55 protein-coding genes, 1 tRNA gene and 4 pseudogenes (1 of these 60 cut by a window edge) are annotated in these 55,162 nt (G+C 69.5%); 32 read left to right on the top strand and 28 right to left on the bottom strand.

Translation table 11 applies throughout. The annotated features are described in order from the left end of the window. Positions 1-37 precede the first annotated feature (37 nt). The 3 genes from JOE48_RS14365 (at position 38) to JOE48_RS14355 (ending at position 2,729) form a co-directional block, all read left to right on the top strand. Complete coding sequence (locus JOE48_RS14365; RefSeq protein WP_210035776.1) at positions 38-523, top strand: winged helix-turn-helix transcriptional regulator; 486 nt, start codon at positions 38-40, stop codon at positions 521-523. Positions 524-679: 156 nt separating this feature from the next. Then, positions 680-1,165 (top strand): DUF302 domain-containing protein, encoded by a 486-nt coding sequence (locus JOE48_RS14360; RefSeq protein WP_210030746.1) that lies wholly within the window; start codon positions 680-682, stop codon positions 1,163-1,165. A 313-nt stretch (positions 1,166-1,478) separates the two neighbouring features. Next, positions 1,479-2,729 carry a sensor histidine kinase gene (locus tag JOE48_RS14355; protein ID WP_210030744.1) on the top strand — a complete coding sequence of 417 codons (1,251 nt, stop codon included), beginning with the start codon at positions 1,479-1,481 and terminating at the stop codon, positions 2,727-2,729. A gap of 299 nt (positions 2,730-3,028) precedes the next feature. Here JOE48_RS14355 and JOE48_RS30830 read toward each other — a convergent pair whose 3' ends face one another. Further along, positions 3,029-3,160: a hypothetical protein gene (locus tag JOE48_RS30830; RefSeq protein ID WP_280921317.1), complete on the bottom strand. Its 132-nt coding sequence runs from the start codon at positions 3,158-3,160 to the stop codon at positions 3,029-3,031. Positions 3,161-3,306: 146 nt separating this feature from the next. Next, the gene (locus JOE48_RS14350) at positions 3,307-5,061 is read right to left on the bottom strand and encodes a DUF3369 domain-containing protein (protein ID WP_210030742.1); all 1,755 of its coding nucleotides are present in this window, start codon (positions 5,059-5,061) and stop codon (positions 3,307-3,309) included. Positions 5,062-5,246: 185 nt separating this feature from the next. Between JOE48_RS14350 and JOE48_RS14345 the strand changes: the two genes are divergently transcribed. From JOE48_RS14345 to JOE48_RS14330, 4 genes are all read left to right on the top strand, one after another. After that, positions 5,247-5,957 carry a response regulator gene (locus JOE48_RS14345; RefSeq protein WP_409518583.1) on the top strand — a complete coding sequence of 237 codons (711 nt, stop codon included), beginning with the start codon at positions 5,247-5,249 and terminating at the stop codon, positions 5,955-5,957. A 141-nt stretch (positions 5,958-6,098) separates the two neighbouring features. Continuing rightward, positions 6,099-6,368, top strand: a complete 270-nt coding sequence (locus tag JOE48_RS14340; protein WP_210030737.1) for a hypothetical protein — start codon at positions 6,099-6,101, stop codon at positions 6,366-6,368. Positions 6,369-6,864: 496 nt separating this feature from the next. After that, a complete protein-coding gene (locus tag JOE48_RS14335) occupies positions 6,865-9,189 on the top strand; it encodes a HAMP domain-containing sensor histidine kinase (RefSeq protein ID WP_210030735.1) in 2,325 nt (774 codons plus the stop codon). Next, a complete protein-coding gene (locus tag JOE48_RS14330; protein ID WP_210030733.1) occupies positions 9,186-10,823 on the top strand; it encodes an ABC transporter substrate-binding protein in 1,638 nt (545 codons plus the stop codon). The genes JOE48_RS14335 and JOE48_RS14330 overlap by 4 nt, the downstream gene beginning before the upstream one ends. A 27-nt stretch (positions 10,824-10,850) precedes the next feature. Here the strand turns inward: JOE48_RS14330 and ugpB are convergent, their stop codons facing one another. Continuing rightward, positions 10,851-12,203, bottom strand: coding sequence for a sn-glycerol-3-phosphate ABC transporter substrate-binding protein UgpB (ugpB, locus tag JOE48_RS14325; protein WP_245252829.1), 1,353 nt, complete (start codon positions 12,201-12,203; stop codon positions 10,851-10,853). Beyond that, a complete protein-coding gene (locus JOE48_RS14320; protein WP_210030731.1) occupies positions 12,200-14,545 on the bottom strand; it encodes a sensor histidine kinase in 2,346 nt (781 codons plus the stop codon). Before JOE48_RS14320 ends, ugpB begins: the two co-directional genes overlap by 4 nt. A 209-nt stretch (positions 14,546-14,754) precedes the next feature. Here JOE48_RS14320 and JOE48_RS14315 point away from each other — a divergent pair, with 209 nt between their 5' ends. The 9 genes from JOE48_RS14315 to JOE48_RS14275 all read left to right on the top strand — a co-directional run bounded on the left by JOE48_RS14315 (position 14,755) and on the right by JOE48_RS14275 (position 23,233). Then, a complete protein-coding gene (locus tag JOE48_RS14315; protein WP_210030729.1) occupies positions 14,755-14,940 on the top strand; it encodes a hypothetical protein in 186 nt (61 codons plus the stop codon). A gap of 138 nt (positions 14,941-15,078) precedes the next feature. Next, on the top strand, positions 15,079-16,017 hold the full coding sequence (gene efeO, locus JOE48_RS14310) for an iron uptake system protein EfeO (RefSeq protein ID WP_245252828.1): 939 nt from the start codon (positions 15,079-15,081) through the stop codon (positions 16,015-16,017). Between the two features lie 77 nt (positions 16,018-16,094). Further along, positions 16,095-17,336: an iron uptake transporter deferrochelatase/peroxidase subunit gene (efeB, locus tag JOE48_RS14305; RefSeq protein WP_210035770.1), complete on the top strand. Its 1,242-nt coding sequence runs from the start codon at positions 16,095-16,097 to the stop codon at positions 17,334-17,336. Positions 17,337-17,664: 328 nt separating this feature from the next. Then, positions 17,665-18,687: a phosphate/phosphite/phosphonate ABC transporter substrate-binding protein gene (gene phnD, locus JOE48_RS14300; RefSeq protein ID WP_210030728.1), complete on the top strand. Its 1,023-nt coding sequence runs from the start codon at positions 17,665-17,667 to the stop codon at positions 18,685-18,687. After that, positions 18,684-19,505: a phosphonate ABC transporter ATP-binding protein gene (gene phnC, locus JOE48_RS14295; RefSeq protein WP_312893210.1), complete on the top strand. Its 822-nt coding sequence runs from the start codon at positions 18,684-18,686 to the stop codon at positions 19,503-19,505. Before phnD ends, phnC begins: the two co-directional genes overlap by 4 nt. Then, positions 19,502-20,308, top strand: coding sequence for a phosphonate ABC transporter, permease protein PhnE (gene phnE / locus JOE48_RS14290; protein ID WP_210030725.1), 807 nt, complete (start codon positions 19,502-19,504; stop codon positions 20,306-20,308). The genes phnC and phnE (JOE48_RS14290) overlap by 4 nt, the downstream gene beginning before the upstream one ends. Beyond that, positions 20,305-21,117, top strand: a complete 813-nt coding sequence (phnE, locus tag JOE48_RS14285; protein ID WP_210030724.1) for a phosphonate ABC transporter, permease protein PhnE — start codon at positions 20,305-20,307, stop codon at positions 21,115-21,117. Before phnE (JOE48_RS14290) ends, phnE (JOE48_RS14285) begins: the two co-directional genes overlap by 4 nt. A gap of 127 nt (positions 21,118-21,244) precedes the next feature. Next, a complete protein-coding gene (locus JOE48_RS14280) occupies positions 21,245-22,459 on the top strand; it encodes an ABC transporter substrate-binding protein (RefSeq protein ID WP_210030723.1) in 1,215 nt (404 codons plus the stop codon). A 15-nt stretch (positions 22,460-22,474) separates the two neighbouring features. Then, positions 22,475-23,233, top strand: a complete 759-nt coding sequence (locus JOE48_RS14275; protein WP_210030722.1) for an SDR family oxidoreductase — start codon at positions 22,475-22,477, stop codon at positions 23,231-23,233. A 45-nt stretch (positions 23,234-23,278) separates the two neighbouring features. On the opposite strand, the gene JOE48_RS14270 is transcribed toward JOE48_RS14275, so the two are convergent. The 3 genes from JOE48_RS14270 to JOE48_RS14260 all read right to left on the bottom strand — a co-directional run bounded on the left by JOE48_RS14270 (position 23,279) and on the right by JOE48_RS14260 (position 24,901). Further along, a complete protein-coding gene (locus JOE48_RS14270) occupies positions 23,279-23,899 on the bottom strand; it encodes a glutathione S-transferase family protein (RefSeq protein WP_210030714.1) in 621 nt (206 codons plus the stop codon). 135 nt (positions 23,900-24,034) lie between these two features. After that, positions 24,035-24,445 carry a response regulator gene (locus JOE48_RS14265; protein ID WP_210030711.1) on the bottom strand — a complete coding sequence of 137 codons (411 nt, stop codon included), beginning with the start codon at positions 24,443-24,445 and terminating at the stop codon, positions 24,035-24,037. 78 nt (positions 24,446-24,523) lie between these two features. Next, a complete protein-coding gene (locus tag JOE48_RS14260; RefSeq protein WP_210030709.1) occupies positions 24,524-24,901 on the bottom strand; it encodes a helix-turn-helix domain-containing protein in 378 nt (125 codons plus the stop codon). 88 nt (positions 24,902-24,989) lie between these two features. Between JOE48_RS14260 and JOE48_RS14255 the strand changes: the two genes are divergently transcribed. Together JOE48_RS14255 and JOE48_RS14250 are read left to right on the top strand one after the other, a co-directional pair. Next, entirely contained in the window at positions 24,990-25,604 is a 615-nt protein-coding gene (locus JOE48_RS14255; RefSeq protein ID WP_210030708.1) for an FMN-dependent NADH-azoreductase, read from the top strand. 110 nt (positions 25,605-25,714) lie between these two features. After that, positions 25,715-26,236, top strand: a complete 522-nt coding sequence (locus JOE48_RS14250; RefSeq protein WP_210030702.1) for a DUF1993 family protein — start codon at positions 25,715-25,717, stop codon at positions 26,234-26,236. A gap of 78 nt (positions 26,237-26,314) precedes the next feature. Here JOE48_RS14250 and JOE48_RS14245 read toward each other — a convergent pair whose 3' ends face one another. Further along, the gene (locus JOE48_RS14245) at positions 26,315-27,196 is read right to left on the bottom strand and encodes an NmrA/HSCARG family protein (protein ID WP_210030700.1); all 882 of its coding nucleotides are present in this window, start codon (positions 27,194-27,196) and stop codon (positions 26,315-26,317) included. Positions 27,197-27,298: 102 nt separating this feature from the next. Here JOE48_RS14245 and JOE48_RS14240 point away from each other — a divergent pair, with 102 nt between their 5' ends. Together JOE48_RS14240 and JOE48_RS14235 are read left to right on the top strand one after the other, a co-directional pair. Continuing rightward, positions 27,299-28,192: a LysR family transcriptional regulator gene (locus JOE48_RS14240; RefSeq protein ID WP_210030698.1), complete on the top strand. Its 894-nt coding sequence runs from the start codon at positions 27,299-27,301 to the stop codon at positions 28,190-28,192. A gap of 529 nt (positions 28,193-28,721) precedes the next feature. Next, positions 28,722-28,964 (top strand): annotated as a pseudogene (locus JOE48_RS14235) (ABC transporter substrate-binding protein); the annotation flags it as partial. 340 nt (positions 28,965-29,304) lie between these two features. Here JOE48_RS14235 and paoC read toward each other — a convergent pair. The 5 genes from paoC to JOE48_RS14210 form a co-directional block, all read right to left on the bottom strand. Beyond that, positions 29,305-31,524 carry an aldehyde oxidoreductase molybdenum-binding subunit PaoC gene (paoC, locus tag JOE48_RS14230; RefSeq protein ID WP_210030696.1) on the bottom strand — a complete coding sequence of 740 codons (2,220 nt, stop codon included), beginning with the start codon at positions 31,522-31,524 and terminating at the stop codon, positions 29,305-29,307. 3 nt (positions 31,525-31,527) lie between these two features. Continuing rightward, positions 31,528-32,478 (bottom strand): xanthine dehydrogenase family protein subunit M, encoded by a 951-nt coding sequence (locus tag JOE48_RS14225; RefSeq protein ID WP_210030692.1) that lies wholly within the window; start codon positions 32,476-32,478, stop codon positions 31,528-31,530. Then, positions 32,475-33,053, bottom strand: coding sequence for an aldehyde dehydrogenase iron-sulfur subunit PaoA (paoA, locus tag JOE48_RS14220; RefSeq protein ID WP_245252827.1), 579 nt, complete (start codon positions 33,051-33,053; stop codon positions 32,475-32,477). The genes JOE48_RS14225 and paoA overlap by 4 nt, the downstream gene beginning before the upstream one ends. Before the next feature lie 238 nt (positions 33,054-33,291). Continuing rightward, complete coding sequence (locus JOE48_RS14215; RefSeq protein ID WP_210030687.1) at positions 33,292-34,383, bottom strand: tartrate dehydrogenase; 1,092 nt, start codon at positions 34,381-34,383, stop codon at positions 33,292-33,294. A gap of 104 nt (positions 34,384-34,487) precedes the next feature. Continuing rightward, positions 34,488-36,407 carry a chloride channel protein gene (locus JOE48_RS14210; protein ID WP_312893208.1) on the bottom strand — a complete coding sequence of 640 codons (1,920 nt, stop codon included), beginning with the start codon at positions 36,405-36,407 and terminating at the stop codon, positions 34,488-34,490. A gap of 316 nt (positions 36,408-36,723) precedes the next feature. Between JOE48_RS14210 and JOE48_RS14205 the strand changes: the two genes are divergently transcribed. From JOE48_RS14205 to JOE48_RS14175, 7 genes are all read left to right on the top strand, one after another. Then, a tRNA-His gene (locus tag JOE48_RS14205) sits at positions 36,724-36,800 on the top strand. Positions 36,801-37,223: 423 nt separating this feature from the next. Further along, positions 37,224-37,553 carry a hypothetical protein gene (locus tag JOE48_RS14200; RefSeq protein WP_245252826.1) on the top strand — a complete coding sequence of 110 codons (330 nt, stop codon included), beginning with the start codon at positions 37,224-37,226 and terminating at the stop codon, positions 37,551-37,553. 147 nt (positions 37,554-37,700) lie between these two features. Next, the gene (gene hpt / locus JOE48_RS14195; RefSeq protein ID WP_210030684.1) at positions 37,701-38,267 is read left to right on the top strand and encodes a hypoxanthine phosphoribosyltransferase; all 567 of its coding nucleotides are present in this window, start codon (positions 37,701-37,703) and stop codon (positions 38,265-38,267) included. A gap of 169 nt (positions 38,268-38,436) precedes the next feature. Further along, positions 38,437-38,802 carry a response regulator gene (locus tag JOE48_RS14190; RefSeq protein ID WP_007567202.1) on the top strand — a complete coding sequence of 122 codons (366 nt, stop codon included), beginning with the start codon at positions 38,437-38,439 and terminating at the stop codon, positions 38,800-38,802. 246 nt (positions 38,803-39,048) lie between these two features. Continuing rightward, on the top strand, positions 39,049-41,115 hold the full coding sequence (locus JOE48_RS14185) for a GSCFA domain-containing protein (RefSeq protein ID WP_210030681.1): 2,067 nt from the start codon (positions 39,049-39,051) through the stop codon (positions 41,113-41,115). A 240-nt stretch (positions 41,116-41,355) separates the two neighbouring features. Next, complete coding sequence (locus JOE48_RS14180; protein ID WP_312893206.1) at positions 41,356-41,658, top strand: hypothetical protein; 303 nt, start codon at positions 41,356-41,358, stop codon at positions 41,656-41,658. Positions 41,659-41,797: 139 nt separating this feature from the next. Then, on the top strand, positions 41,798-42,172 hold the full coding sequence (locus JOE48_RS14175; protein WP_210030679.1) for a hypothetical protein: 375 nt from the start codon (positions 41,798-41,800) through the stop codon (positions 42,170-42,172). A 212-nt stretch (positions 42,173-42,384) separates the two neighbouring features. Here the strand turns inward: JOE48_RS14175 and JOE48_RS14170 are convergent. Next, positions 42,385-42,873: pseudogene (locus tag JOE48_RS14170) on the bottom strand (helix-turn-helix domain-containing protein); the annotation flags it as partial. Between the two features lie 535 nt (positions 42,874-43,408). Between JOE48_RS14170 and JOE48_RS14165 the strand changes: the two are divergent. Then, positions 43,409-43,660 carry a hypothetical protein gene (locus JOE48_RS14165; protein ID WP_409518582.1) on the top strand — a complete coding sequence of 84 codons (252 nt, stop codon included), beginning with the start codon at positions 43,409-43,411 and terminating at the stop codon, positions 43,658-43,660. A 130-nt stretch (positions 43,661-43,790) separates the two neighbouring features. Here JOE48_RS14165 and JOE48_RS14160 read toward each other — a convergent pair whose 3' ends face one another. Next, entirely contained in the window at positions 43,791-44,039 is a 249-nt protein-coding gene (locus tag JOE48_RS14160) for a hypothetical protein (protein ID WP_210030677.1), read from the bottom strand. A 31-nt stretch (positions 44,040-44,070) separates the two neighbouring features. Then, a complete protein-coding gene (locus tag JOE48_RS14155) occupies positions 44,071-44,688 on the bottom strand; it encodes a DUF938 domain-containing protein (RefSeq protein WP_210030676.1) in 618 nt (205 codons plus the stop codon). A 220-nt stretch (positions 44,689-44,908) separates the two neighbouring features. Between JOE48_RS14155 and JOE48_RS14150 the strand changes: the two genes are divergently transcribed. Further along, positions 44,909-45,193, top strand: coding sequence for a DUF3768 domain-containing protein (locus JOE48_RS14150; RefSeq protein ID WP_210030674.1), 285 nt, complete (start codon positions 44,909-44,911; stop codon positions 45,191-45,193). Between the two features lie 588 nt (positions 45,194-45,781). Here JOE48_RS14150 and JOE48_RS14145 read toward each other — a convergent pair. The 8 genes and pseudogenes from JOE48_RS14145 to JOE48_RS14110 all read right to left on the bottom strand — a co-directional run bounded on the left by JOE48_RS14145 (position 45,782) and on the right by JOE48_RS14110 (position 50,247). Next, positions 45,782-46,783: pseudogene (locus tag JOE48_RS14145) on the bottom strand (helix-turn-helix domain-containing protein). A 291-nt stretch (positions 46,784-47,074) separates the two neighbouring features. Next, positions 47,075-47,679, bottom strand: a pseudogene (locus tag JOE48_RS14140) (recombinase family protein). A 37-nt stretch (positions 47,680-47,716) separates the two neighbouring features. After that, a complete protein-coding gene (locus tag JOE48_RS14135) occupies positions 47,717-48,103 on the bottom strand; it encodes a hypothetical protein (RefSeq protein WP_210030670.1) in 387 nt (128 codons plus the stop codon). 161 nt (positions 48,104-48,264) lie between these two features. After that, positions 48,265-48,519: a hypothetical protein gene (locus JOE48_RS14130; RefSeq protein ID WP_210030668.1), complete on the bottom strand. Its 255-nt coding sequence runs from the start codon at positions 48,517-48,519 to the stop codon at positions 48,265-48,267. A gap of 110 nt (positions 48,520-48,629) precedes the next feature. Beyond that, positions 48,630-48,872 (bottom strand): DUF6522 family protein, encoded by a 243-nt coding sequence (locus JOE48_RS14125; protein ID WP_210030667.1) that lies wholly within the window; start codon positions 48,870-48,872, stop codon positions 48,630-48,632. A gap of 370 nt (positions 48,873-49,242) precedes the next feature. After that, entirely contained in the window at positions 49,243-49,485 is a 243-nt protein-coding gene (locus JOE48_RS14120) for a hypothetical protein (protein ID WP_210030665.1), read from the bottom strand. A 104-nt stretch (positions 49,486-49,589) separates the two neighbouring features. Further along, a complete protein-coding gene (locus tag JOE48_RS14115) occupies positions 49,590-49,829 on the bottom strand; it encodes a hypothetical protein (RefSeq protein ID WP_245252825.1) in 240 nt (79 codons plus the stop codon). 187 nt (positions 49,830-50,016) lie between these two features. Further along, on the bottom strand, positions 50,017-50,247 hold the full coding sequence (locus tag JOE48_RS14110; RefSeq protein ID WP_210030661.1) for a hypothetical protein: 231 nt from the start codon (positions 50,245-50,247) through the stop codon (positions 50,017-50,019). A 19-nt stretch (positions 50,248-50,266) separates the two neighbouring features. On the opposite strand from JOE48_RS14110, the gene JOE48_RS14105 reads away from it, so the two are divergent. From JOE48_RS14105 to JOE48_RS14095, 3 genes are all read left to right on the top strand, one after another. Then, entirely contained in the window at positions 50,267-50,695 is a 429-nt protein-coding gene (locus JOE48_RS14105) for a hypothetical protein (RefSeq protein WP_210030659.1), read from the top strand. Between the two features lie 72 nt (positions 50,696-50,767). Then, on the top strand, positions 50,768-51,034 hold the full coding sequence (locus JOE48_RS14100) for a hypothetical protein (protein ID WP_210030658.1): 267 nt from the start codon (positions 50,768-50,770) through the stop codon (positions 51,032-51,034). Positions 51,035-51,270: 236 nt separating this feature from the next. Next, the gene (locus JOE48_RS14095; RefSeq protein WP_210030657.1) at positions 51,271-51,420 is read left to right on the top strand and encodes a hypothetical protein; all 150 of its coding nucleotides are present in this window, start codon (positions 51,271-51,273) and stop codon (positions 51,418-51,420) included. 524 nt (positions 51,421-51,944) lie between these two features. Here the strand turns inward: JOE48_RS14095 and JOE48_RS30330 are convergent. The 4 genes from JOE48_RS30330 to JOE48_RS14080 all read right to left on the bottom strand — a co-directional run. Beyond that, positions 51,945-52,328 (bottom strand): hypothetical protein, encoded by a 384-nt coding sequence (locus JOE48_RS30330; RefSeq protein WP_245252824.1) that lies wholly within the window; start codon positions 52,326-52,328, stop codon positions 51,945-51,947. A 229-nt stretch (positions 52,329-52,557) separates the two neighbouring features. Beyond that, entirely contained in the window at positions 52,558-52,809 is a 252-nt protein-coding gene (locus JOE48_RS14090; RefSeq protein WP_210030656.1) for a DUF6894 family protein, read from the bottom strand. 1,722 nt (positions 52,810-54,531) lie between these two features. Continuing rightward, the gene (locus tag JOE48_RS14085) at positions 54,532-54,756 is read right to left on the bottom strand and encodes a hypothetical protein (protein WP_210030654.1); all 225 of its coding nucleotides are present in this window, start codon (positions 54,754-54,756) and stop codon (positions 54,532-54,534) included. A 334-nt stretch (positions 54,757-55,090) separates the two neighbouring features. Further along, on the bottom strand, positions 55,091-55,162 hold the end of the coding sequence (locus JOE48_RS14080) for a hypothetical protein (RefSeq protein ID WP_210030652.1). The gene runs 192 nt beyond the window's last position; 72 of the gene's 264 nt are visible here — the last part of the coding sequence; its start codon lies off the right edge, out of view; it ends in the stop codon at positions 55,091-55,093.

Here is a 55,162-nt window from a genome sequence, read left to right as displayed (position 1 = left end):
ACTTGCTCGATGATCGTCAGCCTGAGTAGCTTGCATGATGCAACGGACATCCTTCGATCAGATGCCGTGTCCCGTGGCCCGCTCCCTGGATCGGGTCGGCGAGTGGTGGAGCATCCTCATCCTGCGCGACGCCGTCTACGGGCTGACGCGCTTCGACCAGTTCGCGCAAAGCCTCGGCATCGCACCCAACATGCTGACGCGCCGCCTGAAGGCGCTGTGCGAGGCCGGGCTGATGGAGCGGCGGCTCTACCAGGAGCGGCCCGCGCGCTACGAGTACGTGCTCACCGACACGGGCCGGGACTTCCGGCCCGTGCTGTGGACCCTGTTCGCCTGGGGCAACCGCCACCTCGCCCCGGAAGGCGAGAGCGTGAGCCTCGTGGACCCTGAAACCGGGTTGCCGGTCGATCCCGTCGTGGTCGACCGGCGCACCGGCCGGCCGCTCTCCGACGGTGTCCGCGTCGTTGCCGGGCCGGCGGCGAGCCCGCGGCTGCGGCGGCGCTTCGAGCGCCCGATCGCGCTCTGACCGGCAGGCGCACAACGCCGTCGCGCTTCGCTCTGGCCACCGCGCCGGTGCCGCTGATGCGCAAGGTCGCCCCGCCGAAGGGTCCATTCGCCGATGCGCACGGACGCGGCGGAGGCTGGAGGCGGGGCCGAATCCGCCAGACACGGAGACAGCGCCATGGATATGACCGCATCGACCACGCGCATCACGATCGAGCACGTGACGATCCCCTCGGCGAAACCCTTCGACGCCGTGCGCCAAGCGCTGGAGGATGCGGTCCCGCCCCTCGATCACGGCTACGCGGCGCTCGTCCAGGCGGGCCGGGCCGAGGAGGCGCGCAGCCAGCTGGCCCGCGCGGCCCCGCTCTCGATCTTCGGCCAGCGCGATCACGGCGCCCTGCTGCGGATTGCCGGGCTGGAGCGCAGGGCCATCCAGTACGACATCGGCAACCCGCTGACCGCCTCCCGCATGACGCGCCACGTGCTCTCGGCGGCCTTGTACGCGCCGATCCGGGTGCTGCTGCGGGAGGGGGCCGACGGCGTGGCGTTCGAGTACGACCGGCCGGCGACCGCCTTCGGCCAGTTCCACGATGAGGCCGTCGATGCGGTGGCACGGGATCTGGACGCGCAGCTGCGGGCGGCGCTGATCGCGGCGGCCGCGTGACCGGCCCTTCGGGTGCCCAGGCCCGTCCGGTCGCGCAGACCGAGGCCGGCATCCGTCGGGATGTCGCACGGCGTCTCGGGAGCGCGCGATCGCGGATCAGCGCGCGGTCGCAGGCCGAAGCCGCCGGATGAATGGAGCCGAGACTTGGCGGCAATGCTGCATGGCCTTACCCATCCTGTGATCCGGCGAGGAGCTTGCCGATGACGCGCACCGAGGACGTGACGGGTTGCCGGCGTCTGCCGGGCTGGGCACCGGGGCAGGCGCCTTCGCGGGCGGGATACCGCGTCCGCAACCCGGCCCGAGGAAAGGCGGCATGAGCGTCGGATTCGCGCCCGCGGCCGATAGGCTGATCGTCACCACCGCGGCCGATTGGAACGACGCTTGGTACCTGGTCTGCATGAAGGTCTCGACGATCGGGTTCGTCGTCGTCGACGCACGCGAACGCGTCGCCGCGATCGACGCGCTCCGGGCCGCCGGGATCACCGACATCTCCGGCTATCTCGACGCCGATCCCGCCATGGCGGACCGGCTGCGGCACGGGATGGTCATCCTCGACGTCAACGAGGCGGCCGTGCGGATGTTCGGCGCCGCCGGCCGCTCGGACATGATCGGGCAGCGCACGCAGCGCTTCTTCGATCCGCTCTGCACCGCGCAGGTCAATTCGGCGCGGGCCTTCGCGACCGGCGCCACCGCATTCCAACAGCAGGCGCACAGCGTCCGGCGGGACGGAAGCCGCTTCGAAACCCTGTTCTGCGTGGTGCCGCGGGCGGACGGGGCCACCTCCGGCCTGTGGCTGGCCTCCTTCGTCGACATCACCGAACACGTCCAGCGGCAGACATCCCTCAACACACTGCGTGACGAGCTCGCGCATGTCGCCCGGATCTCGACCCTGGGCGAACTCTCCGCCTCCATCGCCCACGAGATCGGCCAGCCGCTGTCGTCGATCGGCATGACCGCCGGGGCCATGCTGCGCCTCCTCCACCGGGAGGATCTCGACCGGGACCTGCTCCGGCGGCAATGTCAGCGCATCGTCGATCAGGTCGCCCGCGCCGGCGACATCGTCGATCGCACACGCCGCATGGCCACCAAGCGGGCCAGCGTCCGGACGCCCGTTTCCGTGGTGGAGGTCCTGACTGAATCCGTGCAGTTCGTGCGGCACGATCTCGACCGCATCGACGTCCGGTTCGGCCTCGCCTGCACGGGCAGCGACGCGCTGGTCCATGCGGATCGGATCCAGCTGCAGCAGGTCTTCGTCAACCTGCTGATGAACGCCATCCAGATCCACCGGCACGCCCGCACCGCGATGCCGGAGATCAGGATCGAGACCTCCGATCACGGCACATCGATTGTGATCGACATCCTCGACAACGGGCCGGGCATCGATCCGGTGAACGCCGAGAGGCTGTTCGACGGGTTCTTCACCACGCGCCCCGAAGGGCTCGGCCTGGGTCTCGGGATCTGCCGGACCATCGTCGCGGCGCATGGCGGTTCGATCGAGGCGGGCGCCCGAAGCCGCGCGCCGGGCGCCCGCTTTTCCGTCCGACTGCCGCTCCACCGGGCGTGAACGGGTCTCCGGATGCGCGATCCCGGGTGGCGGGGCGCTCGGCCGTCAGGCTGCGACGTGCGGTCGATCTCGGACCATCCGGATGGCGCTAGCGCCGCTCCTGATCGCGTTGGATCACAGGAGACGACCGCGTCCCGGGCCGCGGTCACCCCGTTCCTCCCCCCACATCCTGAGGTGCCGGCGCGCAGCGGAGCCCGCCTTCAAGGCGGCGCAGGTCGCACCTCAGGATGAAGGGAATGGCGTGGACGACCCTTCTCCGAAACGGCCCGCTGCCGGGCGCAACCCGATCGGCAAGGGCGCTAGATGAAATGGGCTGGCAACGCCAACGCTTGCGCGGATTGGATCAAGGCCAGCGCCAGGCCGGCGATCAGGATCCAAGCCACGATGCGGTCCGCGCCGGTCACGCTGCTGGTCAGCATCCGGGTGGCCATCCGTCGTCTCCCCCACTCCACAGCCGCGGATCGGCTGTCCTGAGACGACTTTATGGCCAAGCTGGTTTGCGTGCGGATTGCGTCGATTGTTGCGTGCTCCGAGCGGATCACGGGAGCTCCGGTGACAGGCCTCCCGACGCGTCGGCTCAGATCAACCCGACAGCCTCTTCCGGGAAGCGGATCGCGAACACCGCCCCGAGCCCGGGTCCCGCACTCTCGGCCGTGGCGCGGCCCCCGTGCAGTTCGGCGATCCGGCGGACGATCGAGAGGCCGAGGCCCGTGGAATTCTCTCCGCCCGTGGGTTTCGCCGAGAGGCGCTGGAAGCGCCCGAATACCCGGGTCGAATCCTCCGGCGACAGGCCGGGCCCGTGATCGGCGACCGCGCAGACCAGCTCCGCGCCCCGCGGACCCGGCTCGCGGCCGACCCGCACGGTGATCGCGCCGCCGCCCGGGCTGTACTTGATGGCGTTGGAGACGAGGTTGTCGAGGGCTTCGCGCAGGCGCTCGGCGTCGCCGCAGAGGAACAGCTCGTCCGGGCCGTCGCAGACGAGGGTCTGGCCCTTGGCGTCGGCGAGAGGCCGGTCAGCCTCGCAGACCTCCCGGGCGAGGCCCGCGAGGTCCACGGGCTCACGACGCAGGCTGATGTCGAGGGCGTCGTTCATCGCGTCCGCCATGAGGCTGTCGATCATGGCGGTCAGGCCCTTGGCGCTGGCGCGCACGTGCTGCACCTGCGCGCGCATCTGCTCGCGGTCGCCCTGCATGTCGATCAGGTCGGACAGCATCTCGGCGCGGCCGAGGATCACCGCCAGCGGGTTCTTCAGGTCGTGCGCGATGGTGCCGAGGATCTCGGTCTTGAGGCTGTTGGCCCGGCGCAGGTCCGAGCGCTGCAGGTCCAGCCGGCGGTTCGCCCGGATCAGCTCGGCGGTGCGCTCGACCACCCGCCGCTCCAGGCCGGCGTTCGTCTGCTGCAGCCGCTCGTAGAGGATGACGTTGTCGAAGGCGATCGACAGCCGGCTCGTGAACAGCGCGATGAGCGAGCGGTCGGTCTCCGAGAGCTGCCGGTCGGCCTCGATCAGCGCGACGATCTCGCTGCCGCTCGCGGTTTGCAGGTACAGGGTCGACCAATGCTCGCCGAAGCTGTGGCGGCGCTCGGCGAAGGCCCGCTCGACGAGGGGTTGCACCCGCTCCTCCAGCGGCCAGGCCGGCTCGCGGCCCGCGTAATGTCCGTAGCAGCCGGACCCGGCCAGCACGCAGAAGCGCTCCTGCGGGGCCGCGGTCTCGCGCAGGACCAGGATGCCCGCGCAGGCGACGTTCAGCAGCGAGGCGACCTGGGTGAGGACGCCCTCGGCCAGCCGCTGCATCGACTTGTGGTCGAGGAGCATCGGGGCGGCGTCGATGATGATCTCCAGCCCGCGCCGGGTCTCGTCGAGGCGCTTGAGCTGCTGGTAGGCGCGGAGCGCCGCGGTGAGGCTGGTGAACAGCTTGTCGGCGGTGAGCTCGGTCTTCGCCTTGTAGTCGTTGATGTCATAATCGACGATGATCCGCCGTTCCGGCGCCTGCCCGGGCTGGCCGGTCCGCAGGATGATCCGGACGGTCTCCTGCCGGAGGTCGCGCCGGATGTAGTCGACGAGGTCCAGCCCGGCATTGTCGGTCTCCATCACCACGTCGAGCAGCACCACCGCCACGTCGCGGCGCTCGGCGAGCAGCACCCGCGCCTCCGCGGCCGAGCGGGCGGCGAGGATCTCCAGGCCGCGCCCGTCGAGGGTGTAGCTCGCCAGGGCGTAGCGGGTGCCGTCATGGACCGCCGGATCGTCGTCGATCACCGCGATGACCCACGCCCCCGCATTCGGCTTCGCCTCGTCGAGATCGTCCGGAATCAGCGTGAGTGTGTCGTCATCCATGGCTGTGGCCTGAAATGCTGCTCGAAACCTGACGAGTACGCTAGCAATCGTGTTGAAAACTTGTCACGCTATCGTGATCCGATACGATTCCTATATTCGTTCCAGGGCGAAGCCGGAAAGTGCCCCCAGTCGCGATGAGCATGCCAGACAGGACTACGCCCGCTGCCACGCGCGGCGGCGCGGTGATGCCTTCGATTGCGGTCGTCGACGACGAGGCGGCGACCCGCGAGATGGTCGGTGATTACCTGAAGCTCCATGGCTTCGCGGTGGTCCTGTGCGACGGAGGATGGGCGTTGCGGGAGCACCTCGCCCGGCAAAGCCTGGATCTGATCGTGCTTGACCTGAACATGCCGGAGGAAGACGGGCTCTCCATCGTGCGCGACCTCAAGGCCCGTACGGCGATCCCGATCATCATGCTCACCGCGACGGCGAGCGCGATCGACCGGGTGGTCGGGCTGGAACTCGGGGCCGACGATTATCTGCCCAAGCCCTGCGAATTGCGGGAGCTGGTCGCCCGGGTGCGCTCCGTGCTGCGCCGCGTGCAGGCGCCGGGGGTTCCGATGGCTCCCGGCCCGGAGGAGGGACGCCGGATCCGGTTCGGGACCAAGTGGCTGGAACTCGACGCCCTGCGCCTGAGCGACGATGCCGGCCTCGAACAGGCCCTGACCCGCTCGGAATTCGACCTCTTGAAGGCCTTCGCCGACAACCCGCGGCGGGCCCTGTCGCGCGAGCGGCTGCTCGACCTCGCCGATGCCCGCGATCCGGACGCGTTCGACCGCGCCATCGACGTGCGGATCAACCGGATCCGCAAGAAGGTCGAGCCGGATCCCAGCAATCCGCGCTACATCCGCACGGTCAGGGGCCTCGGATACATCTTCCGTCCCGAGGGAGACTGATGAAGGGCGGAGAAATGTTGCGTCCCTAGGTGCGGACGCAACATTTCGGCTCTCGGACGGGCCGGGACGCAATAACCGCGGCACGGAAAGCCTCTATCAGCGTGGCAGGACCGAGGGCCGTGGGGGCCCGGAGGACGGGCCATGCGACATGTGATCGGACCCTCGTCGGCCGCGTCGGCCGGCACGCTCTGCGTTCTGGCGCTCGTCGGCCTGGTCGCCCCGGGCGGCGCGGCGCCGGTGGCGGATCGCGGTGCGCGGGCTTCCGCCGCGTCCCTCCGTGATGGCGCCGCCTGTGCCGGCGCGGCCTGGCCGTACCCGCCGGGCGCCTGCGCGGGCCTCGGCGCGGCGGGAGAGCGGGCACCGCGCCGCGTCCGGCTCATCGCGGTCGAGCCCGCGCCCGGCCTGCGGTGAGAGGCGGGGGCCGCCATGCCGCATTTCAGCGACGATCCCGGCGCCGGCGAAGATCCCGATCTGCTGCGCCGGCTCCGCCTAATGCTCCGCGGCCGGGATCCCGCGCCGCGGCCCCCGCCGACCCGGGCGGAACGCTTCGGCGTGCCTGCGCCGCGCGATGGCGCGCGTGACGCGCAGGATGCGGTGCTGGCCGGCCCCGACCCGCGACCGGCCGGATCCCAACCCCGCTGAGACCGCGCGTGGTGGGTGGCTGCGACGCCGTCTTTGCGAGCGCGGCGAAGCAATCCAGCAGCGCAGAGCCGGCCGGCCTCGTCGCGCCGCCCTGGGTCACGCTGCGGCGCGCGTGATGACGGAGCAGGCGGCATCGACCGAGGGCTGCAAACGGGAACAGGATAACCCGGTCGCCGGGCCGCGGGGATTGGTGGGAGCTCCGCCTGATTGCACCGCGCTCCGACACGGCTTTAAGTTGTTGCCGGACCCCTATGTCGGGACGCGGATGCGGGTTGGACCCAAGATCGCCCTGGTCGGAGGCGTGCCGATCCTCGCCGCCGGCGCGATCGCCATGGCCGGCTGGCTCCTCCTGGCCCAGGAGGAGCGCGCCCGGGGCGGGGCGGTCCTGGTCGCCGACGTGTACCATGACCTCGCCACCGCGCGTTTGGTCCGCGACCAGTACGCCGCCGCGGACGCGCAGGACCGGCCCGCCTATGCCGAGCGCTTCGCCGGCCTGGCGGCGCGGGCGGAAGCCGGCCTCGGCCGGCTCACGGGCTTCGCCCGCATCGACGCACAGCGGTCCCGCATCGCCTCGGTGGAGGCGGCGCTCGCCCGCTACCGCAGCCAGATGGACGCCTTCGTCCGGCGCACCCGGGAGAATGACGGCCTGATCCGCGAGATGACGCAGCGGGCCGACACCCTGATCGACCTCACCGACCGGGCGCGCCTGCGGCAGCAGGCCTCGAACGCCGACCTCGCCCGCTCGCTGGCCGAGAAGGTCGAGGCTTTGCGGGTCGCCCGCGGCCTCGTCGCCCGCCTCAACGTCCTGCGGGTTCGGACCGCCGAGAGCGCGGTGATTGCCGCGCGAGGCTCCGCCCAGGGCGCCGGCCAGGGCGCCGATCCGGCCGAAGCCGCGGTCTCCGAGTCCGAGGCTCAGCGCGCGCAGGCCCGCTTCCGTGCCGCCAGCCGCGACCTGGCGGCGGCGCTGCGGGCCGACGGCCGCGAGGCCGAGGCCGAGGCCCTCGACGCGCTGACCGTCGAGGCCGCGGGGCACAACCCGGACCGCGGCAAGCTCGACGGCTGGATCGAGCGCAACCTGAAGATCGAGACCTCCGGCCAGGAGAGCCTGCACGACGAGGTGGCGCAATTGCTGGCCTATTCGGTGGAGGCCAACGAGATCGAGCAGGCCACCCAGAACGTCGCGATCGGCACCCTCAAGCTCGGGCCGCGCACGGCGGGCGCCCTGCTGCACCGCGACGCGGCCCTCGCCGAGCGGCTGCTGGCCGAGGGCGAGCGCCTGGCCCGGAGCGCCAGCGCCCTGCCGATCTCGCCGCTGATCCAGGCCGACATGATCCAGGCCCTCGACGGCTGGCGGGCGCGCCTGACCACGACCATCGGGGGCCTGCGGAGCCAGAACGCCATGATCGTCACGATGGACGGGCTCGCCGCGACGATGATCGACAGCGCCAAGGCCCTGAACGACGCCTTCGTGGGCGATGCCGACCGGTTCGGCAGCTTCATCCAGCGGATCCTGCTCGCCGGCGCGGCCGGGCTGCTGCTGTTCGGTGCCCTGGTGGTGATCCTCGTCGCCCGCTCGATCCTGGTGCCTTTGCGCGCCCTGCAGGGCGACATGGTGATGCTGACCGGCAGCCCGGCGGGCGCGGCCGTGCGGGGCACGGGCCGCCGGGACGAGCTCGGCGACATCGCCCGCGCCACGGCCGTCTTCGTCTCCGAGATCGCGCGCCGGGAAGGGGCGCTGCGCCGGGCCAAAGATCAGGCCGACGTCGCCCTGGTCGAGCTGCGCCGGACCCAGGACAACCTCGTCCGGGCCGAGAAGCTCGCCTCCCTCGGGCAGCTCGTGGCCGGGGTCGCCCACGAGATCAACACGCCGCTCGGCATCGCGCTCACCACCGGGACGCTCATGAGCGACGAGGCGCGGACCTTCCGGACGGGGCTGTCCGCCGGCACGCTGTCGCGCTCCCGGCTCAACCATTTCGTCGACCGGGTCGAGGAGGGCGCCACCCTGCTCTGCACCAACCTCACCCGGGCCGCCGACCTCGTCCAGGGCTTCAAGCAGGTCGCGGTCGACCGGGTCAGCGACGAGAGCCGCAGCGTCGCGCTGGCGACCTGGCTCGACGACCTGCTGGCGAGCCTGCGGCCGCTGCTGCGCAAGGGCGGCCACAGGGTGGATCGCGCCTGTCCGGAGGACCTCGTCATCGACACCAATCCCGGCGTGCTGGCGCAGATCCTGACCAACCTGATCGCCAACGCGGTCGTGCACGGCTTCCGCGCGGGCGAGCCGGGCCGGATCGCCGTGGACGTGTCGGTGCGGGAGGGCGGCCTCGTGCGCATGGAGGTCCGCGACACCGGCCGGGGCATCCCGCCGGAGCACCTCGACCGGATCTTCGATCCGTTCTTCACGACGGCGCGCAGCGCCGGCAGCACGGGGCTCGGCATGCACATCGTCCACAACCTCGTGACCGCCAAGCTCGGCGGCCGCATCGCGCTGACCAGCGAACTCGGCCAGGGCACCCTCGTGCAGATCGAGTTTCCCGCGCGCCGCACCGAGGCGACGGCGCGGCCGCTGCCCGCCGCGATCGGGACGCCGTGAGGCCGGCCGCGGGAGGCCGGGCCGGGCTCCTCGCCCTGGCGGCGGGCCTGCTCCCTGGGCTTCTCCTGGCCCCGGGGCCGGCGGCGGCCCGCACCTTCGTGTTCTGCTCGGAGGGCAGCCCGGAGAGCTTCGATCCGGCCCTTGCCACGACCACCACCACGATGAACGCGGCCTGGCAGGTCTACAACACGCTGGTGGAGTTCGCGCCCGGCACCACGACGATCCGCCCGGGCCTCGCCGAATCCTGGACGGTCTCGGAGGACGGGCGGACCTACGTCTTCGCCCTGCGGGACGGCGTGCGCTTCCACGCCAACGCGCGCTTCACCCCGACGCGCCCGCTGAACGCCGAGGACGTGGTGTTCTCCTTCAGCCGCCAGCGGCGCCCCGGACCCGACGGCGCCGCGCCGGGCTTCACCTACTTCCACGATCTCGGCCTCGCCGACCTGATCGAGGCCATCGACGCACCGGATCCGCGCCACGTCCGCTTCCGGCTGCGCGAGGCCGACACCACCTTCCTCGCCAACATCGCCCAGGCCTTCGGCGCCATCCTGTCGGCCGAGTACGCGGCGATTCTCGCGGCCGGCAACGCGTCGGACGACCTCGCGCGCGCGCCGATCGGGACCGGCCCGTTCGTGTTCGAGGGCTACCGGCCGGATCAAATCCTGCGCTACCGCGCCTTCCCGGATTACTGGCGCCGCAAAGCGGAGGACGGCGAACGGGGCGAGCGCCCGGACGGCCTCGTCTTCGCGATCACCCCGAATGCGGCGGTGCGGCTGACCAAGCTGCGGGCCGGGGAGTGCCACGCCATGGCGTTCCCGGCGACCGGCGACCTCGACGCGATCCGGGCGGAGCCGGGCCTGACGCTGCTCGCGCTCGCCGAGCTGAACGTCGCCTATCTCGCGCTCAACACGACGAAGACACCTTTCAACGATGTCCGGGTGCGGCGCGCCGTCAACCTCGCCATCGACCGGCAGGCGATCGTGGCGGGCGTCTACGGCGATGCCGGCATCCTGGCCCAGGGGCCGCTGCCGCCGGGAATCTGGGCCCACGAGGCCGACCGGCCGGACACGCCCTTCGACCGCGCCGAGGCCCTGCGCCTGCTCGCCGAAGCCGGGCTCGCGGAGGGCTTCGAGACCGACCTGTGGTACCCGCCGGTCAGCCGGCCCTACAACCCGAACGGACGGCGCGTCGCCGACATGATCCAGGCCGACCTCGCGCAGGTCGGCATCCGCGCCCGCCCGGTCACGCGCCCCTGGAACGCGTACCGCGCCGCGCTCTACGGCGGGGAGCCCAGCCTGATGCTCTACGGCTGGACCAGCGACAACGGCGATCCCGACAACTTCCTGAACGTGCTGCTCGGCTGCAAGGCCGCCCAGGCCGGCGGGGCCAACCTCGCCCGCTGGTGCGACCCGGCCTACGACCGTCTGGTCGAGGCCGCCCGCCGCACCGGCGACCGCGAGGCGCGGCAGGCCCTGTACCGGCAGGCCCAGGCCATCGTCCGGCAGGCGATGCCCTGGGTGCCCCTGGCGCACACCAAGGTCCATCTGGCGATCCGCAGCGACGTGCTCGGCCTGACGATGGACCCGCTCGGCCGCCACCTGTTCGAGACGGTGCGGTTCCGCGGCCCGCGGTGACGGTGCGGGCCGACCGGCCCGCCGCGCTCATTTCTTCGTCCGCTGCTGGAAGACCCGCAGCACCTGGTTGCCCCGGGCCACGGCGTCGTCGAGGGCCTGCTGCGGCGACTTCGCGCCGCTGAGCGCCGCCTCCAGCTCCTCCGCCCACAGGTCGCGGATCTGCAGCATGTTGCCCAGGCGCAGCCCGGCCGTGTTGCGCGTCGGCGGGCGCCGCGTGAGCTCCTGCACGGCGACGTGGAGCTGCGGGTGCCGCTCGAAGAAGCCTTCGGCCACCGCGTCGTCGTAGGCGGCGCGCGTCGTGGGGATGTAGCCGGTGTTCCGGTAGAGCGCGGCCTGCTGCCGTCCCTCCATGAGGAAGGCCAGGAACCGGGCGACGCCGCGGTACTCGTCCGGCGTCTTGCCCTGCATCACGTAGAGTGAGCCGCCGCCCAGGATCGCGTTCTGCGGCTCCGCGACCACGTCGGGGTAGAACGGCATCGGCGCCACCGTCCAGTCGAACCGGGCCGCGGTGGAGACCTTCCCGTAGAGGCTCGACGAGGTGAGGAAGAGCGCGCAGTCGCCCGAGACGAACCGGGATTCCCCGCGGTTGACGCGGTCGTTGTAGGCGAACACGCCCGCGCGCTGCAGGTCGACGAGGTTCTGCAGGTGGCGGACCTGGAGCGGGCCGTTGAAGACGAGCTCGGCGTCGTAGCCGTCCAGGCCGTTGGACCGGGTCGCGATCGGCCGGTCGTGCCAGACCGACAGCTGCTCGAGATGCACCCAGGTCGGCCAGGCGGAAGACAGCGCACACCGCTCGCCGTCCGCCGCCCTAAGCCGCCGCGCGGCCTCGAAGACCTCCGGCCAGGTCGTCGGCAGATGGTTGGCGTCGAGGCCCGCCTGCCGGAACCGGTCGCGGTTGATCCACATCACCGTCGAGGAGACGTTGAAGGGCAGGGACAGCATCCCGCCCTCCGAATCCAGGTAGTTGGTGGCGACGACCGGCAGGAAATCCTCCGGCGTCACCGCGAGGCCCGCCTCCCGCATCACGGTGGCGACCGGCCTGACGGCGCCGATGGCGGCCGCCATGGTCCCGTTGCCGACCTCGAAGACCTGGAGCAGGTGCGGCGCCGCGCCGGTGCGGTAGGCCGTGATGCCGCTGCTGATCGTCTCGGCGTAGCTGCCCTTGTAGACCGGGACGACCCGGTAATCGGCTTGCGACGCGTTGAAGGTCTCGGCGAGGCGGGTCACCAGCTCGCCGTTCGGCCCGTCGAGGGCGTGCCAGAACTGCAGCTCGGTGACGGCGGCGGCCGGGAGCGGGCGCAGCGCGAGAAGCAGGCCGGCGATCAGCACGCCCAGCCGGAAGAGCCCGCCGGGCGGGGCGTTCCGCGTCGCTCTGCTCATGCCAGCCGCTCCGGAAGCCAAAGCCGCAGCACCGTGCCGGCGCCGGCGCTGCTCTGCAACTCGACCCGCCCCTGGAGGCGGTTCACCACGAGGTTGTGGACGATGTGCAGGCCCAAGCCCGTCCCGCCGCGGGCGCGGGCCGTGGTGAAGAACGGGTCGAACACGCGGCCGAGATCGGCGCTGGCGATGCCGCGCCCGTCATCCGCGATGGACAGGTCGATCCCGCCCCCGGTCCGCAGCCCCGTGATGGTGATGCGGCCGCCCTCGCGGTCCCGGAAGCCGTGCTCGATCGCGTTCTTGACGGCGTTCGACACGACCTGCGCCAGGATGCCCGGAAGCGTGTCGACGACGAGGTCGGGCGGGCAGTCGACCACGAAGACGTGCCGGCCCGGCCGCGCCAGGGCCCGCAGGCTCTTCAGCAGCTCGTCGATCCAGTCCGCGAGGTTCAGCGCGCGGCGGTCCTCGATCGCCTGATCGGCCGCCACCTGCTTGAAGCTGTAGAGGAGGTCGGCGGCCCGCATGAGGTTACTGGCCAGGAGCTGCGCGCCCTCCTGCATCCGCCCGGCATACTGGGTCAGCCGCGAGCGGGAGAGCTGGTTTTCCTCGACCATGCGCGCGAAGGCCATCGAGTCGGACTGGACCTGCGTCGCCGTCGTCAGGGCGATGCCGAGCGGGGTGCTGATCTCGTGCGAGACGCCCGCCACGAGCTGGCCGAGCGAGGCGAGCCGCTCTGCCCGGATCAGGTCCTCCTGGGCCTGCCGCAGGGTCGTGAGCGCATCGTCGGCCCGCTGGGACGCCTTGCGTCGGTCCGCCTCCCGGCGGCGGATCTGCTCCAGGAACGCGTTGGTCGCCCGGGCGATGTCGCCGAGTTCGTCCCGCCGGGTGAGCAGGTGGCCGTCGCGGCCGATATCCTCCGGCGTGGGCGCGCCGGCGGCGGTGACGATGCTGTGCTGGAGGGCGTGCAGCGGCCGGGTGATCGAGCGCGCCACCGCGGCGGCGGCCCCGATCCCGAGGCACAGGGCCCCGACCGCCCCGACGATCAGGAGCTGCCGGATCACGCTGCCGAACTGGTCGGCGTCGTCGATGAAGGCCCGGCTCAGGGTCTGGGCGTTGGCGCTCATGGTGGCGGCCCGCCGGTCCATGTCGGCGATGGTCTCGTTCTGCTCGCCGATCTTGTCGATCGTCGCGGCGAGCTGCGTGCGCCAGCCGTCGATCGCCCCCGCCATCTCGTCGCGGATGCTTGCCGGGATGAGCAGCGTCCGGGAGGTGCCGGACAGGTCCGCGCCCGCCGCCAGCACCCGCGACGCCTCGGAGGTGTCCCGGCCCGCCAGCGCCGCGTCGGTCCGCCGGGCGAGGCGCAGGGCCGTGAGGGCGATGTCCTGAGCGGAGAGTTCGGCCTCGTTCGAGAGGACCGAGTGGCGGATGAGGAGCGCGACCTCCTCGTAGAGCCGGCCCTGGCGGGCGACGTTCACCTGGACGAGCTGGTCGCACCACTCGACCAGGACGCGGCCCGCCTGGGTCGCGCGGGTCAGCTCGAACCCCTCCGAGAGCACCCGGTTGAGGTCGTCCTCGGTCCGGCTCCGGTCGCGATAGGCCTTCAGCAGCTCCGTCGCCCGGTCGGCCACCCCGGCCTCGCCGTCGACGCGCAGGACCCGGCGCAGCCTTTCGCCCACGGCGTCGAGCTGCTGCAGATCCGCGGCGAGTTCGTCGAACTCGATCGGGAAGACCGGGCGGCCGATGCGCGCCCGGTTCAGCTCCGCCGTGCTGATCGCCTCGCGCAGCTCCCGCAGCGCGGTGACGACGCCCTGGTTCCGCTCCAGCTCGGCGTCCTTGACGGCCAGCACGGCGATCAGCTGGGCATTGTCCTGCTGCTGGCGCCGGCGCGCGACGTCGGTCAGCGCCACCAGGGCGTCCGCCCGCCGGGCCATGTCGGCGATCGTCGCGGTCGCCGCCCGCTCGGAGAGCAGGAGCGCGCGCATCCGCGTCACCTGCGAGGTCAGGTCGCCCGTCACGGTCGCCACGAGGGCGGCCTGGCCGCGCGTCCGCGCGAGATGCTCCAGCCTTTCGAGCTGCGCCGTCGCCGTCGCCGCGCGCGCGTCGAAGCGGCGCTCGGCCTCGTCCCATCCCTCGATGCTGCCGCTCAGGGCATCCGCCCGCGCCCGGTTCATCGCCGCGAGCGTCTGCGCCGTCTCGGTCGCCACCACGGCGCCGGCCCGGGCGCGCTCGGCCTCGCGGAGCAGGATCCAGGCGCCGAGCGCGATCGCGGCCGCGACCAGGATCGGGATCGCCCCGACCACGAGGACGCGGCGCGCGATGCCGGACCTGCCGAACCCGCGCATCATCGCGCCCCACACCGTGTCCCGCGCCCCGCCACCGTTGCGGCCTCCCGTTCCGTCGCCGGCTCCGCGACGCCACAATCGGTTATTGTGACATCCGCGCGATGACTTCCCGAGAGCAATGAAGCAACACGGGACGCAATATTCCCGCATCACGAAACCCGTAGACACCGCCCCGCACAACGGTCCTCGAAGGCCGAACGAGGGGAAACACCATGCTCGACGTCATCGCCCGCCTGCTGCTCTCGGCCGGCATCCTGGTCGGCACAACCTACCTGCCGATGCTCTCGCAAGCCGTCACCGCCCAACCGGCCGATGCCGGGACCTCCGGGATGGTCTCCCGCGCCTGCCCGGCGAAGGCCGCCGCGCCCGGCGCCCGCGCGCTGGCGTGCATCGGCTGACCGGCCATGGGTGCCCTGCCTCTGGTCCTGCTCGTCGGGACGAATATCGTGGTCGCCGTCCTGATCCCGCTTCTGGTCTGAGCCGGCTGCGATGACCCGCGGCGGTTGCCCCGGTGCGCGGCCTCCGTTAGCCGGACCATGCGGTCGGTTCGCGCCGCGCTCCGCGTCCAGATCCGCCTCCGGCCCCGCATGCCCGAGATTGCACGCCTCGACAGGGACCGACGCCGCGTCGCGGCGGTCGCCGTGGCGATGCTGATCGGCCTCGGCGAGCCGCGGCCGGCCTCGTCCCTCGAGCAGCCGGACAGCCCGCGTCCCGCGCGTCAGGCCCGGCCGATCGCGCCCGAACTGGCTGCCGCCCTGGCGGCCTACAGGACCTACGCGGTCGCCCAGGCCGACGCCTTCATGCGCGAGACCGCGCGCTTCGTCGCGGCAATCCAGGCCGGGCAGCTCGCGGAGGCGCGCCGGCTCTACGCTCCGGCGCGCGCGCCCTACGAGCGCATCGAGCCGGTGGCGGCCCTGTTCCCCGAGCTGATCAAGCGCATCGACGTGCGCAGCGACGAGTTCGAGCTGCGCGAGCGCGATCCCGCCTTCGTGGGCTTCCACCGCCTGGAGATGGCCCTCTTCACCCACGGCACCACGGAGGGCCTCGGCGAGGTCGCGGAGCGGCTCGCCGCCGAGACCGTGACCCTGCGCGACCGCGTCGCGGCGCTGGCCATTCCGCCCGCCAAGGCGGTCGGGGCCGCTTCGGCCCTGATCGAGGGGATCGCCGCCACCAAGATCAGCGGCGAGGAGGAGCGCTACAGCCGCACCGACCTGTGGGACTTCCAGGCCAATATCGAGGGCTCGAAGGTGGTGTTCACGCTCCTGCGCCCGCTCCTGGCGGACCGGGACTTCGTGGCCCGGGTCGAGCGCAGCTACAAGCGGGTCGAGGACCTGCTCGCCCGCTACCGCGGCGCGGACGGCGGCTTCCAGAGCTACGACAACCTCACGGCCCGGGACCGCAATGCCCTCAAGGGCCCGATCACGCTGCTCGCCGAAGACCTGTCGACGTTGCGTGGCCGTCTGGGGTTGGACTGAAACGATTGCCAAGATCCGTCCTGTCGTCTTTGTTCGCGGCGACAAGCGGCAGAACGAACAGACTTCGTCGAGCGATGATGCGTTTTTCGTCCCCGGTCTCCACCCGCCGCCGGTTCCTCGGGGGGCTCGGCGCGGCCGCGCTCCTCGGGCCAGCCCGGGCCGAGGATGCGACGCCCACTCCGGCGACCGAGGGCACGCTCGTCGCCCAGCCCTTCTACGGGCCCCATCAGGCCGGGATCGTGACCCCGCAGCCGGCCGCCGCCCTCTACGTCGCCTTCGACGTGCTGGCCGAGCGGCGCGGCGAGCTGCCTCACCTGTTCCGGACGCTGACCGAGCGCCTGGCCTTTCTGACCCGGGGCGGCGCCGTGCCCGATCTCCACCCGCAGCTGCCGCCGCGCAATTCCGGCATCCTCGGGCCGACGGTCCTGCCGGACAACCTCACCGCCACCGTCTCGGTCGGTGCGAGCCTGTTCGACTACCGGTTCGGCCTGGCGCGCGCCCGCCCGCGCCATCTCGGGCCCATGGAGCGCTTCTCCAACGACGCCCTCGACCCGGCCCAGTGCCACGGCGACCTGCTGATCCAGCTCTGCTCGAACACGGCCGAGACCAACATCCACGCCCTGCGCGACGTCCTCAAGGCGACGCCCGGCCTCCTCGCGCCGCGCTGGAAGATCGAGGGTTTCCTGCCGCCCCACGTGGTGAAGACCATGGGGGCCGACACCGTGCGCAACATGCTGGGCTTCAAGGACGGCACCGCCAACCTCGATGTGCGGGATTCCCGGCTGATGGACCGCTACGTCTGGGTGGGGCCGGGGCAGGACGAGCCGGCCTGGACGGCGGGGGGCAGCTACCAGGTGGTGCGGATCATCCGCACCCTCGTGGAGCGCTGGGACCGCACGCCGCTCGGCGAGCAGGAGGCGATCATCGGCCGGCACAAGGGCAGCGGCGCGCCGCTCCGGCAGGGCCACGAGCGCGACGCGCCCGATTACGCGGCCGATCCGGACGGCGAGACCATCTCGCTCGCCGCCCATATCCGCCTCGCCAACCCGCGCCTGCCCGGCACCGAGGGCAGCCTGATCCTGCGCCGCAGCTACAATTACTCCCGCGGGCTGACCGCGGCCGGGCAGCTCGATATGGGCCTGCTGTTCGTTTGCTATCAGGCCGACCTCGCGGCCGGCTTCATCACCGTCCAGAACCGCCTCTCCGGCGAGGGCCTCGAGGAGTACATCCGCCCGGTCGGCGGCGGCTACTTCTTCGCCCTGCCGGGGGTCGCGGAGCCCGAGAGCTTCTTGGGGGAGGGGCTGCTGGCCGCGGTGTAGGCCTATCGGGCCGGGATTACCGTGCGGTCCGTCCGCCTGCGGCGCCCCGGGATGACGGCGTGGCTGTCGGTTCGCGTGGGGTCCCTGATCAGGGCACACGATCTCGCTTCCAGCGCGCCGCCCGGGGAACGAGGTTCGACGCCGCAAAGCGGGCAGGCCGCAGACCGACGGGACCTGTCACCACGCCCCATCCTTCAAGAACCGCTGTGCCGACGGCCTTGCGCGATTCGGAACCCGACGCCTACAAGTTGCCGGCTCAAGCTCGGCCCGGATCGAGCGGCAACACGGTGGGGCGGCCTAAGGCCTTGCTCCGCATGGAGGAAACCGCGTGAGAATCGCCCGATGCGGTGCAGCCCTGGCGCTGCTCTGGGGACTGGGTTCGGTGTCGCCCGCCAAGGCTGACGACTGCCCCCATCGCGGCCAGCTCGACGACGCGTATTGCGACGCCAACAAGGATCTCGTCGCCGATGTGCCGGCGAAGACCCGCGATCCCAGCGTCATCGTGTTCGCCTACACGCCGGTCGAGGATCCCGCGGTCTACGAGAACTCGTTCAAGCCGTTCACCGCCTATCTGAGCCAGTGCACGGGCAAGCGGGTCGTCTACTACCCCGTCCAGTCGAACTCGGCCGAGATCGAGGCGATGCGCTCCGGCCGGCTCACGGTCGCGGGCTTCTCGACCGGGCCCCTCGGCTTCGCCGTCAACATGGCCGGCGCCATCCCGTTCGCCGCCAAGGGCACCGAGAAGGGGGCCGAGGGCTACAACCTCATCGTCGTGGTGAAGGCGAACAGCCCGTACAAGACGCTCACCGACCTCAAGGGCAAGCGCGTCGCCCACACCGCCCCCTCGTCGAATTCCGGAAACCTCGCCCCGAAGGCGCTGTTCCCCGAGCAGGGCCTGAAGCCGGGCGAGGATTACAAGCTCATCTATTCCGGCGGTCACGACAAGTCGGCGCTGGGCGTCGGAACCGGCGATTACGACGCCGCCCCGGTGGCCTCCGACGTGTTCTACCGGATGGTCGCCCGCGGCACGATCAAGGGCGACGATTATCGGGTGATCTACACGAGCGAGAAGTTCCCGACCTCGGGCTTCGCCTACGCCCACGATCTCAAGCCGGAGCTGGCCGAGAAGCTGAAGCAGTGCTTCTACGATTTCCGCTTCCCGCCCGACATGGTGAAGGATTTCGAGGGCGACGACCGCTTCGCGCCGATCACCTACCTCAAGGACTGGGCGATCGTCCGCAAGGTCGCGGAGGAATCCGGCACCCCCTACAATAAGGCCGCCTACGAGCGGGAGGCCGCCCGCGAGGCCGAGGCGGCCCGCAAGAAGGCCGACGGCGCGGGCAAGCCGTGACCGCGGGAACCGCGCTGCGCGTGTCCGCCGCCGGGCCGGATGCGGGCGTCCGGGTGGATGACCCGCGCGCCCTGGTCATCCGCGGGCTCACCAAGGAATACCGGGCCGGCCAGCCGGTCCTGAAGGGCATCGACCTCGTGGTGCCCGGCACCGGCCTCACCGCGATCATCGGACCGTCCGGGACCGGCAAGAGCACCCTGATCCGCTGCATCAACCGGCTGGTGCAGCCGACCTCGGGGGAGATCCTGTTCCGGGGCGAGGATCTCGCCCAGCTCTCCGGCCGGTCCCTGCGCCGGGCGCGTCGCCGGATCGGGATGGTGTTCCAGGAATACAACCTCGTCGAACGCCTCACCGTGATGGAGAACCTGCTCTGCGGGCGCCTCGGCTACGTGCCGGTCTGGCGGGCGTGGCTGCGGCGTTTCCCCGAGGCCGACATCGCCCGGGCCTTCGACCTCCTCGACGCGGTCGGTCTGTCGGGTTTCGCCACGCGCCGGGCCGACGCCCTCTCGGGCGGCCAGCGCCAGCGCGTCGGCATCGCCCGGGCGATCATGCAGGAGCCCGAGATCGTGCTCGCCGACGAGCCGACCTCGTCCCTCGACCCGAAGAGCTCCGTCGAGATCATGGAGATCCTGTCGCGGCTCGCGGCCGAGCGCGGCGTGCCGGTGGTCGTCAACATCCACAACGTGGCGCTCGCCCAGCGCTTCGCCGCGCGCATCGTCGGCATGTCGGGCGGCCACGTGGTCTATGACGGGCCGCCCGACCGCCTCAGCGAGCGCGACCTGCGCGGCATCTACGGCGGCGAGAACTGGCTCGAATGAGCGCCACCGCCGGTCCCACCCCCGCGGCCGCATCCCGCGGCGCCGCGTTTCGTCCGAACTGGACCGCCCGGATCGGCTGGGTGCTCCTCGCCGTCTACGCGCTCTACGCCGCCAGCCAGCTCGGCTTCGTGCCCGAGCGCCTCGCCAGCGGGCTCGGCCATGGCCGGCAGTTCCTGGCCCGGATGTTCCCGCCGAATTTTTCGCGCTGGGAGCTGATCCAGTCCGGCATCGTCGAGAGCCTGCAGATCGCCGTGATCGCCACGGTGATCGGCATCGCGGTCGCCCTGCCGATCGGCTTCCTCGCGGCCCGCAACCTGATGCCGCCCTGGGTAACGTGGCCGATGCGGGCGCTGATCGCCCTGTGCCGCTCGTTCCACCCGATCATCGTGGCGATCCTGTTCGTGAAGGCGATCGGCTTCGGGGCGCTGGCGGGCGTTATGGCGCTGATCGTCGCCTCCGTCGGCTTCATCGCGAAGCTGTTCGCCGAGGCGATCGAGGAGATCTCCCTGAAGCAGGTCGAGGCGGTGCGGGCGACCGGCGCGGGCTTCCTGTCCACGCTGATCATGGGCGTGCAGCCGCAGGTCCTGCCGCGCTTCATCGGCTTCGCCACCTACCAGCTCGATTCCAACCTCCGGAACTCGACCATGGTGGGGATCGTCGGCGGCGGCGGCATCGGCGCGACCCTGTTCACCGCCTATCAGCGCTTCGACTACGACGTCGTGCTGGCGATCCTGATCGTGATCGTCACGCTGATCATGGTGGCCGAGATCGTGTCGGGCTGGGCGCGCAAGGTGTTCCAGTGAGCGCCACCGCCTCAGCCGCCCTGGCCCCGCGCCGCTGGCAGCGCTTCTCCCTGGGGAAGCGCCTCGCACGGCTCGCCTTCACGCTGTTCGCGGTGGCGGCCTTCGCGGCGAGCCTGCGCACGATCGAGGTGATCCCGGAATTCCTCTACGACGCCCCAGACCAGCTCGCCGACCTGTTCGGACGGATGTGGCCGATGGATGTCGGCTATGTCGGCCCGACGTTGCGGGCGCTGGTGGAGACGCTGCACATCGCGACGCTCGGCACGCTGATCGCGATCGGCATCGCGGTGCCGATCGGGCTGCTGGCGGCGCGGAACGTGACGCCCAGCCTACCCCTGAACCTGCTGGCGAAGTTCGTCTTCGTGACCTCCCGCTCGGTGAATTCCCTGGTCTGGGCGCTGCTGTTCGTGGCGGTGTTCGGCCCGGGGCCGCTCGCCGGCACGCTGGCGATCGCGCTGCGCTCGGTCGGGTTCACCGGCAAGCTGTTCGCCGAGGCGCTGGAGGAGGCCAACCGCGGCTCGATCGAGGCGCTGCAGGCCGCCGGGGCCGGGCGGCTCTCGACCCTGCTGCTCGGCTACTGGCCGCAGGTGAAGCCGGCCTTCTGGTCGATCGCGCTGTTCCGCTGGGACATCAACATCCGGGAATCGGCCGTGCTCGGCCTGGTCGGCGCCGGCGGCATCGGCGTCGCGCTCGATACGGCGCTCAACCTGCTCTACTGGGATCAGGTGGCCGTGGTGCTCGCCGCCATCTTCGCCACCGTCATCGCGGCCGAGATCGTGGTCACGACCGTGAGAGCCCGCATGCTCTGAAGCATCACGGCGACAGGTTCGCGTGGACGCCGAGCGCCCGATCCCGCTGCGGACCGGTGCTTGACGCTGGGATGCCAGGCATGCCCTCCTGTCGGCAACAAGAATTCGCCTCGGAGGAATGTCTGCCATGACGCTGATCCGGTGCTGCGTTCTCTCCGCCGCGATCAGTCTAGCCGCCCTGATCGAGCCGGCTTCCGCCGAGCCGATCCGCGTCAAGGTCGGTGTCCTCAACGACATGTCCGGCGTCTATGCGGATACCGGCGGCAAGGGCTCCGTCGTCGCCGCGCAGATGGCGGTCGAGGATTTCGCCAGGACCAACCCGGACGTGCAGGTCGAGATCGTCTCGGCCGACCACCAGAACAAGCCGGATGTCGGGGCCGCCGTCGCCCGGCAATGGTACGACCGCGACGGCGTCGACGCGATCCTCGACGTGCCGACCTCCTCGGTCGCGCTGGCGGTGAGCCAAGTCACCCGCGAGAAGAACAGGATCTTCATCGACTCGGGCGCCGGCACCACGGAACTGACCGGCCGGCAATGCTCGCCGAACACGATCCAGTGGACCTACGACACCTACGCGCTGGCGCACGGCACGGCCGGCGCCATGCTCAAGCGCGGCGGCGACGCGTGGTACTTCCTGACCGCCGATTACGCGTTCGGCCTCTCGCTGCAGAACGAGGCCACCGCGGTGATCGACAAGGGCGGCGGGCGGGTGCTGGGCGCCGCCCGGGTCCCGTTCCCCGCCACCGACTTCTCCTCGTTCCTGCTGCAGGCCCAGGCCTCGGGCGCGAAGGTGGTGGGACTGGCCAATGCCGGCGGTGACACGGTCAACGCGGTCAAGCAGGCGCACGAGTTCGGGCTGACCGAGAGCGGCCAGAGGCTCGCCGCGCTGCTGATCTACGCCGTCGACGTCCACGCGATCGGCCTGCAGACCGCGCAGGGGCTGGTGCTCACGGAATCGTTCTACTGGGATCTCAATCCCGGGACGCGGGCCTTCTCCGAGCGGTTCTACCCACGCAACGGCAACAGCATGCCGACGATGAACCATGCCGGCGTCTATGCCGGGCTGCTGCATTACCTGAAGGCGGTGGCGGCGACGAAGTCGACCGACCCGCAGGCGACCATGGCCTGGATGAAGGCCAACCCGACGGACGACCCGCTGTTCGGCGAGGGCACGGTCCGGGCGGACGGGCGAAAGGTGCACCCGATGTACCTGTTCGAGGTGAAGGCGCCCTCCGAATCGAAGGGCCCGTGGGACCTCTACCGGCTCCTCGACACGATCCCGGCCGAGCAGGCCTTCCGCCCCCTGGCCGAGGGGGGCTGCCCGCTCGTCGGCAAGCTGTAGAAACGGGAGCCCGGCATGCTGCGTGACATCGGAGGACAGGTCGCCTGGGTGACGGGGGCCGGGTCCGGCATCGGACAGGCGGCCGCCCTGGCGCTGGCGAAGGCCGGGCTGCGGCTCGCGCTGACAGGACGGGGGCGGGAGGCCCTGGAGCACACCGCCGAGCTCGTGCGCGGGGCGGGCGGGGAGGCGCTGGTCGCGCCTGCCGACATGCGCGTGGCCGACGACGTCCAGCGCGCCTGGGAGGCCGTGGAGGCCGCCTACCGGCGCTGCGACCTGCTGGTGAACGCGGCGGGCCTCAACGTGCCGCAGCGGGGCTGGGACGCGATCACGCCGGCCGGCATCGACGCCGTGGTCGGCGCCAATCTCAACGGCCCGTTCTACGCGTCGCGGGCGGTGCTGCCGGCGATGCGCGCCCAGGGGAGCGGCCTGATCATCCACGTCTCCTCCTGGGCCGGCCGCTACGTCTCCAAGCTGACCGGACCGGCCTATTCGGCGGCCAAGCACGGGCTGGTGGCGCTCTCGGAGAGCCTGAACCAGGAGGAATGCGGGCACGGCATCCGGTCCTGCTGCATCTGCCCCGGCGAGGTCGCGACGCCGCTCCTCGACAAGCGGCCGGTCCCCGTGACGGCGGAGGACAAGGGGCGGATGCTGCAGGCCGAGGATCTCGCCGAGACGATCCTGTTCGTCGCGCGGCTGCCGGCCTCCGTGTGCATCAACGAGATCCTGATGAGCCCCACCTGGAACCGCGGCTATCTCGAGGGCGTGAAGCTCTGAGCGGTCGCGACGGAGGGGCCGGCCGCGGCGCCGGACCGGGCCGGCTCAGCTCAGGGGAACTTCGAAACCGCGCTTCACGGCCGGCCGGCTCATCAGGGCCTGATACCAGCGCTGCACGTGCGGATACGCGTCGAGGCTGACCTGATGGCGCTCGTGCCGCCAGGCCCATCCGAGGATCGCGAAATCCGCCACCGAGAGCGGGCCCGCCACGAACTCGACCTGCGCCAGGCGGCGGTCAAGGACGCCGTAGAGCCGCCGCGTCTCCTTGAGGTAGCGCTCGAGCCCGTAAGCCCGGTTCGCCGGATCGACGGTCAGGAAGTGGTGGACTTGGCCGGGCATCGGCCCGAAGCCGCCCATCTGCCACATCAGCCATTCCAGCGCGGCGACGCGCAGCCGCCGATCCTCCGGCAGGAACCGGCCGGTCTTCTCGGCGAGGTACAGCAGGATCGCGCCGGATTCGAACACCGAGATCGGTGCGCCGTCCGGCCCGTCAGGGTCGACGATGGCGGGAATCCGGTTGTTCGGGCTGATCGCCAGGAAGTCCGGCTCGTGTTGCGCGCCCTGGGTGATGTCCACCGGCGTGACCCGGTAGGGCAGCGCCATCTCCTCGAGGGCCACGCTGATCTTGCGGCCGTTGGGGGTGTTCCAGGCGTATAGCTCGATCATCGCGCGTGCATCCGTGCCGGAGCCGAATCGTCGGTCCTGTGTACCGGCCCCGGCCGGTCCGCAGAAGCCGGGATCGCACGGGGTGCTGCCAGCCGTCCGGCTACCGGCCGCCCCGTGCCGCGACCCCGCCTGCGCCTAGTCCCGCAGCGGCTCCGGCTTCTGGCCGTCCGGCAGGATCTCCTTGAGGTGGTCGTGCACCATGTCGGCCGTGAACGGCTTGCCGATGAAGCGCGCCCCGTCGGGCATGTCGTCCGGGCCCGGCTGGACCTGCCCGGACGCCACCACGATGGCGATGTGCGGCCACTGGCGGGCCGTCTCCCGTGCGACGGCGAAGCCGTCGCGGGAGCCCGGCATCTGCACGTCGGTGAACAGCAGGACGATCAGGGCATGGTTTCGGGTGAGCAGCGCGAGCGCCGTGTCGCCGTCGCTGGCCTCGAAGGTCCGGAAGCCCGCATCCTCCAACATGTCCATCGCATCCATGCGGATGAGACCGTCGTCGTCGACGACGAGGGCGTAAGGGGTCGAGGGGGCGGGCGCGTCGGTCATGACTGGACAAATCCCGACCCAGATCAAAGATCCGCCCATCGCGTCGGGCGGCGCGGGCTCACCGGTCCGGGCTTCGTCTCAGGCCCCGGCCTGCCCGTCGTACCGGGTCTGCGCGGCGCCGATGGCGTCGAGATGCTGGAAGGCCCAGGCGCCCAGCGCCTTCACGGGCTCGGCCAGGGACCGCCCCATCGCGGTCAGCTCGTAATCGACCCGGGGCGGGATGGACGGCGTGACGGTGCGGCTCACCAGGCCGTCCCGCTCCAGGTTCCGCAAGGTCAACGTCAGCATTCGCTGCGAGATCCCGCCGATGCTGCGCTTCAGCGCGCTGAAGCGGTGCGGTCCGCGATGCAGCAGCATGATGACGAGCACGCTCCACTTGTCGCCGATACGAGACAGGACCTGCGAGACCCGGCGGCAATCCGAGGTCGGCGAGACAGTCGGCTCGGTCACATCCATGTAACCTCGGTATCAAATCTGTGCCGTCTTGCGGCGCTCGGCCAAGCTCATATCATCGTCCGGTCACAAACAGGAACCGGGTTCCGATATGAAACTCCTGCACGTGGATAGCAGCATTCTCGGGGCCGGCTCGGTCTCGCGCGAGCTGTCGGCCCTCATCGTCCGACGGGTGACGGCGGGCGTCGCGGCCGAGGTCGCGTATCGTGACCTCGCCACGGAGGACCTGCCGCACCTGACGCTGGCGAGCCTGCCGAGTGCGCATCCCCGGGCGGCCCTGGCGGGCGCGCTCGACGCCGCCGGGCAGTCCCGGCGCGACGCAAGCGACCGGCTTCTCGACGAGTTCCTGGCCGCCGACATCGTGGTGGTCGGGGCCCCGATGTACAATTTCGGCATCCCCTCGCAGCTGAAGGCCTGGATCGACCGCCTGGCCGTGCCGGGCCGGACCTTCCGCTACGGCGCGGACGGCCCGGAGGGCCTCATGCGCGGCAAGCGCGTGATCGTCGCGCTGGCCCGCGGCGGCTTCTACGGTCCGGACACCGCGATGGTCTCGGCGGAACACGCCCAGAGCTACCTGCGCGCGGTCTTCGGATTCCTGGGCATCGTCCCCGAATTCGTGCTGGTCGAGGGTCTGGCGGCCGGCGAGCAGACCAAGACCCACGCGATGGACGCGGCGCGCGACGCCATCGGACAACTCGCCGCCTGACAAGCACGCCCGGTGTGACAAACCGCACGCCGGGACGAGCTTGGTTCCCGCATGACCCGCGCGTCGCCTCGGGGGCGCGGCCAGACGCCCCGAATGCAAAAAGGTCCGCGATGTCCCTGACCCTGTACGACGCGTCGGTCCCCGTGTTCACGCGCGGGCTGACGATCCTCTCGACCTTGCTCGACAAGGCGGAGGCGCACGCATCCGAGACCGGCGCGGCGCCCGAATCCTATATCGAGGCCCGGCTCGCGCCCGACATGCTGACCCTGGCCGGCCAGGTGCAGCGCGCCTCCGACACCGCGAAGTTCGGTGGCGCGCGGCTCACCGGCACGCAGGCCCCGTCCTTCGCGGACACGGAGACGACGTTCGACCAGCTGCGGGCGCGCTGCGCGGACACGATCGCCTATCTCGGCACGCTGCCGCCCGACGCCTTCGCGGGCCGCGAGACGCAGGCGGTCACGTTCGGCGGCGGCGCGTTCCAGCAGACGCTGTCCGCCGACCGCTACGTCCTCCAGTTCGCGCTGCCGAACCTCTTCTTCCACGTCACGACGGCCTACGACATCCTGCGGCACAGGGGCGTCCCTGTCGGCAAGCGCGACTATCTCGGCCCGTTCGACGGCGCCTCCGCGTAGCGCCGGCCGGATGGACCGGGGCGATGGCGGTCGGAAGACCAGGGCCGCACGCCCCGCCCGAGAATCGGCTGCCGATGCTCAGGCCGAAGCTCCGGTTGCGGCCACGGTCTCGGCCGCGAAGGCGCGGTAGCTGCGCAGCGGCCGGCCCAGCAGCCCGGTCAGGCGCGCGACATCGCCGGCCTCGGGCCGCATGCCGTCGGTGAGGAAGCGCTCGGCCATGAGCCGCATGTCGAACGCCATCCAGCCCGGCATGAAGGCCCGCAGGGTCTGCTCGAACCGAGGGGTGTCGTCGCCGCCATAGGCGACGGGGCGCCCCAGGACCTCCGACCAGATCGCCGCGATATCCGCCCCGGTCAGCGTGTCCGGACCGACGAGGTTGATCCGGTCGAGCGGCAGCGGCCCGGGAGCCTGATCGCGGCGCAGGAGTTCGCGGGCCGCGATCTCGCCGATGTCCCGCGCGTCGATCATCGCGAGGCCCTTGCTGCCGATCGGCATCGGGTACACGCCGTGGCCCAGCACCACGTCCTTGATCGTCAGGTCGTTGCTGAAGAAGTAGGCGGGGCGCAGGATGGTGGCGCTAAAGCCCATCCGCTCGATCATCCGCTCGACGGCGAACTTGCCGGCGAAGTGCGGCACGTTCACGTAGACGTCGCTGTGGATCACCGACAGGTAGACGATCCGCTCGATGCCGGCCTCCCGGGCGAGATTGAGCGCGATCAGCGCCTGCGAGACCTCGTCGGGCACCACCGCGTTCAGCAGGAACAGGGTGGAGACGCCCGACAGGGCGTTCCGCAGCGCGTCGACGTCGAGCAGGTCGCCCTGCACGATGGCGATTCCGGCCGGCAGATCGGCCCTGGTGGGATCGCGGACGAGGGCGCGGACATCCGCCCCCCGCTGGGCGAGCTGCGCGACGACGTGGCGGCCGACGGTGCCGGTCGCGCCGGTTACGAGGATGGTCATGGGATCACTCCGGGTTTGTCTCGTGGACATCCTGAAGATGTGTGATCCGCCTGCGCACCAATAGTCGGTATATTGGGATCCACTGTCTCGCTGGTGGAACGGATGGATCTCCTCGCCCTCTCCGATTTCAATCTGGTTGCCCGTCACGGCGGGTTCGGGCGCGCCGCCCGGGCCACCGGACGCCCGAAGGCCACGCTGTCGCGCCGGGTCGCGGAGCTGGAGGGCCGCCTCGGCCTGCGCCTGCTGGAACGCGGGACGCGCATCCTGACGCTCACCGAGGAGGGGCGGGCGCTCCACGCACGCTCCGGCGCTCTCCTGACCGAGCTCGAGGAGGTTGCCGCGGAGATCGCGGCGGGCGGCCGCAGCCCGCGCGGGCGCCTGCGGATCAGCGCCCCGCTGCTGTTCTCGCAGACCGCCATGGGCCGGCTCGCCGCCGGATTCGCCCGGCGGTTTCCGGAGGTCCGGCTCGAGGTGACGACGGAGGATCGCGCCGTCGACATGGTCGAGGAGGGCTACGACCTCGTGATCCGGGTCAATCCGGCCCCGGATGAGGGCCTCGTCGGGCGAATCTTCCTCCGCGATCGGCTGGTCGTGGTCGCGAGCCCGGGGCTCGAGCGCGGGGTGGATGGCGCTTCCGTCCCGGCCGTCCTGCGTGGCGGGATCGATCCCGTGACCGCCTGGACGGTGACGCGGCCGTCGGGCTGGACGCGCATCGCGGTCGAACCGGTCCTTCACCTGTCCTCGCTGATCATGGTGCGCGACGCGGCCCGGGCGGGTGCCGGCGCCGCCTGCCTGCCGATCTCGCTGGTGGGCCGCGACCTCGCGGCCGGCACGCTGGTGCATTGGGGCGATGCCGACGGCCCGGAGATCGCGCTCTGGGCGCTCTATCCGTCGCGCCGGCTGCTGAGCGCGCGGGTGTCGGCCTTCCTCGACCACCTGAAGGCGGCGTTCCCGCTCGGGACGCCGGAGGAGCTGGCGGCCTTCATCGGAGGCTGAGGGCAGCGGCCCATCGGAGACCGGTCCGGCGCGATCGGGCGGCCGTAGCCCAGCGCGTCGGCCCCGGACGCGCGGATGTCCGTTCCGTGGGGCAGGCTTGAAAATCCCCGCCCGGTCCGTTTCCCACCGATGATCGTTCGGCCGCCGGCAATGACGGTGCCGGCAGGCCTGCCGAGGCCCGGCGTTTGCGCAAGCATCGATCGCTTCATGCGCCACGGCTCCTTTTCGGAATGACCGTCCCGGTCTGGCGGGAACTACGGAACCTCTTTCTGCAGGCGGGAGGCTAAGCTTGGCGCAATCCGGACGCGACCGGAGATTTCCGATCGCTGGACCGCGGGGCGCATGTCCGACATCGATGCCTATCTCGACGACAAGCGGCGCGCGCTGGCCAACCGCGACGGGCGGATCCGGCGGGGCGAGGTCTGGCCCGTCCCGCTGACCGCCCGGGCCACCGTGGAGGGGCGCAGCGGCGTGCGCCGGACCAGCATCCGGCGGCACGCAATCGTCACCGACAGCCTGCCCGACCTCGAAGGCGGATTCGCCGATCCGGACGGTGGCCGACCTCAAGGGCCGCACGGTCGCGGTCGGGCGGGGCACCAGCTCCCACAACCTGCTGGTGACGGCGCTCGAGAAAGCGGGCCACAGCGTCTTCGACGTCAAGCCGGCCTACCTGCTGCCTTCGGATGCCGGCCCGGCCTTCGCGAATGGCAGCGTCGACGCCTGGGTAATCTGGGATCCGTATCTTGCCCTGGCGCAGGCGCAGAACGACACGGAGGCCGAGTAAGGATGGGTCGGGTCGAAGCCCGCCGCGCGCGCCCTTAGGATGGCGCGCGGGATCATCCCATGCTGGGAAGCGGATGGGCCGACCCGGGTTGCCCGTAATCCGCAGAAGAGGGTGGCGAGGCGCGACCACCCGCCAGCCCGCACGAAAGGGTGGCGTTGGGTCCATCGAAATCGTCGGTGCTCCCCTGCCAGCGGCCCGGGGGCCTGCCAATGCAACTCTGCTGAGAGCCGCGATCGTGCATCATCCCGGAAGCCGCAGACCATCTTGCGGGATGACGCTCCGACAGACCGAAGCGGGGACATCCGCCCTGGACGTCCCCGCGTGACGCTCAGGCCGCGTCCGGCATGCGCTCGAGGAGCTTGTCGAGGGTGATCGGGTAGTCGCGCACGCGGATGCCGGTGGCGTTGTAGATCGCGTTCGCCACCGCGGCGCCGACTCCCGAGATGCCGAGCTCGCCCACACCCTTGGCCTTCATGGGCGAGGACATCGGATCGACCTCGTCGAGGAAGATCACCTCCTGATGCGGGATGTCGGCATGGACCGGCACCTCGTAGCCGGCCAGATCGTGGTTGGCGAAGAAGCCGCGCTTTGTGTCGACGGCCAGCTCCTCCATCAGGGCCGCCCCGGTCCCCATGACCATCCCGCCGATCACCTGGCTGCGGGCGGATTTCGGGTTGAGGATGCGCCCGGCCGCGCAGACCGCCAGCATCCGCCGGACCCGCACCTCCGCGGTATAGGCATCCACCGCGACCTCGACGAAGTGGGCCCCGAAGGTCGAGACCTGCTGCGTCTTCGAGAATTTGCCGAACTCGATCGCATCCTCGGCCACGAGCTCCCCGTCCGCGGCGGCCCGGGCCAGCGCGATGGCGCGGTTGCCGGCGCGGACCTCGCCGTCCTCGAACACCGCGTCGGTGGCGTTGAAGCCGAGCTTCTGCGCGACGGCCTCCCGCAGCTTCACGCAGGCCGCGTAGACGCCCGCGGTCGACGAGTTGGCGCCGAACTGCCCGCCCGAGCCCGAGGAGACCGGGAAATTCGAGTCGCCGAGCCGCACCGCCACCTTGTTGAGGGGCACGCCCATCATCTCGGCGGCGGTCTGCGCGATGATCGTGTAGCTGCCGGTGCCGATATCGGTCATGTCGGTCTCGACCGTGACCGTGCCGTCGGCGGAGAGCCGCACCCGGGCGCCCGACTTCAGCACCATGTTGTCGCGGAAGGCCGCCGCCATGCCGTGCCCGACGAGCCACTGCCCGTCCCGGACCTGTCCGGGCTTCGGGTTGCGCTTGGCCCATCCGAACCGCTCGGCGCCGAGCTTGAGGCAGCCGACGAGGTCGCGCTGGGAGAAGCGCAGGTCCGGCTGGGTCGGGACGACCTGCGTGTCGTTCCGGATGCGAAACTCCACCGGGTCGAGGCCGAGCTTCTCCGCCATCTCGTCCATGGCGACCTCGAGCACCGCCAGGCCCGGGGCCTCGCCCGGCGCCCGCATGGCGTTGCCCTCGGGCAGGTCGAGACGGGCGAGCTTCATGGCGGTCAGCCGGTTCGCCCCCGCGTAGAGGTACTTGGTCTGGTTCACCGCCGTTTCGGGATCGCCCTCCGGCAGGTTGCCCGAGACGCTCTCGTGCGCGATCGCCGTGATGGTGCCGTCCTGCGTCGCGCCGATCCGCACCCGCTGGATCGTGGCCGGCCGGTGGGTTGTGTTGTTGGCGATGAGCGGCCGCGTCAGCGCCACCTTCACGGGCCGCCCCGCCGCCTTGGCGGCGAGCGCGGCCAGCACCGCGTCGGCGCGCACGAACAGCTTGCCGCCGAAGCCGCCGCCGACGAACGGCGCGTCGAGCCGGACCTTCTCCTTCGGCAGGCCGAGCATCTTGGCGAGGCTGCCGTGGCCCCAGCCGATCATCTGGTTGGCGGTCCAGAGCGTGACCTTGTCGCCGTCCCAGGCCGCCGTCGTGGCGTGCGGCTCCATCATGGCGTGGCTCTCGTCGGCGGTCGTGTAGGTCGCGTCGAGCGTGAAGGGGGCCTGCGCGAAGGCGCCCTCGAAATCGCCGACGCGCTCCTCGCCGTTCCCACCGCTGCCCTCGCCGCTGTCGGCCGGGACCGGCTTGGCCGACTTCGCCGCCTCGGCGAGGTCGAAGGCGCCGGCCTCGGGCGCGTACTCCACCGCGACCAGGAAGGCGGCCGCCCTGGCCTGCTCGAAGGTCTCGGCCACCACCACCGCGACGGCCTGGTGGTAATGCTGGATCACGTCGCCGCCGAATAGGTAGGCGACGTTCATCACGCCGCGCTCGATCCGCGGCGTGTCGAGGGTGGTGACGATCGCGATGACGCCGGGGGCAGCCTTGGCCGCTGCGGTCTCGATCCGGCGGACGCGGCCCTTGGCGATGCCGGCGCCGAGCACATAGCCGTAGGCGGCGTTGGGCGCCACGTCGTGGCGCTCGTAGGCGTAGGGCGCGGTGCCGGTGGTCTTGGACTTGCCGTCGATGCGGTCGGTGGGCCGACCCACGACCCTGAGCCGGTCGATCGGATTCTGGCCTGCGGGGGTGTCGAACTTCATGGCTCAGGCCCTCGCTTGGTTGAGCGCCGCGGAGAGGGTCCGCTCGGCGAGCTTCAGCTTGAACGCGTTCTCGGGGGTGGGCTTGGCGTCGGCGAAGACTTGGGCCGTCACGGCTTTCGCGCCCTTCGGGAGGTCGGCCTCGGCCGCCTCGACCCGCCAGGGCTTGTGGGCGACGCCGCCGAAGGCGACGTGCCCGCTGCCGTCCTTGGCCAGGATCGCCGCCACCGAGACCAGCGCGTAGGCGTAGGAGGCGCGGTCGCGGACCTTCCGGTAGATGTGCGTGCCCGCGACCGGCTTCGGCAGCGTCACCGCGGTGATGAGCTCGCCGGGCTTGAGGTTGGTGTCGCGCTGCGGCGCGTCGCCGGGCAGGCGGTGGAACTCGGCGATCGGGATTCTTCGCGCAGCGCCGTCGGCGTCGATCGTCTCGACCACGGCGTCGAGCACCCGCATGGCCACCGCCATGTCGCCCGGATGCGTGGCGATGCAGGCCTCGTTGCCGCCGATCACCGCAAGCGAGCGGTTCACGCCGTCGAGCGCCGCGCAGCCGGAGCCCGGCTGGCGCTTGTTGCAGGCCTGGGCCGTATCGTAAAAATACGGGCAGCGCGTCCGCTGGAGCAGGTTGCCGGCGGTGGTCGCCTTGTTGCGCAACTGGCCGGAGGCACCCGCGAGCAGCGCCCGGCTCAAAACTCCATAATCCTTGCGCACCCGCGGGTGGGCGGCGAGGTCGGTGTTGCGCACCAGCGCACCGATGCGCAGGCCGCCCGCCTCGGTCGGCTCGACCGTGTCGAGGCCGAGCCCGTTCACGTCCACGAGGTGGCGCGGGGTCTCGATCTGCAGCTTCATCAGGTCGAGCAGGTTGGTGCCGCCGGCGATGAACTTGGCGTCGGGCGTGGCGGCGACGGCGGCCGCGGCTTCCGCCGGCGAGCTGGGACGCTCGTAGGTGAAGGACTTCATGCCCGCGCTCCCGCGACCTCGGTCATCGCCTCGACGATGTTGGAATAGGCACCGCACCGGCAGATGTTGCCGCTCATGCGCTCGCGGATCTCGGCTTCCGTCACCCGGGGCGCGGCCTCGAGATCCGCGGTCACGTGGCTCGGGATGCCGGCCTCGATCTCCTCGAGGACGGCGACGCCCGAGCAGATCTGGCCCGGCGTGCAGTAGCCGCACTGGTAGCCGTCGTGCTTCACGAAAGCCGCCTGCATCGGGTGCAGGTGGTCCGGCTGGCCCAACCCCTCGATCGTGGTGATCTCGGCGCCCTGGTGCATGACCGCCAGCGTCAGGCAGGCGTTGATCCGCCGCCCGTCGACGATCATCGTGCAGGCGCCGCACTGGCCGTGGTCGCACCCCTTCTTGGAGCCGGTCAGGTGCAGGTGCTCGCGCGCCGCGTCGAGCAGGCTGGTGCGCGTGTCGAGTTCGAGGTCACGGCGCTGGCCGTTCACCGTCAAGGTGACCTTCGCGAGGACCGGGTCGTCGGTCCGGACGGCCCCGGCGCCTGCGCCCTCGGGCGCGCCGGCGGTAGCTCCCACCATCAAGTCTCTCCGGTTCAGATCATCACGTCGCGAACGCCACATCCCGATCTTCCGGCCTGGGGCAGGAGAGAAGACCGGCACGGGCGGGATGCTCCAGGGAAACACCGACACCCTGGATTTGCTCCAAGGTATGGCGCTCCAGCCGGATGATCAGGGGGCGGGCCGCCTGCAGCGCTCCGGAACGCCGCGCGTGCGGCCGCCCCGGGACGGCCGCTTGGCCCCGGGGCGGGGACGGGGCCTAGCCCAGCGCCTCCGCCACCGCCTTGCCGCAGGCCTGCGTATCGGCGTTGCCGCCGAGGTCGCGGGTCCGCAGCGTCCGCTCGGACAGCACCCGCTCGATCCCGCCGACGATCTCGGCCGCCGCCGCGTGCTCGCCGAGGTGCTCCAGCATCATCGCGCCCGACCAGATCTGGCCGATCGGGTTGGCGATCCCCTGGCCGGCGATGTCGGGGGCCGAGCCGTGGACCGGCTCGAACACGGACGGGTGCACCCGCTCCGGGTTGATGTTGCCGGACGGCGCGATGCCGATCGTGCCCGTGCAGGCCGGGCCCAGATCCGACAGGATGTCGCCGAACAGGTTGGAGGCCACCACCACGTCGAACCGGTCCGGGTTCAGCACGAAATGCGCGGTGAGGATGTCGATGTGGTACTGGTCCCACCGGACATCCGGATAGGCCTCGGCCACCGCCTTCACCCGCTCGTCCCAGTACGGCATGGTGATCGAGATGCCGTTCGACTTCGTGGCCGAGGTCAGGTGCTTCTTCGGGCGCTTCTGGGCCAGATCGAAGGCGAACTTGAGGATCCGATCGGTCCCGTGGCGGGTCATGATCGTCTCCTGCAGGGCGAATTCCCGGTCGGTGCCGGCGAACATCCGGCCGCCGGCATTCGAGTACTCGCCTTCCGTGTTCTCCCGGACCACCCAGAAGTCGATGTCGCCCGGCTTGCGGTCGGCGAGCGGGCACTTCACCCCCGGCATCAGCCGCACCGGGCGCAGGTTGGCGTACTGGTCGAATTCGCGCCGGAACAGGATCAGCGAGCCCCAGAGGGAGATGTGGTCGGGCACCCGCTCGGGCATGCCGACCGCGCCGAAATAGATCGCGTCGTGCGCCTCGATCTGCGGCTTCCAGTCCTCCGGCATCATCCGGCCGTGCGTCTCGTAGTAGTCGCAGCTCGCGAAATCGAACCAGTCGAGCTGGAGGCTGAAGCCGTGCCGCTTGGCGGCCTGCTCCAGCACACGCACGCCCTCGGGCACCACCTCCTTGCCGATGCCGTCACCGGGGATCACCGCGATGCGGTAGCGGCGCTGCTGGCTTGTTCCTTGGCCGGGCATGGATCCTCCACGAGTTACGGCGATCGGGGCTTTGCAGACCCCTGATCGCAGGCGCCAGGGTGATTGTTGCTCGCCTGTGTGCGGTCAACACCCGGGCCTGACAATCAGTCGCTTTCCCCCGCCATGGCCCGGCGCTGGCGGTCGAGTTCGTCGCTGTAGCGCTTGAGCGTGTGGCTCTCGGTGAGCAGGCCCAGCACCCGGCGGGTCTCGGGCCCGTCGACCACCGCGAGCGCCTCGCTCTCGGTGCGGTCGAAGGCGGCGGCGGCATCCTTGGCGTTCATGCTGGGGGTCAGGAAATCGCCGGTGTGGAGCAGCAGGTCGGCGAGCACCGGCTGCGCGTCGGCGGCCGCGTCCCGCGCGGCCGCGTGCGCCTCGGGGACGTTGACGATGCCGGCATAGCGCCCGCGCCCGTCGACCGCGATCACCCGGGAGGGCGAGCCGAGCGGATGCGCCCGCAGAAAGGTGGGCAGCGGCGTCTCGGCCGCGACGGTGCCGGGGTCCCGGCGCATCAGCCGGCCGACGGTCAGCGAGCGGATCCAGCCGACATCGTGGGGGCTGCGGATGCTCTCGCCGCGCAGGTGGAAGCGCCAGGTGGCGAAGGAGTAGCCGAAGGTCTTGCGCACGGTCAGCGAGGACGCGATCACCGCCGCCAGCACGAGGCCGGTGATCGGCAGGCTGCCGGTGACCTCCAGCGCCAGGAACGTCATGGTCAGCGGGCCGCCGATGATCGCCACGGCGAGCGCGCTCATGCCGATCACCGCGTAGGCGAGCGGCGTCAGGCCGAAATCCGCCAGCGGCGGCACCAGCACGGGGGCCAGGGCCGCGAACAGCTTGCCGGCGATGGCGCCGAGGAACAGCGAGGCGAAGAACAGGCCGCCCCGGAATCCGGAGCCGATCGAGATCGCCGAGGCCACCGCCTTGGCGGCGAACAGCCCGGCGAGCGCCGCGATCCCGTGGCCCTGGCCCTCGGCGGCGAAATGCATGTGCAGGGCGCCGTGGCCGCCCGAGAGCACCTGCGGCGTCGCCAGCAGGGCCAGGGCGCCGACGCACAGGCCCCCGAAGGCCGGGGCGGCCGCCCGCGGCAGGCCGGAGGCCTGGACCAGCCGCTCCACCAGGGTCACCCCGCGCATGATCAGGATGCCGAGGGCCGCGCAGAACAACCCGAGGGCCAGGCTCGGCAGGATCTCCATGCTGGTGACGTGCGACGTCGTGACCGCCTGCATGTCGCCGAGCTCGACCAGCGGATGCGTCTCGATCAGCGACCGGGATACGAGGTTACCGCACAGCGCCGCGACCACCACCGGCGTGAGCGTGGCAATGGAATAGGTGCCGATGATCAGCTCGAAGGCATAGAACGCGCCGGCCAGCGGCGCCCCGAAGCCCGCCGCGATCGCGCCGGCCGCGCCGCAGCCGACCAGGGTGCGCAGGTCGCTCCGCCGGACCTCGAAGGCGATCCCCAGCCGCGAGGCGAGGCCGGAGGCGATCTGCGTGTAGCCGGCTTCCAAGCCCACCGAGGCGCCGCATCCGTTCGAGATCACGTTCTGCAGGGCGAGGTAGACGCTGTCACGCAGGGACATGCGGCCGCCATGCAGGGCATTGGCCTCGATCGGGTCGATCGCCGGGCGCCTGCGGGGCCCGCGCAGGTAGGTGGCGGCGAAGATCACCAGCCCCAGCAGCGCGCCGCCGAGGCAGGGCCCCACGAGCAGGAGCGTCGGCGTCACGGCATCGGCCGCGCTGAGCCGCGTTCCCGCGGGCAGGTTGTAGAGCAGCTCGCGCAGGGTCTGGGTGATCCAGGTCATGGCCGAGACGGCGACGCCGGCCACGCAGCCGACGAGCGTCGCGAGCGCCACGAGGCCGCCCTCGCTTCGGCGGACGAGGCTGCGCAGCCGCCCCGGGGCCTGGACGAGGCCCGCACCCGTCCAGCGCCGAGGGGCCCGGCGGTGCGGCCGGACCGGCGCCCGCCCTGGTGTTGCAGCGGAGGCCGGCTCCCCGCCTGCGGCCGCCGCTGACTGTCGCGCGCTCACATTCCGTCTCGTCGGCCCGGATCGGCGCGACGCAGTCCTGGCGACGCATCGGCCTTCCGGACGCAGTTAGAGCCCCGGCCGTCCGCGTTGCAAACGCGCTCGCCCCCGGCGGCGCGCGGCTCCGCCCCCCGTTCCGGGGTGGTGAGCCCAGCCAAGCCGGTTATCTGGGCGCCCGCGCGGGCACGGGGAGACATCGCGACCGCCTCATCCCGCGGACAGTCCGGGCGCCGAAGCGGCCCTGTATCCACCGGCCCGACATCGCCATGCGCGGATCGCCTTGAAAACTGCCGCGGGCCACGATACACCGCCCGCCAGTGCCGCCGTAGCTCAGTTGGTTAGAGCACCAGATTGTGGATCTGGGGGTCCCCCGTTCGAGCCGGGGCGGTGGTACCATCCATTCAGCTCGACAGCGCAAGGGGTTGGCGGATCGCCGACCCCTTATTGCGTGGGCGGAGGCGGGTCCGGCGCGCCCGCGGAACCGATTGATCCCGGCATCTGCCTTGATCCACCGACCCGGAGCGTGCGCAAGGCGCTTTTCCGGTGCCGTGATGGTGCGTCCCAGCACGTCCGCGGCGCGACGCGCCACTCCCGCCGGTGCGGGCTCCAGAGGCTGACAAGGGTGCGCGCGCTTCCGCCCGCGGAAAGGGGAGGGGGCTGGCCTTGCCGCGCATCGGCGCACGATCACCCACGGGAGGCGGGCAGCCCGCAGTTGAATCTGTGCGTATGTTATAGAATTGCCTAATTTGGCCGATTAAGGTGGGGACCCCGCGGGGATTGACTATTTTCATATGGGTGAAGACCGATATGGATAGCAGGATGCAGCAGGATCAACTTGAGATCGTCAGCGCACTGGCGGCCTCCCTGGCCGACCGGATGCTGATGGAGCGCCTGACGCGCGGAACGCTCCCGCTGGCGCATGCCGGCCGGCTGTGGACCGCGTCGCTCCTTCTCGAAGAGCACGAGCGCCCGATTCCCGGCATCGTGGCGGATGTCCTGGAGCAGGTCCGTCACGTCGAGCCGGCCGACGGTGCGGACCCGGAAGCCGGTCCGGACGTGACGGGCGCGGACGCGGACGACCGGCCGGCGCCGCGCACCGGCCGGCTGATCCGGCTGCTGCGCCCGTTCCGGCCGGCGGCCGAGATGTGACGCCTCCGGGGCGAGCCTCCCCCGGCCGGTGACACGACCGCCCATCTCGTGGATCCGGAGTTTCCCCGGCGCGCCGGGGACGCTAAGACCGGTGCCGATCGCGGCGGCGGGTCCCGCCCCGCGGCCGGGCTTTCCGGGACACGTGAGATGACCATCCCTGAACGGCGCGTCCGAACCTTGTTCGACGAGGCGGCGATCGCCAAGCGCAACGACGAGCTGGCCGAGGAGATCCTGTCCGCGCGGCCGGACAACCTCCTCGTCGTGGCGGTGCTCAAGGGCAGCTTCATGTTCGCCGCCGACCTGCTGCGGGCCCTGCACCGGGTTGGGCTCGCGCCGCAGGTCGAGTTCGTCCACCTGTCGAGCTACCGCACCGGGACGGTCTCCACCGGTCAGGTCGAGATCCTGCGCGACGTGCAGAGCGAGGTCCGCGGGCGGGACGTCCTGCTCGTCGACGACATCCTGGAATCCGGCCGGACCGTCGTCTTCGCCAAGGATCTGCTGATGGCACGCGGCGCGCGGCGGGTGCTCACCGCGGTGCTCCTGGAAAAGCCCGGCAAGCGCGCGGTGACGATCGATGCGGATTTCGTCGGCTTCACCTGTCCCGACGTGTTCGTCGTCGGCTACGGCATGGACGCGGCCCATGCCTTCCGGCAGCTGCCTTTCGTGGGCGTGGTCGATTACGGCAGCGCGGATCCCGACCTGTTCGACCCGTGAGCCTGCGCGCAACGGGGCGCGACATTTTGGCCTCTCCGCGCGGCGCGGCGTCCGTTTCGGAACGCGACGTCTTGACAGGCGGCGGATCCGTCGGCGTCTGTCGTCTCCTGAAGAGCTTGGCGTCATCGCGGCGGGACGCTCGCGGGATCGGGCACGTTGACGGGACCACATGGCGCGCATCCTTCTGGTGGATGACGAAGAGACCGTCCGGGGCTTCCTGAAGCGGGGGCTCGAGATCGATGGGCACGCCGTCGTGACCGCCAACGACGGCAGCGACGGGCTCGACCGGCTCAACGAAGCCGATGGCGGCTTCGACCTGATGCTCACCGACATCCGCATGCCGCTCATGGACGGCATTGCCCTGGCGCTCGCCGCCAAGCGCGACTTCCCGGACCTGACCATCCTGCTGATGACCGGCTTCGCCGACCAGCGTGAGCGGGCGCGGGGCCTCGACGCCATCGTCACCGACGTGCTGACGAAGCCGTTCTCCCTCGCGGACCTGCGCGCCACGGTGAGGCGGGCGCTCGCTGCCTGAGCGGCCGGGTCTCCGGACCGACGCGACGGGCCGCTCTGCGCGAGACGGCCGTGCCGATCTCTTCCGGCGCGGCGGGACCGGAAGACGTCTGCACCGAGGGCGCGTCCGCTCGTCACCCTCGACACGTCGCAGAGCGGCGGCTTTGGGATATGGTCCGCCCGATCACGGCGCACCGATGCGGCGCCCGCCCGTCGATCGGTCCCGGCCGAGGCGGGCGCGGTCCGTGGGACTCTTGATGGCCTGACCATGACCTCAGACACGCAACTCGAAGTCCCCACCGACGAGACCTTCAACACGGAAGGCTATCTCGCCGCCAATCCCGATGTGCGGGCGGCGGGCATGTCGGCGCGCCTCCATTTCGAGCTTCACGGGCGTCGCGAGGGGCGCGTGCAATATGCCGGGCCGCCCGACCGGCGCGTCACGCGCATCACCGTCATGGGCAACTGCCAGGCGCCGGTCCTGGCCCTATGCCTGCGCACGATGCTGCCGGATGCCGAGATCCACGGTGTCCATCTCGGGGTCATGAGCACCGAGACCGTTGCCGCGAGCGACCTCGTCCTGCTGCAGACCGAATTCGCCGCCCTCGCCGAGAATCGGGACATCATCCCCGCGCGGCAGGCCGAGCGCCTGCGGCTCTGGCCGACCTTCTACCACTCGGGGTTTCACCCCGATCTGGTCTATGCGCGGGCGGGTGACGGCCCGCTCGCGAGCCCCCTTCACGAGTACAATTCGGCCCTGGTGCTCTACGGGTGGCTGCGCGGTCTGACGGTCGGGCAGACGATCAACCTGTTCCGCGAGGAGGTGTTCGACAGGCTCGGCTATTTCGATCACGCCGCCAGCGCGGACGCCTATCTCGCCGAGGATTTCGCGCGGGCCGGCCTCGACGGCGAGGCGCTGCTGGGCGATCTGAGGCGGCTCGCCCCCTTCTGCCATGCCGTCAACCACCCCACGCTCGCCGCACTCGGGCGCATTGCGGAGGCGGTGCTCGCACCGACCGACCTCACCGTCTCGGTGCGCCATGTCGAGCGGTTCCTGGCCGATCCGCTCCTGTCCGGACCGGTCTGGCCGGTCTACCCACATGTGGCGGACCGCCTCGGCCTCCCGGGCAGCTACGACTTCAAGGCGCCGGGCACACCCGGCCGCATCCTCGACCTCGAAGGGTTCGTGAGCGGCGCCTTCGCCCTGTACGCGGCGCATGATCGCTCGTCGATCGAGGTCGCCCGGCTGGCCGAGCAGGCGGACCGCTACCGCGACCTGGAAGACCTGGCGCGTCCCGCGCCCCGGCGCAGCGCCAATCCCTACGCGAAGCTGCCGGATCATCACTTCTGGCGGCGGGCGGTGGCGGGCGTCGCGTCGGCCGATCTCGATCCGGTGACGAAGCCCCGGTTCCAGCTCACCCCCGCCGACCTGATCGCCACCGCCGGCAGCTGTTTCGCGCAGCATATCGCGCGCACGCTGATCGACCGCGGCTACAACTATCACGTCACGGAACCCGGTCCGGGCGGCTCCGAGCTGTTCACCGCCCGGTTCGGCAACATCTACAGCGCCCGGCAATTGCTGCAGCTCGCCCGCCGGTGCTACGGCCTGTTCGAGCCCGAGGACGTCGCCTGGACCCGGCCCGACGGCCGCTTCGTCGATCCGTTCCGGCCGCAGATCGAGCCCGACGGATACGCGTCGGAGCAGGATGTGGCGCAGTCCCTGCCGCCGCACCTCGCCGCCGTGCGGCGGATGTTCGAGGAAAGCCACCTGTTCATCTTCACCGTGGGGCTCACGGAGATCTGGGAATCGACCGTCGACGGCGCGGTCTTCCCGGTCGCCCCCGGGGTGGTCGCGCTGCCGCCGGACCCGTCCCGGTACCGGTTCGTGAACATGAGCGTGGCGGAGGTGCGGGCGGATCTGGCGGCGTTCATCAGCCTCGTCCGCCAGCACAATCCGGACCTCAAGATTCTGCTGACGGTCTCGCCGGTGCCGCTCGTCGCCACCTACGAGGACCGGCACGTGCTGCAAGCGACGACCTACAGCAAGTCCGCCTTGCGGGCGGCCGTGGACGAGATCTGTCGGCACCACGAGGCGGTCGATTACTTCCCCTCCTATGAGATCATCACCAGCTGGCACAATGGCGGAGCCTATTTCGAGGCCGATCTGCGTTCCGTCGCGGAGAGCGGTGTCGCCCACGTGATGCGGGTGTTCGAGCGGCACTACCTGAGGCGTGTCGACCGACCGGCGGCGCGTCAGGATGCGGCGCTGCGGGCCGAGTTCGCGCGCGCGTCGAAGATCCTCTGCGACGAGGAAGCGCTGGACGCGGGGCGCTGAGAGGCTCCGGTCACGGGCCGGCGACGCGGGCGGCGCACCCGGAATGGGCTCGATGCGGACGAGCCGGAGCCGAAGAGCCCGGCCCGCCGGTCGACCCGGCTCACGCGGTTGAGCCGGCTGTGTTCAGGCGACCTTAAACATCCCCCTTAGGCGGGACTTCATGAAAGCGTGGCAGCCTCGATCCGGTCAGATCACGCCGAGCACAGTCACGCCATGTACCGCCGGGACCGGGAGATTGATGTGCCGCCATTCTACCCGGACCGGTCCGATTGGGATGCGTCGGAGCCGGACTGGACCGCGGATCGGGACGAGCCGCACCGCGCGCGCGGGGGTCTTCGGCCGGCTCGGTGCGCTCCTGAAGTTCGCAACCCTGGCGCTGCCGGCGGTTTCTTCCTCTACGACAGTCTGGCCGATTGCAGCGGGCGTCCCGCCGCAGGCTGGCTCGGGCTCGTCGGGGCCGGTGCCTGCGCGCGCAGCGAATTGCCCGGCAGCGTTCTCTCGATGCAGGACAACGTCGCGGTCCTGAAGCGCCCCATCGACTGACCGCGCCGCGCAGGCCCCGGGGCACCCGGAGGTCTGCCGCTGGCCGCAAAGGTCCGACGGATGTCGCCTGAGTGCCCGTCGCGCCGCCCCCGCTGCCACCCGACCTGATCCGCCGCACACCCCCTTCCGCGAGCCCGCCATGTCCAGCCGCTCCCTCAGCCCCACGCCCGGCAACACGCCCGACGCCGTCGCGGAGGCGCAGTTCCGCGCCCGTATGGCGCGGGTCGGGCCCGATCGGGGCGGGCGGCGCGCGCCCCGGAGCAGCGCCCCCGGACGGGGCCGCGGCGTCCGGCTCGGCTGGAAGAGCTGGCTCGTCGTCGTTGGTCTGATCGTGCTCCCGGTCGTGGCCGGCGTTGTCGCCTGGCCGCCGGTCCAGGACTGCCGGCAGCAGGATCGGACCACCAGGTTCTACGCAGGGGATTCCTTCGACAGGTGCATCCGGAGGGGCATCGCCGCCCGGATCGACACGGCCGATCAGCGCATCAAGAGCCTGATGCGCGGCTCCGGCCACTGAACGCGCGCCATCCCGATCACCCGGGCCAGGTCGGCGGCCGGGACCGGTATGCGAGTCCCGTGGTCCGCCGGCTCCCGTGCCCTGACTCAGACGGACGGTTCAGGGGATCGGCTGACGGCTGCGAGGATGTCGGTGGCGGGTTTGGTCCAGACGAAAGGTCTGGCGCGCCGATTGTGCGCGGCGCGGTCGCGTTTCATCGCCGCCTGCCGGTCGATCTGGCGCTTCTCGTCGATGGACCGCACCACGCCGTGGGCGGATGGGTCCATGTCCAGGCCGACCACGCCGGGATCCCATCGAACAGGTTCGATGGGGGCCCGTTCTCGACCTTGGCGGCGAAGGCCGGATCGCGCGAGCGCTTGAAGCTGCGCAGCCGGTGCGGCAGGAGGCGGTGAGCGTCCCAGATCCGCTGCACGGCACGCAACGAGATCCCGACAGCGCGGGCTACGGCACCGCCGGTCCAGTGGGTGACCTCGCCCGGCGGCTCCGAGCAGGTCAGCGCCAGCACCTCGGCGACCGTCTCGGTCGGACGGGGTGGTGTCCCGGGCGGACGCGTCTTGTCGCGCAGCAGACCTTCGACGCCCGCCTCGGCATAGCGCCGCTGCCAGCGCCACACGGCTGACGCCTGCCCGCCGGGCTCCATCCTGGACGTTCAGGCGCTCGGCCGAGAGCAGGACGATGCGGGCGCGCTGGGTGTGCCTGCGCCCAGACTCGTAGGTCTCACCGTGTGGGTGAATCCTCCGTCCGCGTCACTGCACGCGACGACGATGTCACCGTGGACAATCCGGTTCGACGAGCGGCCGCTCGGGACGCTTCTCGCCCTCAAGGCCACGGCAGCGATCGAGGATTGGGCTGCCGGCATCGACGACGCTCGCCGGTTCGCATAGTCCCCGTGGAACATTGCGACCGCAGCCCAACTGGACTGCACTCGCCTCTCCCAACGCCCGGCTTCTTCGACGCCCGACCTGACGAGCGATCTGCTGCTGCCCGCCTCGAACACATGATCCGTTTGTTTGCGTGCCAAGATGTCGCCGGGTCGCCTTCTGCCGGCGCGTCGCCCACGCGACGATAGCGACGGGTCTCGCACTCGACGTGGATGTGAGGAACGACCGCAGTTCACTGCTCGTTCATGCCGAGCATAGCCCACTCTACCTGAAGAGCCGCGAGGAGATCACATTGAAGAATCTGGCGTTATCCGCAGTTGCCGTCGCTCTGGCGGGCACTCTGCTGACCGCACCTGTGGCTGAGGCCCGTCCGGGCTACCGGGGCGGCCACGGCTATCACGACAGTGGCTACGCTTACCGGGGCGGCTACCGTGGGTATGGGCATCGGCGCGGCTCCGGTGTGGGCGGAGCTTTGGCGGCCGGTGCAGCGCTGGGCATCATCGGCGGTGCCATCGCTGCCTCGCAGGCTCCGCGTTACTACGAGCCGGCCCCCGCCTATGGCTACGCCCCGGCTCCTGCCTACGGGTACGGCTACGACGGCTACTGACAGCGCCGGAGGTCCATGCCTAAAGGGGCATCCGACGCCCCTTTTTGCTAGCGGAAATTCAGGGCGGTCGCGAAGCCCGTGAGCAGGTGTAGACTCTGGCCTCACCCGCCATCGATCGCGCGCAGGTCCGTTACGGAGCGATCCTCCGGAACGTCACCCGCTTCCCTCGCAGGTTCGGCTCGGCCACATAGCCCGCATCCTGCCATGCCTTGCACTGTGCGTGGATCGTGGTTCTCACGTCGTCATTCGCCCACCAGAAGGCAAAGCGCTTGGCCGAGGCCGGCAGCTTCACGAGAGAGTCCAACTCGGTAAACGCCATCGTCACGGTGTCGGCCGCCTCCCGTTGAAGATGATCCCGGAGCGGATCGTATCGGCTCATTGCCCTCCTCCTGCACCACGGTCCTCGGTCGTCAACCCGTTCGATAGACGAGCGAAAGATTGTTCGCCGGCATGGCGATACGGGCCCTCCGGCGCAACCCTTCGCGCCGGGCCGCAGCATCGACGTCGCTCAGCGCTCGAAGGCCCCAGGCGGGGTCACGTGACCGAAGATCGAGGTCGAACGCCCGATTGCTCGGTGCAGTCTCCCGCTGATCCTCGAAAAATGGGCCGTAGAGGAACAGAATGCCACCAGTGGGCAGAATGCGGCGAGCCCCGGTCATCAAGCCCACCGTCGCCTCCCACGGCGCGATATGAGCCATGTTGATGCAGACGACAGCAGCGGCTTGAGCGACCGGCCACGATGCCGGGTCGCGGGCGTCCGCTGCCACCGGTGGCAACAGGTTCGGCGTTCCCGAGTGAGCGCGCCACGCCGCGATGCTGGCGCGTGCCTCTGGATCGGGATCGCTTGGGAGCCACCGCAAGGCCGGTAAGGCAGCGGCGAAATGCAGGGCGTGCTCGCCCGACCCGGCCGCAATCTCCAGCACCAATCCCGCGTTGGGCAGGTGGGGCCGCAGCGCCGCCAAGATCGCCGCACGGTTTCGAGTTGCGGCCGGCGCGAGGCGAGCTTCGTGCGGGAGTGGGTCGTCCATATGCACCTCTAACCGCCCCGACACGCGCGGTCACCCGCTTGCGATCCGGCTCGCCTCGATCCTTGCGCCGGCGCGATCGTTGACCGAACCGCGGAGACGATCATCCCTGTCGTCTGGGGATTGGTGGGCCCATCCATTTTTAAGTCGTCGGACACAAACCGTGTAGGGCATGGCGGCCTCACCCGCCGCCGCGCACCCGTACCGGCGCCCAACCTGAACGATGCCCGCCCGCCGGAGCTTCTCCGGCGGGCGGGTCGTGATGGGTGCCGGGGTCGCGGCTCTGCCGCGCGTGGCTTGCCCGGCTCTCCTGGCGGCGGTGCGCAGCTTCGACCGCTTCGAGACCGACAACGATCCGCACGGCGAGCACGACGTCGGCACGGTCACGCTCGTGGGTTACCGCTGCTGCTGGAAGATCGACTGCTACGACCGCGATCTGCGCTGCGCCTCACCCGACCCGGCGCTCACGACTTGTATGCTGTCCGTCATGCTGGCTGAGGAGTGCTGAGGCGGGCGACGGTCAGGTCACCGTCGCCCGGTTGCAGGCGACCGCACCCGCCGTTGCCGAATCGCTGCTGAGCCTGCTCACCGCTCCTGGCCTGACTGCGGCTGGCCTCGATGCCCGAACACACGCGGTCATCGACGACGCGCCTGCTCTGGTCGTGCGGGCCAAACCGGACCTTGTGATCTGAAGCCCGCGCCGCACTCCACCGAGGAGGAGAAAGGGCATGACGACCCATCGACGACGGCGACAGGCGCTGCGCCATGGATGACCGTGACACCAGCGTGGAGAAGCGCGCCGGCTTGGCCCTTGGCGTGGGACGTTTCTGCATTAGTGACGTGTGGCGTGTACGCCTGATGATGGTCAGGGCGCGTCACAGGGCGATAATGGCTCGCTCCTGACGACCACGGTGGTGGTGACCGAGATCGAGCGCTTAGGCCGCCTGAACGCGGCGGGGCACCTCGACGCCGTCGAGTATGCGATCCTAACATTGTGGGGCCAGAACGGCTGTGAATGGCCGGGGGCGACGAGACCTCTCGCTGGCTGGCCCGCTTGTGATCATGAAGCGGACAGGCAGCGATCGACCCGTTACGGTCACTCCGCTGACGAGAACGATAGCCGGAAAGCGGACGCGACCGGTTGCGCGTCCTGTCTGTGCGCCTGCCGGTAGTCACGAGGGCTTATGTCGTAGCGATCTTTGAAGCGGCGAGCGAAATGCGCCTGGCTGCTGAAGCCGCAGCCGTAAGCCAGCATGCTGATCGACAGGTGGGCGCAGGCCGGGTCGGACAGCCGCTTAGAGCCCGCCTCCAGACGGCGCTCCCAGATGTAGTCGGAGATGTGCCGGCCGCGCTCGTGGAACAGCTCCTGCAGCCGGCGGAGCGACACGCCCATGGCGGCGGCGAGGTGCGGCGGGTCGAGGGTCGTGTCACTCAAGTGTGCCTCGACGTAGGCCTTGGCACGCTGGACCGTAGCGTTGCCGTGAATGGAGCGCGGCACCTCCTGCGCTATCCGCTCGGCGAGACAGGCCACGATGAGGTCGACGCCGATCGACGTCATGCGGTCGGCGACGTCCGGCGTGAGGCTTTGGCTGACCTGCATCAGCTCGGTCAGGAAGGCTGTTGTCAAGGCGGTGCTTCCGAGGTCCGCACCGATCGTCAGCCCGCTGTAGAGACGGGCTGGGCCGAGGAAAGACTCCAGTCGCTCACGGGGTATGTGGAGGGTGAGCATCTGGCTGCCCGCGCTGTACTCCTGCGTGGCCGGACTGCAGTCGAGCACCATGAGGTCGCCAGGACGTTGCACGGAGGTCCTGTCGGATTGACCGGTCCGTGCAACCCCAGCGAGCCGGAGGAATATTCCGACGCTGTTTCCCTGGCCATGACGCCGGACCAGATTGGGTGTCGCCTCAGCCCGCAACGCACTGTGCGAGGTGCGTATCGCTTCGATCGAGCCGATCTTGGCAAATTCCAGCTTACCGTCGAATGGATCGTCGGTCAGGCGCTTCATCTCGGTTGGCACGCGCATGTCAGACATCGCATCGCGCCAGCTCTGGAACTTGCCGCTTGGATGTAAAAACTAGGTCGAAAACAGCGTTTGCATGGTTTTACTATTAAACGGCGATCCTGTCTTACTGGGAATGTCTAATTTTGCACGAACCGCCCGCGATTTACTAACTTATGATAGAAAATGGTTCATGTCAAAATCGAACAATCAGCAACTTAAGATATATTCGGTACCTGTTTAACGGCGCAGGAACGCTCTTGATAGTCGGTAAGGTTCATAAAGAAGCGTTAGAACAATTAAGCGACAACGATGAGGCTTTTTACCTGTAATCGAGGCGTTCTCACCTTGGGCAGCGAGTCGCATTTGAGCACGAGACGACGTCCGTTTTCATGCTCTTCTGTCCGAAAGCAGAACAGCAGAAACCCACCCAACTCGGCCGTTCGCGACGTCGGCTTCACATCCCTCCTGAAGCACGCGGTAGGCCTGCATACGCGAACAACCGACAATCCGCGCGATGGCTGCCGGGCCAGCGCCTTCGGCGTGCAGAACTCTGATTCGTTCGCGGTCGAGCCGACGCTTGCCGCCAACATAGATGCCGACGGCCTTCGCACGCTCAATGCCGTCGCGTTGGCGCTCTTTGATGAAGCGACGCTCCATCTGGGCGACCATGCCGAGCACGACGTGACCCAACGCGCCACGTGTCGAGACATGCGGGTCGAGGACGGTCACGAACGTCCCCCGTTGCTGGCCTCGTGGATTAGGCTGAGCACGTCACGGGTGTCGCGCCCGAGCCGGTCGAGGCGGGTTACGACGAGTTCGTCGCCAGGGCGCAGGAACTCGATATCCGTCGCCAACTCGGGCCGGCGCTCACGCGAGCCACCTGAAACCTTCTCGGCGCGAACGATGCCGCAGCTTTCAGCCTTCAGACGGGCGCGCTGGGCGTCGAGATCCTGGTCAAGGGTGCTGACGCGGGCGGAGCGGATGCGAGCCATGGGATGTCCCCTCAGGGTGGTTGGCTCGCCCCACAAACTACCTCCCAGAAGCCACTCGAAGGCCGACGCTGGCCGCGCCCGCATCAGCCGCCTGCTTGACGGTGGCGCCGTTGCGCAACGCTGCCGCAATCGCGGCCGAAGCCGTATCGATCGCGCCGGCCCGCTCGTCCCCGAAGTCACGCATGCTGTTTGTCTCGGAACCCATCCGCGCATGGAAATTGTCGGGGAAGCGGGCGTCCATTCGCATCTTCAGGATCTTTGTGGCGGCTCGATAATCGTCATCGAAGTTCCTGCTTCTGGTCGCGGTCTGGCTCTCGAAGCCTCCTGCCTCATCCTCTTTTCCCATTGAGGTGCTTCTTCGCTTCCCCCCGCTGCCGAAGAGAAATTGGACGATCTTGGAGAGCAGCCACATGAGGGAGTTCATCGGAGTGTCCTGAACGGGAAGCGGCGACGGTGCCTTTTCGGAGGCAACGCATCCCGGCCAGCTTAGGGCTCATAGGTGCCGCCAGGGTGCCCGCCGAGCAGTAGAGCCGAACGGCAGGCCCACAAGGTGGGAAGCGAGCCAGGCAGACTGAGTGCGCCCGGTCACAAAGCTTTCAAGCCGACCAGCTTTCTTCCAATGTTATACAGCCGCTTCTCGTCTTCATGCGCGCATCTTGATAGATTTGAAATCTTATGATTGTCGCGCTGACCATGTTTGTAAGATTGTATTACAGCATCCATGTGCTTTGAGCTATCTTTGCTGAAGGCGGCCTTTAGGTCGCCGCGGCCTTGAACATCGTCCTCCGAATTCAAACTCCAATCGAGGTCCTCTTTGACCGCTTTCCAGTTTGCAGACATTTGTTCCTCCGGTGCCCTCTGGCGGGGCTAACAGGAGAATACGCTCGTTTTCGGTTCCGTCGAGTCGATGAGATTACCCGCCGTCGAGCAGCGGCGTCGTTGCGATGATCTCACCAAACGTCTTCGCTGATGAGAGTTCCGCCCTGATCAAAAACGCCCGACCAGCCTCTATCGGACAGACGAACAATCACACGCGACAGACCTGTGTCTTGGCCGGCACCGATTGCCAGTTGGGCATCAATTCGCCCCAGCCGGTTCAGGCGCTTCAACTCGTTGGTGCTCACGTCGAGGCGAGAGGCTAGATCGCGCGGATCAACCATCCAATCGCCTTCGAGGCCAAGATCGAGCCGCATGGAGTAGCCCTCCGACAGCTCGGCAGCAGATGCGGGGCTGAGACTGTCGATATCACGCGGCGGCCGGGGATCCGAGCGCGAGGATCGGAAGCGGCGGGCGGCGGCTCTGTCATGACGCCTGGCGCAGCAGGGCTCAGCCGATCACTGGTCGGATCAGCAGACAAGCCACTGCAGCGCCAGGCGTCATGGCAGAGCCGGGCTGGCGAGTTGGTCGGGGGTGTCGACGTCTTCGCCCGCCCGGTGCACGGGCCTATTGGCGGCCCCGCTGCTCGCCCAGTGGGTGTACACGTCTGGGTGGATGCGCGCGGCCATCGCCACCTGCTGCCAGTAGGAGGGTTAACGCGCGTCGGCCCGGATTGATGCGGTCGCGTTACCAGACATGCTCAGCGACCAGCTGCCCGCTCTGGTCGAACGTGCCTTGCCACCCGCCGTCGTACAGATGAACGGTGACGCGCGAACTTCCTATGTCCGCCCAGCTCCCAGGAACGATCAGAACCCTGGCGTTCCCCTCAATAACGGAGCGCTTCAGGGCCGCCGTGCTCACACCGAGCCGGTGCGCCACATCCTCGGGATCAACGACCCATTTTTCCGGAAGATCGAGATCAAGCCTCATCAGAAAAGGCCTCTGTCGGAACCCCAGAGCGCGCTTTATCGCTGAGGGCCGCCGTGTTCGTCCCCCAAATTGAGTAGGGCGCCGGCTGGGTCAGGCGACGGACGTCAGACCTGCCGGACCGGCATCCAGCGCGACATAAATCGCGGCGGTCGTAGGACGTTCGCACTGTCCTGTGCAGCTTGCTCATCCTCCGGCAGCAGTGACGCGATCAGTTCCAGCAGGTCGTCCCTTTCCTGGCCTCGGAACAGCACCAGAAACGCGCCAAGATCTATCTGAACCTCAGGATCAGTCGCGCATGGGCGATGCAGCACATAAGGCTGCCCCGTCTTCAGATCGCGCGTCAACGCATACCGATCACCGCGCGGACCGACGTGAAACTCCCTCGCCACTCGTGGTGCCTGCCCAATCATGGCTCCCTCTTCGCAAAACTGGACAATCGAGATACGGCATATTGGCATGAAATGACGGGACCAAACATAACGTACGACAAAAATTGACAACTAAGGGCGACGGCAGTGCCGAATCGCGCGTTCACGGTAAGGCATCGGCGTCTTGCCGAAGCTGTATAGATGAAGCAGGTATCTGGCTATGCAGTGATCGAGGCGTGGCCACATCATGACCAATCCTCTTCGCCGAGATGCTTTGCTTCGGCTGAAGGTCGAAACCGACCTCGCCCGAGCGGTAGAAGCCACCGCCCGCCAGCGTGGCCAGACCATGTCTGAGTTCACGCGCCAGAGCCTGGGCGCGCATCTCGCCCGTCATGGTGCCCGGCTCGGCCCGGATGATGGCCCGCTTGGAAGCCCACCGCGCCGACGTATTGTTGAATGGCACCGCCGGCGACGTGGCCGCCCTGGACCATCGTGTTGCGCTCACCGAGATCCGGCTCGAGCAGCTGGAGGTGCAGCACGCCGCTGCTGTGCTCGCCGAGGCTGAAGCCAAGGCCGCGCACGAAGCCGAGCAGAAGCGCCGCAAGGATCTCCACCGTAAGGCCCTGAAGGCTTCAGCCGAGGTCGCAACCTTGGCCGATCAGTACGTCACCGAGGCGCATCGCCTGGTGCCGTTGCTGACGAAGATCCGCGAGCGGGCCGCACTGATCGAGGCCGCCAACTTTGCCTTGCCCGACGGTGCCGATCCGGTCCCGCCTGGCGAGCCTCGCTGCAGCTGGAACGGCAGGTCCGACCAGCCGCACAGCTCGATGCCGGCCGCGTGAAGCTACCCGCCTTGGGCACCGACGCGGGCTATGTCTGGGGCGAGATCGCCCCGATCCACGGGAGGATCGTCAATGAACCGCGCTGAAATCGAGGACGGCGCCGCCTGGGCACGTCGCCTGTTCCGGAAGCCCGAGCCGAATGCCTCCGAGCGCAAGCTGAGTTCGGCAGAACGCATCGCTGCGGATCTGGCTCGAAGCCGGGAGGCTGAGGCCAAGGACACGCAGACCCGATCGGCCGTCGAGCAAACCCGCCGCGACCTGCACACGCCCGGCTCCGCCTTCACGGTCGGCGCTGAGCGCTATGCCGCCGACGGCTCCCGCTGGCCGCGCGTGGCCTGACACAGGATTGCGTGGGCCAGACCTGCACGGGCCTCCGTCACCCGCGCCATTGAGGGCGATGCAGTCAGCCCAACACCGGAAAGTCAGCCTGTCTCCGAACGACCATGGCCATGGGACCGGTGATCCAAAGGCCGGCACGACTGCACTCCCTGACCAAGTCAGGGACAATCCGGCATCGTGGCGGGAGGGGTCACCCCCGCCGCGGTCCCGACACCCCGACAGTCCGGAGAGCCATCATGGCAGCCACCAAGCCCGACACCACCGCCCAGGACGACGTGCCGGTCATCGAGACCACGCCCGTCGATCATGGTGATGCGCATGGCATTGGCACCACCGAGCGAGCACCGATCCGGCCCGACCTCCTGCACGAGACGGCAGCGAGGTAGCGGCCCGTGACGCAGCGTGGCGATCGGCAGGGGTGCGGTGAGCGACCGTCCGTCACTGCCAGAGGGTGGGACCCGAATACCACATAGTTGCATTTATACTCTGAATACAACTTACTGTGAGTCCTGGGCCAGGGTGACCAATTCCGAGTGTCCGCTCGAGCAAAGCTTCTGTCGACGTATCAAATTTTCCAGTGCGCTTCGCTTCACTGCCTCGAATGAGATTTGTCATCGTGGCTTGGAGGAAAGCGACTTCCTGGAAGCGGAATCAGCCGCCGTTGATTGCGCCGCCGACCTCGCGCCGATGGTGCCGGTCGGCACGCTCGCGCACGCGTTCGACATGACGGCGCGTCGAGTCGAGCAGCTGACCGCCGAGGGCGTCCTGCCGAAAGCCGAGCGCGGGCGCTATCCGCTGATCCCGGCAGTTCGGGTCTCCGTCGCGCACCTCAAGGGGACGCCCGAGGTCCCCTCTGGCCGAGGAGGGAGGACGATGGCTCCGGCTGGCGGGGGGCTGAGCCCCCAGCCTCTTAGCGACCGAACCTGGCCGGGAGCACTGTCGGAGCGGGGCTCGATGCGTTGGAGGCCGCGAAGGAGGCTACGAGGCCAGCTAGGGAACGGACATCATCCGGCTGGCACGGATCCCGGGCGACTGCCTCCGCCTCTCGCTCCAGCCGAAGGTTGCAGGCCTTCGAGGGCAGGCCGACATCCGGCGTGCAGGCGTCGTGGCGGGCACACGCTGCGTCGAGAGCGTCGATTGGGGGCAGCGGAGCGTTGTTGCCTGGACCGCAATAGTTGCCGTGGATGAGAAATTTCGGCCCCCCATTGGCGGCGGGCTGGGCCAAGGACGGAGCGGCCCACGAAGCGATCAGGAAGACCGGGGCGGCAAGGCTGATGACGCTGCGAGTCAACATGGTGGAGACCCTCCAGCACCGACGCCACATAGTCTCATCGGCGATGACGGTGCGAGACATGGTTAAGCACCACACATTACTTCGCGACGTGCTCCGGAACACTACCCCTATTTGGATGATGCTCTACTCGCGCGGCCGACGTAGTGGTTGCCACGTCGCCTCTTCAGCGACGAGATGCAGGAACGCGAGCGGCAGATGGCAGAGGCGGATTGAGCTGACCGCCCAAGGTTTAGATTTTCGGCTCCTGCGGCGGCGTGGAGAATAATCCAAGTGGCACCTGCGCGAGTGTCAATCCCGTTTCATCTCGCACAATAATCGAACATGGGCCGCTGAGGTTGGCGACCGCCAGCTCGGCAGCCATTTCGCTGATGACGCTACGCGCGTCAGCTAGCGCTTGTTCAAAGTCTTCAGCCTCAACGCCTTCATCATCTCGAACGATTTCACGGCCATTATCAACATCAAAATAAAATCGCTGCAACATCCATTCCTCCCCTTGCTTGCTGCCGCTGCAGGAACTGTTTTTTATCAAACTGTGTAAATTTGAGTTGAGTTGCGAATACTCTTCGGTTATGAGAAAGCCCTGAGGGCGATTGGTTGATCTGAAATCAACTCTATCATCTGGATGGCCGTCATGACAATATACCGTAAGTCAAATATTGACGACATCAAAGACGTGCTAAATAGCGCTCAGGTTCGCGCCCATATACGTCAGATGATTTGTAGAGCCTTGCGGCAATTACCGGATAAACCAAACGTGGCGCCGGCCGCAGAACGGTCGCTTGAGTCGGTCGCGTAGATACACAAGAGCGACTCGGTATCCATGTCTCACACAGAGCGCTAACTCAGCCCGCCTGGCGCGCCGACGCGGGCTTTTGACGGACTCGGTAAAGGTGTAGCGCATCCCGGCTGGATCGCCACCCAGGCACGCGTCATGGCTTCGTCGGCCGAAATCCTCTTCCGTAGACGGGGTGCAGAACCACGGGCGGCAGATGGCGAAGGCGGACAGGTGACGCGGAACAATGGGTGCGGCCGTCTGGTTGGCCTAAGCGACTGTCGCACGCCCGCGGCTGTGGCTAGGAGAAAGCGTTTGTTCAAAGTACCGGCACTGACGGCTGGGCTGTTCGCAGCCAGCCTGTTTCTCGCGCCTGTCCAGGCATCCGCGGCTCAGATCGGCATCGGAGCTGTCCCTGAGGCGGCGACTTCGGTGCAAGAGGTTCAATATGGCTACGGCGGCCCGCGCATTGGTTACGGTCGCCGGGGCTATGGTGGCCCGCGCTTCCGCGGGCGCGGCTACGGCTACGGGCGTGGGTACGGACACGGCTATGGCCGCGGTTACGGTCGCGGGTACGGGCGCCGCGGGGGCTTCTAACGCTCTCCATTAGGGCGATACTACCAAGCCCGCCCGGTTTCCCGTGGCGGGCTTCTTCACGCGCTGCCCCTGCCTCCGGCAACCTCTTCCGCGACGTCGTGCAGAACCATGGGCGGCAGATGGTGAAGGCGAAGTAGAGTTAGCCCCCGCCGCCGCCGCTTCCACCTGTGCCTGGACCGCCGAGATTGCCGTCCTTGTTCGGCGTGTTCCAATGAATGATGCCGTCATCAGGAGGCCGCAGCGTCGTGGTCGGTAGACGCGGGTTGCCGAACTGCGGCGCCTCGATCGTTGGGCGAGGAACCGCCCTAGGGGTCCGACGGCGCTGTGCGAAAACTTCGGTGCTCACGACGCCCGCAAGCGCCACCATGAGCCATCTGATCAGCGCGCTTCTCATGATCAACCCGCGTCGTGCAGTGCGCGCTTTCCGGCGGCGAGGGCTGTGCGCATCGCGGCAGGATAGCTGAGCCTCTGCCGCCGGCAACCACACGGCGAAGGATCCGCTGCCCTGACTGGCGCGCTGCTTGCCAGGCTCGGCCGTTCCGCTCACCTTCGGCCCCGCCTTCACGGCCGCGCGGGGCTTTTTGCGCTTCCGGTCCTATTTCGATCCGAACGTCTTTCAGTCTACAGATCTAAGACATTAGATTATTTTTCCTGGCAGACAATATCGAGCATCGTCAACATTGGACCTCAAGCTTCCTATGTTAGGTGCAAATTGTTTTTGAAACTTATGATCTCCGCTTTATGTGCATCAGAGGCGCTCTTGCGGAAAACAATACCGGCCAAATCCGTCGAATCGAACGTATGAGAATCTGCTCCCATCGCCGGGTCTGTGCGTCAGTTCGGGCCCTTAGCTTTTCCGCCCGCTCGGCTCGCACGCCAGCCGAAGAACGCGACGCCCAGCAGCGTCAGGAACAGTCCCGCCCAAAGGCCGCCCTCAGTGATCTTCGCGACGAACCATTCCGCCGGCATCGGCGCCGCAGGGTCCTGAGCCCACCCGACCGCCATCACGAGAGTGGCGAGCAAAGCCAGCACGAGCAGGATCAGGTTCGCGACCGGCATCAGCTCTCTCAGGATTCTCGCGGTGCCGCACATAGTCCCGGCTGGTCGCCAGTCCGTGATGGCGTGCCAGATAGCTTACCATGCATGCAAGAGGTGCCCGCCCGCTAGCACAACCACGATGAGGGTCACGGCCGAAAGGGCAACCTTCGTGGTCCGGTCGGACCCTTGGTGTTGGCGACGCCGTCGATCTCGGGGCTTCAGGACTACGATCTTCGGATCCGACAAATGCTGGGTCAGGCTGTCGGGTAGCCGACGCTTTGATCGCCCCGGGCGCATGTTCGTCTCCCTACATCCACATCACCGTATCGCCCCTACCACGAGCCGGTGGACGGGGTCAGTGCTGCACGGGCGGCACGACACCCGTGAAAGATCCCATGCCGTCCGCTGCCATCATGGCGGTGAAAGC

This window comes from Methylobacterium sp. PvR107 (genome assembly GCF_017833295.1).
Classification (GTDB): Bacteria; Pseudomonadota; Alphaproteobacteria; order Rhizobiales; family Beijerinckiaceae; genus Methylobacterium.
The sequence above is the reverse complement of the archived record's forward strand: the minus strand, read 5'-3'. Positions and strand labels throughout refer to the sequence as shown.

Excerpts from the sequence above, each read along its gene's own strand:
- JOE48_RS14090 (WP_210030656.1), bottom strand. The coding sequence starts at position 52,809 with ATGTTGCAGCGATTTTATTTTGATGTTGATAATGGCCGTGAAATCGTT.
- JOE48_RS14095 (WP_210030657.1), top strand. The coding sequence starts at position 51,271 with ATGGCAGCCACCAAGCCCGACACCACCGCCCAGGACGACGTGCCGGTC.
- JOE48_RS14355 (WP_210030744.1), top strand. The coding sequence starts at position 1,479 with ATGAGCGTCGGATTCGCGCCCGCGGCCGATAGGCTGATCGTCACCACC.
- JOE48_RS14260 (WP_210030709.1), bottom strand. The coding sequence starts at position 24,901 with ATGGATGTGACCGAGCCGACTGTCTCGCCGACCTCGGATTGCCGCCGG.
- JOE48_RS14320 (WP_210030731.1), bottom strand. The coding sequence starts at position 14,545 with ATGATGCGCGGGTTCGGCAGGTCCGGCATCGCGCGCCGCGTCCTCGTG.
- JOE48_RS14350 (WP_210030742.1), bottom strand. The coding sequence starts at position 5,061 with ATGGATGACGACACACTCACGCTGATTCCGGACGATCTCGACGAGGCG.
- phnE (WP_210030725.1), top strand. The coding sequence starts at position 19,502 with ATGAGCGCCACCGCCGGTCCCACCCCCGCGGCCGCATCCCGCGGCGCC.
- JOE48_RS30330 (WP_245252824.1), bottom strand. The coding sequence starts at position 52,328 with ATGTTGACTCGCAGCGTCATCAGCCTTGCCGCCCCGGTCTTCCTGATC.
- efeO (WP_245252828.1), top strand. The coding sequence starts at position 15,079 with ATGCGGTCGGTTCGCGCCGCGCTCCGCGTCCAGATCCGCCTCCGGCCC.
- paoC (WP_210030696.1), bottom strand. The coding sequence starts at position 31,524 with ATGAAGTTCGACACCCCCGCAGGCCAGAATCCGATCGACCGGCTCAGG.
- JOE48_RS14110 (WP_210030661.1), bottom strand. The coding sequence starts at position 50,247 with ATGACGGGCGAGATGCGCGCCCAGGCTCTGGCGCGTGAACTCAGACAT.
- JOE48_RS14345 (WP_409518583.1), top strand. The coding sequence starts at position 5,247 with ATGCCTTCGATTGCGGTCGTCGACGACGAGGCGGCGACCCGCGAGATG.
- JOE48_RS14255 (WP_210030708.1), top strand. The coding sequence starts at position 24,990 with ATGAAACTCCTGCACGTGGATAGCAGCATTCTCGGGGCCGGCTCGGTC.
- JOE48_RS14125 (WP_210030667.1), bottom strand. The coding sequence starts at position 48,872 with ATGCGGCTCGATCTTGGCCTCGAAGGCGATTGGATGGTTGATCCGCGC.
- JOE48_RS14240 (WP_210030698.1), top strand. The coding sequence starts at position 27,299 with ATGGATCTCCTCGCCCTCTCCGATTTCAATCTGGTTGCCCGTCACGGC.
- JOE48_RS14200 (WP_245252826.1), top strand. The coding sequence starts at position 37,224 with ATGCAGCAGGATCAACTTGAGATCGTCAGCGCACTGGCGGCCTCCCTG.
- JOE48_RS14360 (WP_210030746.1), top strand. The coding sequence starts at position 680 with ATGGATATGACCGCATCGACCACGCGCATCACGATCGAGCACGTGACG.
- JOE48_RS14100 (WP_210030658.1), top strand. The coding sequence starts at position 50,768 with ATGAACCGCGCTGAAATCGAGGACGGCGCCGCCTGGGCACGTCGCCTG.
- JOE48_RS14365 (WP_210035776.1), top strand. The coding sequence starts at position 38 with ATGCAACGGACATCCTTCGATCAGATGCCGTGTCCCGTGGCCCGCTCC.
- JOE48_RS14130 (WP_210030668.1), bottom strand. The coding sequence starts at position 48,519 with ATGTCTGCAAACTGGAAAGCGGTCAAAGAGGACCTCGATTGGAGTTTG.
- JOE48_RS14225 (WP_210030692.1), bottom strand. The coding sequence starts at position 32,478 with ATGAAGTCCTTCACCTACGAGCGTCCCAGCTCGCCGGCGGAAGCCGCG.
- JOE48_RS14150 (WP_210030674.1), top strand. The coding sequence starts at position 44,909 with ATGCCCGCCCGCCGGAGCTTCTCCGGCGGGCGGGTCGTGATGGGTGCC.
- JOE48_RS14190 (WP_007567202.1), top strand. The coding sequence starts at position 38,437 with ATGGCGCGCATCCTTCTGGTGGATGACGAAGAGACCGTCCGGGGCTTC.
- JOE48_RS14215 (WP_210030687.1), bottom strand. The coding sequence starts at position 34,383 with ATGCCCGGCCAAGGAACAAGCCAGCAGCGCCGCTACCGCATCGCGGTG.
- JOE48_RS14245 (WP_210030700.1), bottom strand. The coding sequence starts at position 27,196 with ATGACCATCCTCGTAACCGGCGCGACCGGCACCGTCGGCCGCCACGTC.
- JOE48_RS14160 (WP_210030677.1), bottom strand. The coding sequence starts at position 44,039 with ATGAGCCGATACGATCCGCTCCGGGATCATCTTCAACGGGAGGCGGCC.
- JOE48_RS14085 (WP_210030654.1), bottom strand. The coding sequence starts at position 54,756 with ATGCCGGTCGCGAACCTGATCCTGCTCGTGCTGGCTTTGCTCGCCACT.
- JOE48_RS14105 (WP_210030659.1), top strand. The coding sequence starts at position 50,267 with ATGATGGCCCGCTTGGAAGCCCACCGCGCCGACGTATTGTTGAATGGC.
- JOE48_RS14265 (WP_210030711.1), bottom strand. The coding sequence starts at position 24,445 with ATGACCGACGCGCCCGCCCCCTCGACCCCTTACGCCCTCGTCGTCGAC.
- JOE48_RS14270 (WP_210030714.1), bottom strand. The coding sequence starts at position 23,899 with ATGATCGAGCTATACGCCTGGAACACCCCCAACGGCCGCAAGATCAGC.
- paoA (WP_245252827.1), bottom strand. The coding sequence starts at position 33,053 with ATGGTGGGAGCTACCGCCGGCGCGCCCGAGGGCGCAGGCGCCGGGGCC.
- JOE48_RS14335 (WP_210030735.1), top strand. The coding sequence starts at position 6,865 with ATGCGGGTTGGACCCAAGATCGCCCTGGTCGGAGGCGTGCCGATCCTC.
- JOE48_RS14250 (WP_210030702.1), top strand. The coding sequence starts at position 25,715 with ATGTCCCTGACCCTGTACGACGCGTCGGTCCCCGTGTTCACGCGCGGG.
- JOE48_RS30830 (WP_280921317.1), bottom strand. The coding sequence starts at position 3,160 with ATGGCCACCCGGATGCTGACCAGCAGCGTGACCGGCGCGGACCGCATC.
- JOE48_RS14275 (WP_210030722.1), top strand. The coding sequence starts at position 22,475 with ATGCTGCGTGACATCGGAGGACAGGTCGCCTGGGTGACGGGGGCCGGG.
- efeB (WP_210035770.1), top strand. The coding sequence starts at position 16,095 with ATGCGTTTTTCGTCCCCGGTCTCCACCCGCCGCCGGTTCCTCGGGGGG.
- JOE48_RS14185 (WP_210030681.1), top strand. The coding sequence starts at position 39,049 with ATGACCTCAGACACGCAACTCGAAGTCCCCACCGACGAGACCTTCAAC.
- JOE48_RS14280 (WP_210030723.1), top strand. The coding sequence starts at position 21,245 with ATGACGCTGATCCGGTGCTGCGTTCTCTCCGCCGCGATCAGTCTAGCC.
- JOE48_RS14120 (WP_210030665.1), bottom strand. The coding sequence starts at position 49,485 with ATGAGGCTTGATCTCGATCTTCCGGAAAAATGGGTCGTTGATCCCGAG.
- JOE48_RS14315 (WP_210030729.1), top strand. The coding sequence starts at position 14,755 with ATGCTCGACGTCATCGCCCGCCTGCTGCTCTCGGCCGGCATCCTGGTC.
- JOE48_RS14135 (WP_210030670.1), bottom strand. The coding sequence starts at position 48,103 with ATGAACTCCCTCATGTGGCTGCTCTCCAAGATCGTCCAATTTCTCTTC.
- JOE48_RS14175 (WP_210030679.1), top strand. The coding sequence starts at position 41,798 with ATGTCCAGCCGCTCCCTCAGCCCCACGCCCGGCAACACGCCCGACGCC.
- hpt (WP_210030684.1), top strand. The coding sequence starts at position 37,701 with ATGACCATCCCTGAACGGCGCGTCCGAACCTTGTTCGACGAGGCGGCG.
- ugpB (WP_245252829.1), bottom strand. The coding sequence starts at position 12,203 with ATGAGCAGAGCGACGCGGAACGCCCCGCCCGGCGGGCTCTTCCGGCTG.
- JOE48_RS14155 (WP_210030676.1), bottom strand. The coding sequence starts at position 44,688 with ATGGACGACCCACTCCCGCACGAAGCTCGCCTCGCGCCGGCCGCAACT.
- JOE48_RS14340 (WP_210030737.1), top strand. The coding sequence starts at position 6,099 with ATGCGACATGTGATCGGACCCTCGTCGGCCGCGTCGGCCGGCACGCTC.